Here is a 53,393-nt window from a genome sequence, read left to right as displayed (position 1 = left end):
ATGAGATTTCCCATGGAGTAAATCCAGTAAGACCCCTTAGAGATGATGAGGTTGATAGGTCTGGTGTGGAAGCGTGGCGACACGTGGAGCTGACAGATACTAATCGGTCGAGGACTTATCCAATATATTCTTGACAATTCTATTTTGCATTATCTAGTTTTGAGAGAACCTTGTTTCTTTCAATAGTCTGGTGGCGATAGCGAAGAGGTCACACCCGTTCCCATGCCGAACACGGTCGTTAAGCTCTTTTGCGCCGATGGTAGTTGGGGGCTTCCCCCTGTGAGAGTAGGACGTTGCCAGGCTGATAAAACACAATCCAATGGGTTGTGTTTTTTTTGTGCATAAAAATGAGAAAAAAAGAAATTTTGTTCTTAAAAAGCAATGAAAGGCCTAAATACATCATACTCCCTTGTGAATGGCTTTCTTTTACTACAATATAAAGCATTAACTTTAAACTAGGAGCAGCAATATTATCATGTTTTGATTTTTAATGGCGACTAACGTAAGGATATTTTAACTTTAATAAGCATATTCGCACGCAAACCAGATCGTTTTACGGTAACGTTTACTAGAATTAAGCACATTGTTGATACATTAGGTAACTCAAAGTTCGGCAGAAGATAATTGAGAGTGGGAAATCCACTCCTTACTCCGCATTTTCTAACAGAAGAATAAAGTACGCTTAACATCACGTCGCTACTTCCCCATTAATCAATCCAAATAGCTCTAAGAAAGGCATACCCAAACTAACATAAAAATGCATGAACTGCTATATATTGGAGAACCTAACGTTACATTAAAAGTTAGGGGAAGGTGAAAAGAAATGCCATCTATCATCTCCGTTAGTACATTTAACCCACCATATACATTAGATCAACAAACGACAACTGAATTTGCTAGAGAGTTATTCAGTGAGAGCTTTCAAGATATTGACCGGTTGTTAAAGGTCTTTAAAAATGGCCAGATTGATGAACGGCAATTTGCTGTACCGATCAATTGGTTTGAAACAGATCGTTCGTTACAGGAAAAAAACGATCTGTATATCGAGCTCGCAACGACCTTTTCTAAAGAAGCGATTAAAAAATGTTTATCTGCTGATAATCCCTTTTTAAAGGAGGAGATCGACATAAGTGAAATCAGTACGATTGTGTTAGTTTCAAGTTCGGGGATGTCGACTCCTAGTCTTGATGCACGGATAATGAATGAATTGCCTTTCTCCCCACATACAAAAAGAATTCCATTATGGGGCCTTGGCTGTGCGGGTGGTGCTACAGGAGTCAGCAGGGCAAATGAGTATTGTAGAGGGTTTCCAAAAGAAAATGTGTTAGTTGTCTGTGTGGAACTCTGTAGTTTAACCTTTCAAAGAAATGACCGTTCTAAAAGCAATCTAGTTGGAACGTCATTATTTGCCGATGGTATTGCTTGTGCGCTTGTTGCAGGTGATGAATCAACGTTAATTAAGAAAATAGCTAAACCAACTAGGCCTACTATTATTTCAAGTCAATCAACGCTCATGCCTAATTCAGAAGATGTAATGGGGTGGGAAGTTAAAGATAGCGGATTACATGTCGTTTTTTCACGAGATATCCCCATGATTATAAAGGAATGGCTAGAACCTAATGTACGAGAATTTCTCGATCAAAATAACATGACACTCGAACAGCTCTCTTCGTTTATAGCACACCCGGGTGGCAAAAAAGTATTAGACGCTTATGTTCAAGCCCTACATATAGATGAAAGCATGATAAACGTCTCAAAAGAAATCCTGCGAAAACATGGGAATATGTCTTCACCAACTGTTCTCTATGTTCTAGAGCAGATTATGCTTGAAGAACATGAAGAAAATGAATATGGATTAATGGCTGCTCTAGGTCCTGGTTTTTCATCGGAATTAGTTTTAGTAAACTGGAAGGGAGTTCACTAATGATAGCTGTATATCTTTTCATCTTACTGGTTATTGTTCAAAGATTCGTTGAGCTGCTGATTGCAAATCGAAATGCTAAATGGATTAAAAGCCAAGGAGGGTATGAAGCAGGGAAAGAGCATTATAAATACATTGTTGGACTTCACGTACTATTTTTCGTTTCGCTACTAATAGAAGTAACGGTTACAAAACATACGTTTATGCTATGGTCTATTTTCCCGTTAGGCGTGTTTCTATTAGCTCAGCTTGGGCGTGTTTGGGCACTTTCGTCTTTAGGGCGTTTTTGGAATACGCGCATTATGATCTTACCTGGAGCTAAAGTCATTGCAAAAGGACCTTATCGCTATTTGCGTCATCCTAACTACGCTATTGTTATAGCGGAAATTGCGTGCCTGCCTCTAATTTTTCAAGCCTATTGGACAGCTATTGTGTTTACTATTTTAAATGCTGTTACCCTTTCTACTCGTATTCAAGTCGAAGAGCGTGCACTTGAAGAAGCCACGAATTACCATAAAACATTTGAGAAACGCAAAAGATTTATCCCCACATATGATAAATAATCGCAGAGGGTAGATTTGTCTCCCCTCTTCCTTTAATAAACAGATCATGTTACTCTTACTTAAATAAATAGTCGAAACGTGCTAGATAACGGAGGTACATATTTTGGCAAAAAAAAGAAAAGCGCGATTTGAAGTAAAAGAAACAGAAACGATAGAAGAATGTTTAGGCAGAATGAAAGCGGAAGGTTATCAACCTATTCGCAGGATGGAAAAACCGATTTTTGAAGAACGAACGGTCAATTCCAATAAGGAGTATGTGCCTGTGAAGCAACAAATCATCTTTGAAGGTTTATTAGTAGAAAGCGAACAATAAAAGTCTGACATTTTTAATCGTTCGACTTTTTGTTGACAGTAACCGATGATAATTGTAAGATATACACATAAGAACGATCGAAAAACGAATAAGACCTCATATAATCTTGGGAATATGGTCCATAAGTTTCTACCCGATTACCGTAAAAAATCGGACTATGAGGGAAAGTGGTTGCTTAGATTGATCTAATTGTTTCTCTGAAACCATGAAAGCGCAGAAGTGGCTTCCTTTCTCTCAAAATGAGCAGATACTGAAGACAACTCTGCGCTTTTTTCATGTATATGAGCTATAAATAGATAATGATTAATGGAGGAATTCAATATGAATCCTGAAATTGGCGTAATAATGGGTAGTACTTCTGATTGGGAAACGATGAAGGCTGCTTGCGATGTTCTTGAAGAATTAGAGATTGCCTATGAAAAGAAAGTCGTTTCCGCACATAGAACACCTGATTTAATGTTTCAATATGCAGAAGAAGCAAGGGGGCGTGGACTTAAAGTCATTATTGCCGGAGCTGGTGGTGCGGCGCATTTACCTGGGATGGTGGCTGCAAAAACGACATTACCAGTAATCGGAGTGCCCGTTCAATCGAAAGCTCTCCAAGGTTTAGATTCCCTTTTATCGATTGTACAAATGCCAGGTGGAGTTCCTGTAGCAACAGTTGCTATTGGTAAGGCAGGAGCGACAAATGCAGGATTGTTAGCGGCTCAAATTTTAGGAACAACTCAACCTGAAGTTGCAGAACGTCTTGAGGCGAGAAGAGAAAAGACGAGACAAGCAGTAATAGAAAGTAGTGATACGCTATGACTCGAGTCATTAAGCCAGGACAAACCATTGGAATCATTGGTGGAGGACAGTTAGGGCGGATGATGGCGATCTCAGCCAAACAGATGGGTTACCGGATTGCGGTCCTTGAGCCTACAGAAGATTCTCCATGTGGACAAGTTTCTGATATTGTTATAGAAGCAGCTTATGATGATCCAGTTGGAGCTGAAAAGCTGGCTGAAGTATCTGATGTGATTACGTATGAATTTGAAAATATAGATGAAAAAACAGCGACATGGTTAACGGAGAAGTCCGATTTTCCGCAAGGAGCAAAGGTATTAGGAATTACACAGCACCGATTGCTAGAAAAAGAAGCGATTCAATCGTTAGGAATTCCTCTAGCTCCATTTCATTCTGTTCGTTCCATAACGGATACGGACGAAGCGGCAAGAAAATTAGGGTTTCCAGCAGTTTTAAAAACATGTCGTGGTGGCTATGATGGCAAGGGTCAAAGAGTAGTACGAAATCTAGAACAACTTAAGCAAGGAGCAACAGAGCTGCTTGTGAATGGAGAATGTGTTCTAGAAGCTTGGATTCCTTTTACGTTAGAGTTGTCAGTTATTGTAACACGCTCGAGAAATGGTGAAACGTCTGTTTTTCCAGTCGTAGAAAATGAACATCGAGAAAATATTCTATATCGCTCACATGTACCTGCACGGGTAAGTGATGAGGTTTGTAAACAAGCAAAGGAATTGGCATTAAAGATTGTAACAGGTCTTGATGTCGTCGGTACTCTTGCTGTTGAACTTTTCATGCTCGAGGATGGCAGATTATATGTCAATGAACTCGCTCCTCGTCCTCATAATTCAGGACATTATTCGATTGAGGGATGTGAGACATCACAGTTTGAGCAGCATATAAGAGCTATTTGTGGCTTGCCGCTTGGACCAACGACCTTACATTCACCTGTTGTCATGGAGAACATCCTTGGAGAGCAACTCGCTCCTATTATGGATAATATCGGCACGTTAGCAAATATTAAATTACATCTATACGGAAAAAAAGAAGCAAAAGAAAAAAGAAAAATGGGACATTTAACGGTTAGAGCTAGCTCAGTAGAAGAAGCTTGTGACAGGTTAAACCTATTAGCAAAGAAAAACGTTTTAAACTAATAGATAAAGTGGAGGCTGGTCATAGATGATCGAACGTTATACACGCCCTGAAATGGGAGCTATTTGGACAGAGGAAAATAAGTTTCAAGCATGGCTTGAAGTTGAAATCGTAGCATGTGAAGCTTGGGCAGAACTTGGTGACATTCCAAAAGAAGATGTTGCTAAAATTCGTGAGAATGCAGGTTTTGATATCAACCGTATTAATGAGATCGAACTTGAGACACGTCATGATGTTGTTGCTTTTACTCGTGCGGTTTCTGAGACATTAGGGGAAGAAAGAAAGTGGGTTCATTATGGGTTAACGTCAACGGACGTCGTTGATACAGCTTTATCTTATCTATTAAAGCAAGCGAATGACATTTTACTAGCAGATATTGAGCGTTTTATCGAAATTTTGAAAAACAAAGCTCAAGAACATAAATACACAGTGATGATGGGACGTACTCACGGTGTACATGCAGAGCCGACAACGTTCGGTTTGAAATTGGCGCTATGGTATGAAGAAATGAAGCGTAACTTGGAACGTTTCAAGCATGCAGCTGAAGGCGTTAGAGTTGGAAAGCTTTCTGGAGCTGTTGGTACTTTTGCCAATATTGATCCTTCTATTGAAGCATTTGTTTGTGAAAAGTTAGGACTTCAGGCTGCACCGATTTCTACACAGACATTGCAACGTGATCGTCATGCTGAGTATTTAGCAGCGATTGCGCTTGTGGCAACTTCAATTGAGAAGTTTGCGGTAGAGGTTCGTAGTCTTCAAAAGAGTGAAACAAGAGAAGTGGAAGAAGCGTTTGGCAAAGGTCAAAAAGGTTCTTCCGCTATGCCACATAAACGTAATCCAATTGGGTCAGAGAATATGACCGGACTTGCTCGTGTCATTCGTGGGCATATGTTAGCTGCTTATGAGAACGTGCCATTATGGCATGAACGAGATATCTCTCACTCTTCTGCAGAGCGTATTATTCTTCCAGACGCAACGATCGCCCTTAACTATATGCTTAACCGCTTTGGAAACATCGTGAAAAACTTAACGGTTTTCCCTGAAAATATGAAGAGAAACATGACTCGTACGTATGGTTTAATCTATTCCCAACGTGTGCTTTTATCACTTATTGATAAAGGAATGGCACGTGAGGAAGCGTATGATCTTGTTCAACCGAAAGCCATGGAAGCTTGGGAAAAAGGAGTTCAATTCCGTGAACTAATAGAGGCTGAAGAGAAAATCACAGGGCTTTTAACTCCAGATGAAATTGAAGATTGCTTTAATTATGAGCATCACTTAAAGCATGTAGATACTATTTTTACAAGAGTAGGGTTACAAGAATAACGGCATGGAGAGGGCTAGCCCCTCTTTATCCGCAATAATGTTAATATTCTGTATTTCGGAGGGTGAAACATGGAAAAAGGTATCTTGCTTTATGAAGGAAAAGCGAAGCAAATCTTTCAAACAGAAAATGAAAATGAGCTTTGGATCAGCTATAAAGATGATGCAACGGCGTTTAACGGTGAGAAGAAAGAGACTCTTCTTGGAAAAGCTAGACTAAATAATGAGATTACCTCACTCATTTTCGCTTACTTACACGAAAATGGGGTCGAGAGTCATTTCGTGAAAAGAATTTCAGAAACGGAACAACTAGTACAAAAAGTTGAGATCATTCCGTTAGAGGTTGTCGTCCGTAATGTGGTTGCTGGTAGCATGGCAAAACGTCTTGGGATTGAAGAAGGAACAGCGCTTACTGAACCGATCGTTGAATTCTATTATAAAGACGATGCTCTAGGTGATCCGCTCGTTACAGAAGATCATATTGCTATTCTGAACGTGGCATCTAATGCGGATTTAGCCGTACTCAGAGAGAAAGCAAAAGATGTAAACAAACATTTGATTAATTTATTTGATAATTTAAACGTACGTTTGATTGATTTTAAGCTAGAGTTCGGTCGTACGTCTGAAGGAGATATTCTTTTAGCTGATGAGATCTCGCCAGATACATGCCGTCTTTGGGATAAAGAGACGAACCAACGTTTTGATAAAGACTTGTTTAGAAGAAATCTAGGAAGCTTACAAGAAGGATATCAAGAAATTTTATCACGCTTAGGAGGCGCATCATGTACAAAGTAAAAGTTTATATTACGTTAAGAGAAAGTGTTTTAGATCCACAAGGAGGTCAGGTTAAACGCGCTCTTCATACAATGAACTATTCTGAAGTAGAAGAAGTTCGTATCGGTAAATACATGGAATTATCGCTTGCAAATACAGATGACGTTGAAAAGCGTATTGATGAAATGTGTTCTAAACTATTAGCAAATACTGTAATTGAGGATTACCGTTATGAAATCGAGGAGGTTGTCTCGTCATGAAATTTGCAGTAATTGTTTTTCCAGGTTCAAACTGCGATTCAGACATGTTCTTTGCCATCCAAGATGCTCTTAATGAAGAAGTGGCGTATGTTCGCCATGATGAAACGTCATTAGAAGGTTTTGATGGTGTTCTTTTACCAGGAGGCTTCTCTTACGGAGACTACCTACGTTCTGGTGCAATTGCTTGTTTTTCACCGATTATGGAAGCAGTGAAACAGTTTGCTGAAGAAGGAAAGCCAGTTCTTGGAGTTTGTAACGGATTTCAAATGTTACTTGAATTAGGATTACTACCTGGTGCGATGAAACGTAATGATGGTTTGAAATTCATTTGTCGCCCTGTAAACCTACAAGTGGAAAACAATGAGACGATGTTTACGACAGGATACGAAAAAGGTGAAGTGATCTCAGTTCCTGTTGCACACGGTGAGGGGAACTATGAGTGTGATGAAGATACACTAGCGGCACTTGAAGCAAATAATCAAGTGGTATTCCGTTATCAACAAGGCATTAATGGCTCGAAAGCAAATATCGCTGGAATTACAAACGAACGTGGAAATGTACTAGGGATGATGCCGCATCCAGAACGCGCTGTAGAGTCTATTCTAGGTAGCGCAGACGGTTTACGTTTATTTCAATCGATCGTAAGAAATTGGAGGGAATCTCATGTCACTACTTCTTGAACCAACAGCTGAGCGAGTGAAAGAGGAAAAGCTTTACCGCGAAATGGGCTTAACAGATGAAGAGTTTGCAATGGTAGAAGAAATTCTTGGTCGAACTCCGAACTATACAGAGACAGGTCTTTTCTCTGTTATGTGGTCTGAGCATTGTAGCTATAAAAATTCAAAAGTGCTTTTAAAGAAATTTCCTACTGAAGGAGAACGCGTTCTGCAAGGTCCAGGTGAAGGAGCAGGAATCATTGATATTGGTGATGAGCAAGCCGTTGTATTTAAGGTTGAAAGCCACAACCACCCTTCAGCTATCGAACCTTATCAAGGAGCTGCAACTGGAGTTGGCGGAATTCTTCGAGATGTGTTTTCAATGGGAGCTCGTCCAATTTCATTACTAAATTCATTACGTTTTGGAGAGTTAACGTCTCCACGTGTTCGTTATTTATTTGAAGAAGTTGTAGCTGGTATTGCTGGTTATGGGAACTGTATGGGTGTTCCAACCGTAGGAGGAGAAATTCAATTTGATCCTTGCTATGAAGGAAATCCACTTGTCAATGCGATGTGTGTTGGTTTAATCGATCACAAAGATATTCAAAAAGGACAAGCTAAAGGTGTCGGCAATACCGTTATGTATGTTGGTGCGAGTACAGGTCGCGACGGAATTCACGGTGCTACGTTTGCTTCAGAGGAACTTGGAGAAGATTCGGATGAGAAGCGTCCTGCCGTTCAAGTTGGAGATCCTTTTATGGAAAAACTTTTACTTGAAGCTTGTTTAGAATTAATTCAAAACGATGCACTTGTTGGAATTCAAGATATGGGTGCAGCTGGGTTAACTTCATCTTCTGCTGAAATGGCAAGTAAAGCTGGATCAGGAATTGAAATGAATTTAGACTTAGTACCACAACGTGAAAAAGGCATGACTCCATACGAAATGATGTTATCTGAATCACAAGAGCGTATGTTAATCGTTGTGAAAAAAGGCCGTGAGCAAGAGATTAAAGACATTTTTGATCGTTGGGGCTTGTTATCTGCAGAAGTTGGGGTTGTAACCGACGACAAACGCCTTCGTTTGCTACACAAAGGTCAAGTCGTTGCCGACCTTCCAGTTGATGCACTAGCTGAGGAAGCACCGGTTTACCACAAACCATCTGCTGTACCGGCTTATTATGAAAAATTCCAACAACAAGAAGAGAAAACGCCACTTGTTGAAGACTATAAAGAAACCCTTCTAAAGTTGTTAGCTCAACCGACGATTGCAAGCAAAGAATGGGTGTATGATCAATATGATTATATGGTTCAAACGAATACAGTTGTTGAGCCAGGCTCAGATGCAGCGGTTGTTCGTATCCGTGGTACGAAAAAAGCGTTAGCGATGACAACAGACTGTAACTCTCGCTATTTATATCTCGATCCAGAAGTAGGCGGTCAAATTGCGGTTGCTGAAGCAGCACGTAATGTTGTTTGTTCTGGTGGTGTTCCACTTGGATTAACGGATGGCTTGAATTATGGAAGTCCTGATAAGCCTGAGATCTTCTGGCAACTAGAAAGATCAACAGACGGTATGAGCGAAGCTTGTCGTGTGTTAGAAACGCCAGTTATCGGTGGAAACGTATCACTTTATAATGAGACTGCTGGTGTAGCCATTTACCCAACACCTGTAATTGGAATGGTTGGCTTAATCGAAGACATTGACCATATTACGACTCAATCTTTTAAACAAGCTGGAGATGCAATCTATTTAATTGGTGAAACGAAGCCTGAATTTGGTGGAAGTGAATTGCAAAAGCTAGTAGAGGGTGATATTTCAGGTAAAGCACCATCTCTAGACTTAGAACTAGAAAAGAGACTTCAAAAGCAATTGCTAACAGTCATTCGTTCAGGTCTTGTAGCTTCCGCGCATGATGTTGCGGAAGGTGGAGTAGGGGTTGCCCTTGCCGAATGTATGACTTCAGGTGAAGTTGGAGCAAGTGTAATGTTAGCTGGAGAAACAACAGCTGCTTTATTTGCTGAGTCGCAAACTCGCTTTGTTGTTACCGTACCGAGTGAAAAAGCAGAACAGTTCGAGCAACTTGTATCAGCTACAAAAATTGGTGAAGTAACAAATACAAAGAATCTTCAAATAAAAAATGATGAACAACAGATCATCCTTGAAACATCACAGGATGAAATTGTAACGGCTTGGAAAGGAGCCATTCCATGTTTGCTGAAATCAAAGGCCTAAATGAAGAATGTGGTGTGTTTGCCATCTGGGGACATAAAGATGCGGCGCACTTAACTTATTACGGTCTTCACAGTTTGCAGCACCGCGGTCAAGAAGGTGCTGGGATTGTCGTAACCGATGGAGAACAATTAAAGGTTCATAAAGGCTTAGGGCTTGTGAATGACGTTTTTAGTCCTGATGATTTTGCTCAGTTAAGTGGACATGCCGCGATTGGGCACGTCCGCTATGCGACGGCTGGTGGAGGGGGATTTGCCAATGTGCAGCCCCTTCTTTTCCGCTCGCAAACGGGAAGCTTAGCGATTGCTCATAATGGGAATCTAGTCAATGCCAATAGCATGAAGCATCAACTCGAAAGTCAGGGAAGTATTTTTCAATCTACTTCTGATACTGAAGTTGTTGCTCATCTCATTAAACGTAGTGGGTATAACAAGCTTGAAGAGCAACTGCGCAATGCTCTTGAGATGCTTAAAGGGGCTTATGCTCTAGCTGTTTTAAATGAAAAGCAATTAATGGTAGCGTTAGATCCAAACGGTCTTCGTCCATTATCAATTGGCCGTCTTGGCGATGCCTATGTCGTTGCATCTGAGACGTGTGCCTTCGATTTAATTGGTGCTACGTATGAGCGTGAGGTTGAACCAGGGGAATTGATCATTATTGATGAGGATGGCTTACGTTCAACAAGATTCTCAGGGACGGCAACTAGAGCCATCTGTAGCATGGAATATGTATATTTTGCTCGTCCAGACAGTAATGTGGATGAGATCAATGTTCATAAAGCAAGAAAGAGCTTAGGAAAACAATTAGCCATTGAAGCTCCAGTAGAAGCGGATGTTGTAACGGGTGTTCCTGATTCTTCTATTTCAGCTGCGATTGGTTATGCGGAGCAAACAGGCATACCTTATGAGTTAGGGATGATCAAGAACCGCTATGTCGGTCGTACGTTTATCCAACCATCACAAGAGTTACGTGAGCAAGGGGTTAAAATGAAGCTCTCTGCTGTTCGTGGTGTCGTTGAAGGAAAACGTGTGGTCATGATTGATGATTCGATTGTGCGTGGTACAACAAGTAGACGAATTGTGAATATGTTGCGTGAAGCAGGCGCTAAAGAGGTCCATGTCAGAATCAGTTCACCTCCGATTAAGAATCCTTGTTTCTACGGAATAGATACGTCTAATTCAGGGGAATTAATTGCGGCGAATCATTCTCTAGAAGAGATGAGAGAAATGATGGGCGCAGATACGCTTGAATTTTTATCACCAGAAGGCTTGAAAAAAGGAATTGGACGACCTGATACGACATCTAACTGCGGTCAGTGTCTAGCTTGCTTTACCGGTGAATATCCAACTGAAATATATCCAGATACGCTACATCCATACGCGAAGGTTTAGAGGAGAAGGGAGCAAGAAGAATGTCAGAAGCTTATAAAAAAGCAGGTGTCAGTCTTGAAGCAGGGTACGAAGCAGTAGAGCGAATGAAGAGTCATGTAAATAGAACGAAACGTTCTGGTGTGATGGGGTCACTTGGTGGCTTTGGCGGAATGTTTGACCTGTCTACATTAAATCTAAAAGAGCCCGTACTTGTTTCAGGAACAGACGGAGTAGGGACAAAGCTGATGCTTGCCTTTATGCTAGATCGCCATGATACGATTGGAATTGATGCTGTTGCAATGTGTGTGAATGATATCGTCGTTCAAGGCGCTGAGCCCCTTTATTTTCTAGACTATATTGCTTGTGGAAAAGCAGTCCCAGAACGTTTGGAAGCGATTGTTAAAGGTGTGGCAGATGGTTGTGAACAAGCTGGCTGTGCGTTAGTCGGTGGAGAAACAGCTGAAATGCCAGGTATGTACAGTGAAGAGGAATATGATCTAGCTGGTTTTTCAGTGGGGGCCGTAGAAAAACAAAATCTGGTAAACGGTGAATCCATTCAACCAGGTGATGTGGTGATCGGTTTATCGTCAAGCGGCTTACACAGTAATGGATTCTCTTTAGTACGAAAAATCTTCCTTCACGATCATTCTTTTTCTTTAAACGATCAGGTTGATGAGTTAGGTAAGACTTTAGGGGAAGAATTACTCACTCCAACAAAAATCTATGTAAAACCATTACTTGCTTGTTTAAAGGAACATACTGTACGTGGGATGGCCCATATAACAGGGGGCGGTTTCTATGAAAACATCCCGCGCATGTTGCCAGAAGGTGTTCGCGTTAATGTAACGAACGGATCATGGCCTGTTCCTCCGGTTTTTAACTTGTTGAAAAAGTATGGAGAATTAACAGATAAAGAGCTTTTCTCAACATTTAATATGGGAATCGGGATGGTCGTCGTCGTTCCTAAAGAAGAAAGTCAAGATGTGCTTCGTTTGTTAAAAGAACATGGAGAATCTGCTCATATTATTGGCCTAGTAGAAGAAGGAACAGGCGTCACAATCGGAGGCGTCGAGTAATGAGGATCGCTATTTTTGCATCAGGGAGTGGGACGAATGCAGAAGCGATTATAAAAGCAACTCAAAGCGGTCTCCTTAATGCCGAAATTGCTCTTGTATTCACGGATAAGCCAAAAGCGAAGGTGATTGAAAGAGCGACTCATTATAACGTTCGCGTTGTTGCGATGGACCCCAAGTCCTTTGAAACAAAGGCGGCATATGAACAAGAGGTAGTAAATGAACTTCATAAGAGTAAGGTTTCTTTTGTCGTGCTAGCAGGTTATATGCGATTAATTGGGACAACTTTGCTAAGCGCCTATGAAGGAAGGATTGTTAACATACATCCTTCCTTGCTTCCTTCTTTTCCAGGACTTGATGCGATTGGACAAGCCTTTCAAGCTAAAGTGAAAGTTACGGGAGTTACCATTCATTATGTCGACGAAGGTATGGATACGGGATCGATTATTGCGCAAGAGCCGGTAAGAATCGAGTCAGACGATACAGTCGATTCGTTACAAGAAAAAGTGCAGGTCGTTGAACACACATTATACCCAACAACATTGCAAACGATTATAGATCAGATGGAGAGGTTGAGTAAGTAATGAGCAAAAAAAGAGCGTTGGTCAGCGTTTCAGATAAAACAGGAATTGTTGAATTTGTGAAAGAACTAGTAAATTTAGGATTTGAAGTGGTATCAACAGGTGGAACAAAAAATGCTTTGCTAGCAGCGGATGTACCTGTAATAGGTATATCTGAAGTAACAGGTTTTCCAGAAATTTTAGATGGTCGAGTGAAGACGTTACACCCTAATATCCATAGTGGCTTACTCGCTATGAGAGAACGCGAAGAACACCAGCAACAACTTGCAGAACACAATATTTCCCCAATTGATCTTGTTGTGGTGAATTTATATCCTTTTAAAGAGACGATTGCCAAGCCTGGTTGTACATTTGAAGATGCTATTGAAAACATTGATATTGGTGGACCTAGCATGCTTCGTGCAGCAGCGAAAAATCATCAGCATGTAACAGTTGTCGTTGACCCAACAGATTACCAAACGGTGCTTGATGAGCTTTCAAATGGACAAGCAGTCTCGCTTGAGACAAAACGTCAGTTAGCAGCGAAAGTATTTAGACATACAGCAGCTTATGATGCGTTAATTGCTGAATATCTAACTGAGGCTGTTGGTGAAGAAGAACCCGAAACGTTTACGGTTACGTATGAGCGAAAACAAGGGTTACGTTACGGAGAAAATCCACATCAAAAAGCAACGTTCTACAAAAAGCCGTTAGCAGATGAGAGTTCGATTGCTAGCGCGATCCAATTACATGGAAAAGAGCTTTCATACAACAACATTCATGATGCTGATGCCGCTCTTGCTATTGTTAAGGAATTTGAGGAGCCAGCTGTTGTTGCGGTTAAACATATGAATCCATGTGGTGTCGGTACAGGTACAACGATTGAAGAAGCTTATGGACGCGCGTATGAGGCGGACTCTGTTTCTATTTTTGGTGGAATTGTCGCAGCAAACCGTGAAATTGACGAAGCAACCGCTACGAAGATGAAAGATATTTTCTTAGAAATCATTATTGCTCCTTCTTTTACACAGGAAGCATTAAATGTGTTAACAACGAAGAAAAACCTACGTCTTTTAACAGTACCTATGAATAAACAAGAGAAACCTGAAGCGATGCTTACATCCATTCACGGCGGACTACTTGTGCAAGATGAGGACCATTATGGACTTGATGATGCATCGGTTACTATTCCAACAAAGCGTGAGCCAACAGAAGCAGAGTGGGAAGCTCTTAAAGTTGCTTGGAAAGTAGTCAAGCATGTAAAGTCAAATGCGATCGTTTTAGCTAACGGTCAAATGACAGTTGGAGTCGGTGCAGGTCAAATGAACCGTGTCGGAGCGGCGGATATCGCCATTGCGCAAGCAAGTGAGCGTATTGAAGGAGCTGTAATGGGTTCAGATGCTTTTTTCCCTATGGGGGATACCGTTGAATTAGCGGGTAAAGCAGGTGTCACAGCGATTATCCAGCCAGGAGGATCGATTCGCGACGAGGAGTCTATTGAAATGGCAAATAAATATGGAATTGCGATGATCATGACAGGAGTTCGACACTTTAAACATTAATATAGGAGGGAATCTTAGTGAAAGTTCTTATTATCGGAAGTGGTGGTCGTGAACATGCGATTGCATGGAAAGTCGCTCAAAGCAAGCAAGTAACAGATGTATTTGTCGCACCAGGTAACGATGGAATGGTTGATGTGGCGACACCAGTCAACATTGCTGAAAATAATTTTGACGAGCTCGTGGCTTTTGCAAAAAAGCAAGAAATCGGTTTAACGATTGTTGGTCCAGAGGTTCCTTTACTTGGTGGAGTCGTTGATCGTTTCGAGGAAGAAGGATTACGTATTTTTGGTCCAAGAAAAAATGCAGCAATGCTTGAAGGAAGTAAATCGTTTGCCAAGTCGATTATGAAAAAATACGACATTCCAACAGGAAGTTATGAAACCTTCACCAATTATGAAAAAGCCGTCGCTTATGTGAAAGAACAAGGGGCACCTATCGTTATTAAAGCAGATGGATTAGCTGCTGGAAAAGGTGTAGTTGTGGCGATGACAGAAGAAGAAGCCATTCAAGCTCTGTCTGCGATGTTAAACGACCAAGCGTTCGGAAAAGCAAGTGAACAAGTAGTGATTGAAGAATATCTTGAAGGTGAAGAGTTATCACTCATGGCCTTTGTGCATAACGATACCGTTCTCCCTATGGTTGGAGCACAAGATCATAAGCGGGCTTTAGACGGAGATCAAGGTCCAAATACAGGAGGAATGGGAGCTTATTCACCAGTTCCACAGTTTTCAAAAGAAGATGTCGCTGAAGCTGTTGAAAAAGTCTTACAGCCGACTGCCAATGCTTTAATTACCGAAGGAACTCCTTTTACAGGTATTTTATATGCGGGATTAATGATGACGTCTGCCGGTCCAAAAGTAATTGAGTTTAATACTCGTTTTGGCGATCCTGAAACACAAGTGGTTCTTCCAAGGCTAAAATCAGATCTTGTTGAAGTATATACGACCTTACTTGACGGCAACATTCCTGAATTAGAATGGTCTGATGAAGAAGTCGTTGGTATCGTTGTGGCGAGTGAAGGCTATCCGGGATCTTATGAGAAGGGAACGGTGATCAAAGGGCTTGAGCAAGTAGATGGGGATGTACTTGTTTTTCATGCAGGTACGAAAAAGGTCAATGAGGAATGGACAACCGATGGTGGTCGTGTCTTATTACTTGCTACCACAAAAAGCTCACTACTTGAGGCACAACAACGTGTGTATAGCGAGCTTGAAAAAGTGAGTAAAAAAGGAATATACTACCGTACTGATATTGGCAATAAAGCTATTTCACGCGTTTCTTCTTCATAAAAAAATAAATAAGTGCAACGATACAACCAATAACCATAATGTAGATAAATAGGCTGTCTGTTGCATATTCTTGAATATTAAACATATAATCATCTCCTTATTAATCGTTAATAAAGGGGGAGAGGTTGTTCAAATTGAACAACCTCTAAAAAAGAATCATAAACCGTATGAGATCGCGTAGAATCTTATACGGTTTTTTTATTTACTGTTGCGTGTTATCAGTTTGATTTTGCTCTTGTACTTGTTCTTGCATGGTGTCCATTTTTTGTTCTGCTAAATACGTTAGAGGACAGAATCTAGTGATTCCTTCTGCTACTTTCATTCCTCCGCACAGAGCACCAAATAGCAACATACCGTCGTTTTGATTTCGAACAAGCTTAGCGGTAGAGTATGCAAGTACTGTGAAACCTAGAGAAATTCGACATAATGCGTCAACACGACCTACATTTGGTTTCATAATTGATCCACCTTTCACATGTTTGTCAAATATTACAATAAATAATGTTAAATCTTTTAACATTGTTAGTGAATGTTTTAACAATTTTGTGTTACGATTATAAAAATAGGAAATGACGAAATGGGTGAAGACAAATGACTGAGAGACTTTACCGCTGGACAAAACAACGATTACGACAGCAATTAGCTGTAGTAAAAGGAGAGAAAGCTCCTTCACTTGTCCTCCGGAACGCTACTTATTTAAATTTTGCACGGCGTAAATGGCTTACTGCTAACATTTGGATCTGGGAAGATCGTATTGTATATGTTGGTAAAGACATGCCAGCCGTTTTAACGGATACAGAAATTGTAGATTGTGAAAATAAACAAGTTGTACCAGGATATATTGAGCACCATGCTCACCCGTTTCAACTTTATAATCCCCATAGCTTTGGGAAGTATGCAGCAACTAGGGGGACAACTACATTGATCAATGACAATCTTATGTTCTTTTTACATCTAGAAAAAAAGAAAGCGCTTTCTTTAATCGAGGCACTTGATGAGTTGCCAACGTCTATGTATTGGTGGTCTCGATATGATGCGCAAACGGAGTTAAGAGACGAGGAACCTTTATCAAATTCCAAAAAAAAGGAATGGTTGGAACATCCTCTTGTCGTTCAAGGGGGAGAGTTGACTTCGTGGCCTAAAGTATTAAATGGTGATGATTCAACCCTACACTGGATGCAGGAAACAACCAGGCTTCGTAAACCGATTGAAGGGCATCTGCCAGGTGCATCCGAGCGTACTCTTGCTCAAATGGCGCTTTTAGGAGTGACGTGCGATCATGAGGCGATTACAGGTGAGGAAGTCGTTAGAAGATTGGACAATGGCTACACAACCTCTTTAAGACATTCTTCTATACGTCCCGATTTGCCTAGGCTTTTCAAAGAGATACAAGAATTGGGTGTTGATTATTTCGAACGTTGTTTAATGACAACAGACGGATCTCCTCCTTCTTTTTATGAAGAAGGGGTTATGGACAACTTAATAAAAATTGCGTTAGAGAGTGGAATCGATACCATTGATGCATATGCAATGGCTAGCTATAATGCTGCGAAATACTATAATCTCGACCATAAACTAGGGATGATTGCCCCTGGTCGAATTGCGCATTTAAATATTCTTGATGACATTAATGATCCAACTCCAAGGTCTGTTATTGCAAAAGGTCAATGGGTTGTACGTGATGGCAGACAGTGCGACTGTATGACGACTTTTCCTTGGGAAAAACATGGAATTGAACCATTTAACATTGAGTGGGACTTACATGAAGATGAGCTTCATTTTTCGATGCCAATGGGCATTGAAATGATAAATTCTGTTATTCTAAAACCGTATCAAATACCGATTGAAGGTACGAGTCATGTTTTGAGTAAAGACCATGATGAAAGTTTCTTTGTCATGATTGATAAGCATGGTAAGTGGCATATTGCAACTATGATTAAAGGATTTGCGACTCATATTTCTGGGTTTGCAAGTTCATTTACAAATACCGGTGATATCATCTTAATTGGGAAAAAGGTATCTGATATGATTCTGGCCTTTAATGCGTTAAAAGAACAAGGGGGAGGCATGACCCTTGTTGAAGAAGGAGAGGTTATTGGTCGTATTGTATTAGAGTTATTTGGAATTTTATCTTCCAAAACCATGGAAGGAGTCATGGAAGATGAGAAGAAGTTTGTCTCATTATTAAGAGAGCGCGGGTACAAACATGAGGATCCAATTTACAGTTTATTATTTTTCTCCTCGACACACCTTCCCTATATAAGGGTGACACAAAGAGGAATTTACGATGTGAAGAAGAAAACGGTACTCTTTCCTGCGATTATGCGTTAAACTAAGAAAGAACACTGAACTGCTTTAGTGTGGTAATATGAAAAGGTCGTGTATGTGATGAAGAAAAGATGGAAAATATCTTTCGTAATCGCCGCTGCTATTATGATAAGCGGTTGTGCAAACGATAAAGATCAAGATGCCGAGGTAGAACAAGAAGAGCCAGTGGAAGAAGAGCTTGTTGAGGCGCCTTCTTTGTTAAGCTATCCACTCACAGGGATGGAAGCAGAAGAAGAGGTCAATCGTCGTGTGATTGGGGTAACCATTAATAATCATCCGGCAGCTCGACCGCAATCTGGTCTTAGTGATGCTGACATTATTTTTGAAATCTTATCTGAATTTGAGGTTACGCGGTTAGTGGCTCTATTCCATAGTCAATTACCTAAGCGAGTAGGTCCTGTGCGAAGTTCTCGACCATACCATATTGATTTGGTTAATGGGTATGATGGTTTGTTGGTCACTCACGGATGGAGCCCAGAAGCTAGACAAAAAATAGAGAGTGGAGAGATTGATGCTTTGAATGGCCTATTTTACGATGGCACCTATTTCAAGCGCTCTTCTGATCGAAAGGCTCCTCATAATTCGTACATTACTTCTGACGACATTCTTGAAGGAATGAGTTCATTAGGCTATTCATTAGAGAGGGAAGTGCCTTCTTTACTTTTTTTTGAGAATGAGGATATTAACATCGTTGGTGTAGAAGGTAAGAACATTGACATTGATTATTATAATATTAACCGGGTACGATATAAATTTGATGAAACAGTTGGATTGTATCATCGATTCAACGGAGAAAGCCAAACAATAGATCTTGAAACGGAAGCTCCGATAGAGATTTCAAATCTATTGATTATTGAAACGGACCATCGCGTGTTAGATGATAAAGGGCGCCGAGCGATTGACCTAACATCTGGTGGTAAAGCCGTTCTTTTCCAAAGTGGAATTGCCAATGAGGTACGTTGGGAAAATCAAAATGGACAAATTGTTCCGGTTCAAGGAGATCAAGTAGTTCCGTTAAGGCCGGGCCAAACTTGGATTAATGTCGTTCCAGAGATAGAAAAAATGGTTACGTATTAAAGTGAATTCCTCCAATATACAGGTAACAGATTGATTCATCAGTTAGTTGAATGATTAAGAAATAGTAAGGTGCCTAGGAAGGTGAGAAAAAATGCAAATTGATAAATTACGTGGGAAAGAACTTGATCAGTTATTCAAAGCAATTTTATCTTTAAAGGATTTAGAAGAATGTTATGAGTTTTTTGATGATCTTTGTACGATAAACGAAATTCAATCTTTAGCCCAACGTTTAGAAGTAGCAAGAATGCTTCAAAATGGCTACACATATCATAAGATCGAAACAGAAACAGGTGCGAGTACAGCAACGATTTCACGTGTGAAACGTTGTTTAAACTATGGTAACGATGGCTATAAGATGACGTTAGATCGAGTAAAAGAAGATGAAGTAAAGGTAGAAGAGTAAACCGCAGACACTCCTGCGGTTTTTTTTGTGTTTTTAACGGCCTTAGCGATACTTTTTTCACTTTTTGTTAGATAACCTTTCCGATTACGTGTATTTCCTGCTTTTTCGTACTACAATAGATAAAATATAAGAGATCGGAGTGTGCAGATGATGAAACAAGATTTGAAAAGAAGATTAGCGGCAGCTACAAAAAGAGAAAAAGCGGATTTAGTGATTAAAAACGCTCAGATTATAGATGTATTTACACTTACCATCTTTGAGGCAGATGTAGCTGTCACTGATGGTGTTATTATAGGAATAGGAACGTATGAAGGGATAAAGGAAATGGATTCTAAGGGGGCTTTTCTAGCTCCGACTTTTATCGATGGACATGTCCATATTGAATCAGCGATGGTACCTCCTGAGGAGTTTGCCAAAGTCGTTGTACCTCGAGGAGTGACGACGATCTTTGCCGATCCACATGAAATAGCAAATGTAGGAGGGCTTGAAGCTGTCACATACATGATAGAAGCAGCAAAGGGCTTGCCACTTGATGTGAAAATCATGGTACCTTCAAGTGTTCCAGCAACTGATTTTGAACATAATGGCGCAGAACTAACTGTTGAAAATATTGAAACGCTGTTTGATGATTATGGAGCGTATGGGCTTGCCGAAGTGATGGATTATCCTGCTGTGTTTTCTGCTCAAGAAAAAATGATGTCCAAACTTGAGGCTGCAACGGAACGTGGGAAACTGATCGATGGACATGCGGCAGGACTTGACGAGACGGGGTTAAATGCTTACAGAGTTGCAGGAATACGGAATGATCATGAGGCTGTGACAGCCGATGAAGCTCTTAATCGCTTAAGAAGAGGCATGTATGTGTTAATGCGTGAGGGAACAGCCGCAAAAGATATCGAGGCACTGCTACCTATTCTTACTCCAGAGAACGCGAGGCGATGTGTGTTTTCAACAGATGACAAGCATCTTGATGATCTTGTAAAAGAAGGCTCGATTGACGCAAGTATTAGAAAAGCGATCCAGCTTGGAGTAAATCCACTACAAGCCATTCAGATGGCTAGTTTAAATGCGGCTGAATGCTTTGGATTACAGGACAAAGGGGCGATTGCTCCAGGGTATGAAGCAAGTTTCGTTCTTATAAGTAACTTAGAGAAACTCGAAATTGAAGAGGTGTATATAAAAGGGGAGAAAGTTGCGCAAAAGGGAAAAATGGTTGTAGGAATACGAGAAACCATTCAACCACCAACTTCATTGTTGAACAGTGTTCATTTAGCACCTATTACGGAAAAAAAATTAGAATTAAGAATGGAATCCCCCAAAGCCAATGTCATAGGTGTCAAACCAGGCTCGATTGTAACAGAGCATCTCGTTGAAGAAGTCGATTTGGTTGAAGGCCTGTTTACACCATCGGTGGAAAAAAATCAGTTGAAGCTGGTTGTAGCTGAGAGGCATCATGAGCTTGGGTATGTTGGGGTAGGCATTGTAAAAGGAATTCCCATAAAAGAAGGAGCGATCGTGGCTACTGTTGCCCATGACTCACATAACATCGTTGCATGTGGGACAGATGATCAAAGCATAAAAAAAGCGATTGAACATGTGGCGGCAACAAAAGGAGGAGTCGCCGTAGTGAGAGGCGATGAGGTTCTAGCAGATCTAGCATTACCATTGGCTGGATTAATGTCGCTGCAGCCATATGATCAAGTAAATAGCGCACTAGAAAAACTTGAGGATGCGTTAAAGGAGATTGGGTTTAATGAAAGCTGGAACCCGTTCTTAACTTTATCTTTCTTAGCTCTTCCTGTCATTCCTTCACTCAAACTAACTGATTCGGGTTTGTTTAATGTCGAGAGTTTTGAACATATTTCTGTAGAGGTTATTGAAAAAAAATAAACGAGCCTGTGTTCTCCTAAAAAAGGAGGCACAGGCTGTTTTTCTTTGGGAATACAACAATGAACAAAGACGGATGCGCGCTTTTCTTATTTAAGGGCATCAAGTTTAACGTCTAAGTAAAGACCAATTCGCTGAATAGGATCTTTAAGTTGAATATTGGTGATCTCTTGAATCCTTTTTAAACGGTAGCTTAGCGTGTTGACGTGTATGTGAAGTTCTTTTGCAGCCTCATTCATATTGGCATCTTTGCTTAAGTACAATTCCAGCGTGTCATATAAGGAAGTCGCATGTTGCTTGTCGTATGCCTTAATTTGACTCAATGCAGGATTCATGACCAATTTTTTTTCATTTTGTAACAAAATATCGAGATGTCTAAAAACACCTAGTTCGTGATAAAAAAAGGCATGCCTCATCGCAGTATCACCGTTCTGTTTTAATTTAACAACCTTTTGAGCCTCGTGATAACTCTCAGTCAATTTGGAAAAGTCATCGTACAAATAACCACAGCCAATATGCATATGATCAATGTCAAAACGGTCTTTCATTTGAAATTGTAGAGTTTCCATAAAGTGTGTTAAATCCGCTTGTTTTGAATGATTATGGATAGGACTAACAAGGCAAATCATTTGATCTTCATCAACGGTATGAATGAGCATCGTAACCTTACTTGTAGTTTTGATAATGTACATTATGTTACGGTACAGAACATCTGAAATTTCTTCAAATTGAAAAATCATAATGGCTAAGAACTCCGCTCTGATATTCACTTTCTCAAGTAAATGGGCCGTTCCTTCATGTGTCGTCATATCACCTGTAATAATTTGCCAGAGTGACTCTTGATGATTTTTTTCACGACGCTTTTTTTGAAGGTTCAATTGAAGGAGTAAGTTCTTGGCTTTGCTCGCAGCTAACTTTAATAGTTGTTTCTCTTCGTGCGTTAGTTTCCTATTTACTTCAATCACCCAAATGTAACCTAATACTTCATTGTTTTTACGAATCGATACGGCGACACGATTCCGAAGGCCCATTTCGGTAATACTATGAATATCTAAAGGTTCATTGCTTTGATTTAAAGCTGGAATGACCCCATCCTTCCAGAATCGATTCACTACTTTTTCTGGAACACGTCTACCAATAATCGTAGAAATTCGAGTGGCATCTGTTGTATCGTCATGTGAACTATAAGCCAATAATTGATGATTAGCATCTTCGAGAGTAACGGGGCAATTTAAAACATTACTAACTGTGTCAACGAAGTCTTCAAGGGAATCGAAGACACGGTCAAATTTTTTTGTATCCATGATTCAACTCCTCATATGACGACCGTATGTTTATTGTTACTATAGCATAGAATGTAAAAATAAACTTGCAAACTATATCTATTATCATCATTATCATTATAGATAATGATAATAATGAAAGGGGCTCATATGAAAACTAAAAAAGCGGACCTAATGCTACATCCCGTACGTATGCGAATCATTCAAGCCTTACTCTCATATGAGAAAATGACCGTTGTGCAGTTATTAGAAAAGCTTGAGGATATTCCTCAAGCGACAATGTACCGTCATCTAAAACAACTAAACGATGCCAATCTAATAGAAGTTATAGAGACATATAGAATAAGAGGGACCATTGAAAAAACCTATGCCGTAAAAAAAGAAAATGTACACTTATCCGAGTCAGATCTAGAAGATACGTCAGTTGAGACATCTTCGGTATTTTATGACGTATCAGGCCAATCTCCTTAAAGAGTTTGAACAATATGCAACTAAGTCCCAACCAGATCAGTATAAAGAAGATGGCTTAGGGTATAGGCACATAATTTTTCATTTAACAAATGACGAAATGACCCAATTCAGAAAAGAACTTAGCGATGTTGTGCAAAAATGGGCTGAACAAAAGGCTTCTGCCAAAAGGCAACCGAGAACGTTTGCAACGATGTTTATCCCGCAAAAATAATGGGAGGGATGAAAGTGAAAGAAAGAGAGGTCCAATTTAAAAGCATCAGTGGCATGAACATTTTTGGGACGCTCACACAACCAACCTCGATGGATCAGCGCAGGCCAGCTATTTTACTTGTTCCAGGTTCAGGTCCACTCGATCGAAACGGAAACGGGAAAAGGAAAAGTCAAACATTAAATCTCTATAATCAGCTAGCTTCCTTTTTAACAGAGCAAGGCTTTATCACGTTGCGTTATGACAAAAGAGGGACTGGAAAAAGTGAGGCCTCTTTTATGGAAACAGGTTTTTGGGATTTGGTCGAGGATGCTAGAGCGGCCATACAAACATTAAAAGAGGAGCCGGCCGTTGATCCTAAGAGGATTTTCGTTATCGGTCATAGTGAGGGAGGCATACTCGCTCCTGAAATTGTAAAAGGCCATAACCTAGCTGGGCTTATTCTTGTGGCAGGGGCTGCACAATCCTTGCCGGAAGCACTAGCCTTTCAGCGAGAACAAACGGTCCAGGAATTAAAGAATGTAAAAGGTATAAAGGGGAAATTACTATCTCTATTTAATGTTGGTGAAAAAGCAGAAAAGCAAGGGCAGAAATTCGACCAAAAAATCTTGCGATCTACGAAAGATGTGGTTCGTTATCAAGGCATTAAGATTAATGCGAAATGGTTTCGTGAACATGCAACCTACAACATCTATGAAGGACTTGTCGAGATTGATTGTCCGGTCCTTGCTGTTACGGGTTCAAAAGATCTTCAGGTAATGCCGGAACGAGTTTATGAGACCGTAAAGTACACAAAGGTAGAGACAGAAGCTCACATTGTTGATGGAATGAACCATATGCTCAGAGATCAAGCAGATGATGTAGGCATACTTCAATTAAAAAAGGCATACAAAGATGTGGGAAGCCAACCGCTCTCGCCTCCTTTTTTAGAATTGGTTAAAATGTGGTTGAATAAACATGTCTCTAGTGGATGAAATATATTCTGATCGTGTTCATCGTCATTTGCCAATTAGGAGGATTGCTTCTTTTATTTTTCAATATGACTTGGGCCATCGTTGCTTTTAGTATTTATGGAGTTGCTTTACTTACATTATTAATTATTTTTATTTTGGAGCGCAGGAAGGAAAAAAAGGAGGAAATGGATTATGATGATTGTGACTACTGATCAAGTAGCAGGATATGAGATCACGGATGTGTTGGGGTATGTAAAGGGAAGTACGATTCAAACAAAGCACATTGGACGTGATCACAGCAGGCTTAAAAGGGATTGTCGGTGGAGAGATTAAAGGCTATAACGAGATGATGATCGAAGCACGTAAACTTGCCATGCATCGTATGGTTCAAGAGGCAGAGGAAAAAGGCGCAAATGCGATTATTGGCATGCGTATGCAAACGTCAACAGTAATGAGTACAGCGGCTGAAATTATTACGTATGGAACGGCTGTTGTGATTACGAAGAAATAGAAGGAAATAGTCGTCTAGAGGCAAGCGCCTTTAGACGTTTTTTTTCCATTTTTAAGAACTTTGACTTGCAATCTTATACTTACTCTATTACTATATACAATATATCGTAATCTAGTAATCGAAAACAACTATATATTGATTTAAGCGGAATAATAGGTGCCATATGGCTTAATAGGGAATCTGGTGAGAAACCAGAACTGTCCCCGCAACTGTAAGTGTCGACAAATCAGAGAAACCACTGTGTCAGGAAACGATGACATGGGAAGGTCTGAGGAGATTGAAACACGAGTCAGGAGACCTACCTATATTCCTCAGTCAGGTTTCTTCGGGGTGTGAGAAGTGAGACGGCAACTAACATAGACAATGAAATCTATTGTTTATATGTGTCCTGTTCTTACGCCGTTTTACGCTCTTCCTCAATGATGAGGAAGAGCGTTTTTTAATATAATAAGAGGAGTGATCGTAATGAATACAGTGGTAGCAAAGGGTTCTTTAGTTGAACTATTAAAAAATAGATTTCCGGAATTACCGATCAATGAGTGGTGGAAAGAAAACTCAACGTGGGAAAAGCGAGCATTGGATGCTTTAAACTTTCTCGATATGGAACAACCAGAATGGACATTTGTTGCTGCGCAAGCTTATTTACATTCATTATATGAGGAAATAACAAAAGTAAGAGGATGGTCAACAGATTGGGAGACAGGGTTTGCTGATTGGGTCAAGAAACTGATTGAAGAGGGTTTCTATGACCAAAGGCTAGAAAGCTATTCAAAAAAGGATGTAATGGAGTTAGCTCAATCAATAGATCTCCAGCAAGATCAACATTTTACATACATTGGAATTAAAACGTTAGCCGATCGTTACTTAACTAGGCATTACGATCGAACTCTACTAGAACTACCACAAGAGAGATGGATGATCATTGCTATGACGTTAATGGTAGAGGAACCGGTTGAGAAAAGATTAGAATTAGTAAAAGAAAGTTACTGGGCTTTATCTAATTTATATATGACAGTGGCAACACCGACTCTTGCGAATGCCGGTAAGAAAGACGGTCAGCTTTCTAGTTGTTTTATTGATACGGTAGAGGACGATTTAAGAGCGATTTTTGATAGCTGTACAGATGCGGCAACGGTAAGCAAAAATGGTGGTGGTTTGGGACTGTATCTCGGTAAAATTCGGGCAAAAGGCTCTTCTATCCGTGGATTTAAGGGTGTGTCATCAGGTGTGATTCCATGGATGAAGCAATTAAATAATGTGGCTGTAAGTGTCGATCAATTGGGCCAACGTCAAGGCGCCATTGCTGTTTATTTAGATGTATGGCACAAGGATATCTTTTCTTTCCTTGATGCAAAGTTAAACAATGGTGATGAGCGTCAGCGAACTCATGATTTGTTTACAGCTGTATCGATACCAGATGTATTTATGGAGGCTGTAGATAATCGTGAGTACTGGCATTTGTTCGATCCTCATGAAGTGCGTCAAGTAATGGGTTTCTCGCTTGAAGATTATTATGATGAGGAAAAAGGAAACGGATCTTTTCGTGAGAAATATCAATTGTGTATTGAAAATCCGCAATTATCGCGAATAGAAGTCCAAGCCATTGATATTATGAAGCGAATCATGCTCTCGCAACTCGAAACAGGGAGTCCATTCATGTTTTACCGTGATACAGTCAATCGTCTAAATCCGAATCAGCATAAAGGTATGATATATGGTTCAAACCTATGTACAGAAATTATGCAGAATATGACTCCAACCGTGATAGAGGAGGAAACGACAGAAGATGGGAAAATCATTACAACGAAAACACCTGGTGATTTTGTTGTATGTAATCTTTCTTCGATTGCACTAGCAAGAGCCGTTTGGGATGAAGTGCTTGAGCGATTAATTTCCATTCAAGTAAGGATGCTTGATAACGTTATTGACTTAAATACGATTGAAGTAAAGCAAGCTCAGTTGACGAATGAAAAATACCGTGCCGTAGGGCTCGGTACGTTCGGATGGCATCATCTATTAGCAACGAAGGGTATTCGTTGGGAGAGTGATGAAGCGGTTGCTTATGCAGATGAGGTCTATGAAGAAATTGCCTATCAAACGGTGAAAGCCTCATTGCAACTCGCAAAAGAAAAAGGAGCCTATCCAGTTTTTGCAGGTTCGGATTGGGAAACAGGAGAATACTTTGAGAGACGCAACTATAAATCTACAAGGTGGAAGGACTTAAGAGATGAAGTGAAAAAGCACGGAATTCGAAACGGCTATTTAATGGCTGTTGCGCCGAATGCAACGACATCATTAATAGCTGGATCAACAGCCTCCATCGATCCCATTTTTGCAAAGATGTATATGGAAGAAAAGAAAAATTATCGCATTCCTGTCGTTGCACCCAGTTTAAATGCTGAAACAACGTGGCTGTATAAGCCAGCACATGTCATTGATCAAAAGTGGAGTATTCTTCAAAATGCAAAAAGGCAGCGTCATATTGACCAAGGTATCTCGTTTAATCTGTATGTTCCAAATACGGTAAGAGCAAAGGAATTACTAGAAATGCATTTACTAGCTTGGGAGAAAGGTTTGAAAACGACGTATTATGTGAGATCGACTTCGGTATCAATCGAAGATGATTGTGAAAGTTGTTCAAGTTAAAGAGGGGGAATACGTGATGGATCGAATGCACCAACGAAAATTATATGATGTCAAAGCACCGAATGCCTCAACAGCATTAATCAATGGAAGAAGTTCGAATGTATTAAACTGGGATGATGTTCGTTTCTCTTGGGCCTATCCTTTATATAAAAATATGTTAGCTAACTTTTGGACACCTTTTGAAATAAATATGACTCACGATGCAAAACAGTTTCCGTCCCTTACTGAAGGGGAGCAAGAAGCATTTAAAAAAATTATAGGCTTACTTGCTTTTCTTGATAGCATTCAGACAGACTATACGCTCCGTGTAGCAGATTATTTAACAGATTCAAGCATGGCAGCGTTGATGAGTGTACTTTCTTTTCAAGAGGTGGTTCATAACCAAAGCTATTCTTACGTTCTATCGAGCATCGTGCCTAAGGCAACACAAGATGAAATTTATGAATACTGGAAACACGATCCAGTTCTCCGTGAAAGAAATGAATTTATCGTTAATGGCTATGAGGATTTTGTAACGGATCCAACACCGGAAACATTAGCGAAATCGATTGTGTATGATGTTATTTTAGAAGGCTTAAACTTCTATTCAGGCTTTGCGTTCTTCTACAACTTAGCACGACATCAAAAGATGGTGTCTACTTCCACGATGATTAATTATATTAATCGGGACGAACAGCTTCATGTCTATTATTTTACGAATTTATACAAAGAGCTGTTGAAGGAAAATCCAGAACTAGATACAGAAGAATTGAAACAGTTTGTTGAAGAGGCTTTTATGAAGGCGACAGATCTTGAGATCGAGTGGTTTCGTTATATTATTGGTAATAAGTTAGATGGAATTGACCCGGAGGAGATGGAATCGTATTTGAAGTTCATGGCGAACAAGCGAATCAAACAACTCGGCTATGAAGCAATATACCCAGATCACCGAACCAATACAATGAGATGGATTAAAGCATATGAGGATGTAAATGCAGCAAAAAGTGATTTCTTTGAACAAAAATCACGCCAATACGCCAAAGTATCAAGTGACAATGGTTTTGATGAGTTGTAGGTTTTATAAGGATTGAACCCTATCTATATTTGGATAGGGTTTTTTAGCTCTATGTCAGCCGTCACTAAGAACGCTAATAACCTGGAGAAAATCGCTGATACAGCATGCTTTTTGCAAATAAAATGGAGTTCGCTGATATATTTAAGAACTTGCTGATAAAAATCCGTTCTCGCTGATATATTCAAAAGATCGTAAATAACCACATAAGGGTTAAATCTGATAGAGCAAAACCAACACTGTATTTTAAGGGCAATGAAAAAAGTGAAAATCGTACCTTTTTCAGTGGCCTCGTATTTCGCAGGAGAGGGTTTAACATATTAGATATGATCCTCGGGCGACAACCAATCTCATCTTTGATATAATGACTAATCAGATATGTATTTTTGTTGGTAATTAGCTGTTGCGGGAGTGGTAAAGATGCTTGAGGTAAATGAGTGGAGACATGTATTTAAATTAGATCCGAATAAAGAAATAACAGATGAAGCATTAGAAGCTATTTGTGAGACAGGAACAGACGGATTAATCATTGGTGGGACGGACGGAGTGACTCTTGATAATACGTTACAGTTGCTTGCTCGTGTTCGTCGTTATACGGTTTCGTGCGCTCTTGAAATTTCAAATTTGGAGGCAATCACTCCAGGGTTTGACTATTTCTTCATTCCATCTGTGATGAATAGTCCTGATTTAAAATGGGTTCAAGGCTACCATCATCAAGCGATTAAAGAGTTCGGGGCGATTATGAATTGGGATGAAATAGCGGTGGAAGGCTATTGCATTTTAAATCCAGAAGCCAAAGCTGCAAAGCTGACAAATGCGAATACGAACGTAACGACTGAAGATATTGTTGCCTATGCACGGATGGCTGAACATCTTTACCACTTCCCGATTTTCTATCTTGAATACAGTGGAACGTACGGTGATCCAAAGGTCGTGAAAGATGTGTCAACCGTTTTAAAAAATACACAGTTATTTTACGGGGGCGGAATCCGTTCGGTGGAACAAGCAAGAGAAATGGCTGAGTTTGCAGACACTGTAGTCGTTGGAAACTTGATATATGAAGATTTAGATTCTTCATTAGCAACCGTGGAGGCAGTGAAAAGCACAAGCTTAAAAAAATGAGGAACATTGAAATCCAATGAAAAACAAGCTAGAATAAAATAAAAGAACATACGTTTGGTGGTGAGGGTATGCAAGCGAAGATAATTGAGAAAATGCTCTCTGGTTTAAACCCTGAGCAAAGACAAGCCGTCCAGCATACAGATGGACCTCTGTTATTGATGGCTGGAGCCGGAAGTGGAAAAACGCGGGTACTAACACATAGGATTGCCTACCTTTTAAGAGAGAAAGAGGTTGCTCCATGGAGTGTCTTAGCGATTACCTTTACAAATAAAGCGGCACGTGAGATGAAAGATCGTGTCGCTCAACTAGTGGGACCAGTTGCAGAAGATATTTGGATTTCCACATTCCACTCCATGTGTGTCAGAATATTACGCAGAGACATTGACCGAATTGGGTATAACCGAAATTTCACCATTTTGGATTCAGGAGATCAACTATCGGTCATTAAACAAATTTTGAAGACGAAAAATATTGATCCGAAGAAGTTTGAAGCAAGGAGCATTCTTGGGACGATTAGTAGCGCAAAAAATGAATTGAAAAAGCCTGATGATTTTGCAAAAACGGCGTCGGGTCCCTATGATCAAACGGCTGCTGATGTGTATGTCGACTATCAAAAGCAATTAAAGAAAAATCATGCGCTTGATTTTGATGATTTAATCATGAAAACGATCGAGCTATTTAAGCTAGTTCCAGAGGTACTTGCGTTTTATCAACGTAAGTTCCAGTACATTTTGGTTGATGAGTATCAAGATACGAACCGAGCACAGTATATGCTTGTGAAGATGTTAGCGGAGCGCTTTGAAAATATTTGTGTAGTCGGAGATTCCGATCAGTCGATTTATCGCTGGCGTGGAGCGGATATTGCTAACATTCTGTCATTTGAAGAAGATTACCCTAAAGCTAAGGTAATCCTTCTTGAGCAGAACTATCGTTCAACCAAGACCATTCTACAAGCGGCGAACCGTGTTATAGAAAATAACTCGAACCGAAAGCCGAAGAACCTTTGGACAGAAAATGATTCTGGGATGAAAATTGGATACTTCGCAGCAGATACCGAGCAGTCGGAAGCTCAATTTGTAGTTGAGAAAATTAGAGAAGCGATGCAATCGAGTAGTTACACTTACTCAGATATAGCCATTCTTTATCGAACCAATGCTCAGTCGCGTGTGATTGAGGAATACTTTGTTAAATCGAACATTGAATATAACATCGTTGGAGGAACGAAGTTCTACGATCGAAAAGAGATTAAAGATGTTCTTGCTTATTTACGTTTAATCGCAAACCCAGATGACGATATTAGTTTACAACGGATCATTAATGTACCTAAGCGTGGGATAGGAGCAACAACCGTTGACAAAATTGGAGCCTATGCGATCGAAGAAGGAATATCGATCTTCGCTGCGCTTCAAGAGGTTGAACAGGTTGGACTTGCTGGTCGTACAGCGGTGAAGTTACAAGAATTCTCTAAGCAACTGACTCACTGGGTTGAAATGCAGGAGTATTTATCAGTGACAGAATTGGTTGAGGAGTTACTTGAACGAACGGGCTATCGTGACATGCTTAAAAATGAAAAGTCACTCGAAGCATTAAGTAGACTGGAAAACATTGATGAATTCTTAACTGTAACAAATGAATTTGAAAAACAAAATGAAGATAAATCACTTGTGGCGTTTCTAACCGATTTAGCACTTGTCGCTGATATTGATAAGTTAGATGAGGAGAATGATGGAAAGCCGAAAGATGCGATTACGTTAATGACTCTCCACTCTGCAAAAGGGTTAGAATTCCCACTTGTCTTTTTAATTGGTTTAGAAGAAGGGATTTTCCCTCATAGCCGTTCTCTATTTGAAGCAGAAGAAATGGAAGAAGAGCGCCGCTTAGCATATGTAGGGATCACGAGAGCGGAAAAGCAATTATATGTAACTAATGCAAGGTTAAGGACCATGTTTGGTCGAACAAATACGAATCCGCCTTCAAGATTTATCAATGAGATTCCGGAAGAATGTCTTGAATCGTTAAATGAGCAACAGAAAAAGCAAACTCCTGATTGGATGAAGACGTCTCGAAAAACATCACCAACCCAGCCTAGTCGCAATATTGAGCGGCCTCGAGTGACTCATACAGGTGGCGATCAGATCTCTTGGAATGTAGGCGATAAAGCAGCCCACAAAAAATGGGGAGTTGGAACGGTAGTAAGTATAAAAGGAGCCGGAGAATCAGTAGAACTTGATATTGCTTTTCCTAATCCAACCGGTGTGAAACGTCTATTTGCTAAATTCGCACCGATAACAAAACAGTAAAACAAGCTATTAAAAAGGGCAAAAGGAAGAGGCTACTGAAACTGGTGATTGGACCTTTTCAGTAGTCTTAATTGTAAAAGCCCTTTTACATAAGAAAGGACGAAAGCCATGGAGCAGCAAGCCCCCAAACGACTAGAAGAGCTTCGTAAGCTTTTAGAGGAGTATGGCCACCATTATTATGTGCTAGATAACCCAGTTGTTTCAGACGCAGAGTATGATGCTCTTATGCAAGAATTAATTCAATTAGAGGAGCAGTATCCTCAATTTTTCAGTGAAGATTCTCCATCCGTTCGAGTCGGTGGAGAACCCCTTCCTTTCTTTGAAAAAGTGGAACATCGCTCGCCGATGTTAAGTTTAGGAAATGCTTTTTCAGATGTCGATCTACGTGACTTTGATCGACGTGTTAGACAGTTAGTGGGGGACAATGTTACGTATACATGTGAGTTGAAAATTGACGGTCTAGCTGTTTCTCTTGTTTATGAAAAGGGTAAATTCAAAAGAGGGGCCACGCGTGGTGATGGAACCGTTGGAGAAGATATTACGGCTAATCTAAAAACGATTCCCGCGATTCCTCTCAGGTTAAAAGAACAGGTCAATATCGAAGTTCGTGGTGAAGCTTTTATGCCAAAAGGCTCCTTTGAAGCGTTGAATGTGGCTAAAGAGAAAGTTGGGGAAGAGAAGTTTGCGAACCCGAGAAATGCAGCGGCAGGATCACTGCGTCAACTAGATCCTAAGCTTGCAGCAAAACGAAACTTATCTATTTTTATTTATGCAATTGGTTATCTCGAGGAAAAAGAAGTTCCCTCCCATCATGAAGGGATTCATTATTTAAAAGAGCTCGGATTCCGAGTAAATAAGGAAAGCAGACACTGTTCTTCTATTGAAGAAGTGATTGCTTATACGGAAGAATGGGTGCAAAAGCGCGGGGAACTTCCTTATGAAATAGATGGAATTGTCATTAAGGTTGACCGTTTAGATCAACAAAAGGAGATGGGCTTCACCGCTAAGAGTCCAAGGTGGGCCATTGCGTTTAAGTTTCCAGCTGAAGAAGTCGTAACGACTCTAGAAGACATTGAACTTAATATTGGAAGAACCGGAGTCGTGACACCGACAGCCATTTTATCACCCGTAACGGTTGCTGGAACTACAGTGAAACGAGCTTCGCTTCATAACGAGGATTTAATTCGTGAAAAAGATTTGAAGCTTGGTGATTCTGTTGTCATAAAAAAAGCGGGAGATATTATACCTGAAGTCGTGAATGTTCTAACAGACTTACGAGATGGATCTGAACGCGAATTTACGATGCCTACCCACTGTCCAGCTTGTGAAAGTGAATTGGTTCGGTTAGAGGGAGAAGTTGCACTGCGCTGTATTAACCCACAATGCCCGGCGCAAATCAAAGAGGGGTTAATTCATTTCGTATCAAGAAATGCAATGAACATTGATGGTCTTGGCGAAAAGGTCATTAGTCAGCTATTTGATCATGACCTCGTTTCAGATGTCGCCGATATTTATAAACTAGATCGAGATGAGTTACTGAAGCTAGAACGAATGGGTGAAAAGTCAGTTGATAAATTACTCGATGCGATAGAAAAAACAAAAGGAAATTCACTTGAACGTCTATTGTTTGGGTTAGGGATCCGTTTTGTTGGAGCCAAAGCGGCCAAAACGTTGGCGATGGAATTTGAAACGCTCGATCGCATTCAACATGCAACAGAAGAAGAGTTGATTGCGGTTAATGAAATAGGGGAAAAAATGGCATCTTCAATAAAACGTTATTTTTCCACTCCTGAAGTGTTAGAATTAATAGATGAATTAGTCAATCTTGGAGTCAATGTGGCATATAAAGGTCCGAGGGCACCAACTGAAAACGAAGTTACTGATAGTCCGTTTGCTGGTAAAACAATTGTGTTAACAGGGAAGCTTGAACAACTGACTCGTGATGAGGCCAAGGAGAAAATTGAAGCGTTTGGTGGGAAAGTTACTGGAAGCGTCAGTAAAAAAACAGATCTTGTCATTGCCGGAGAGGATGCTGGATCAAAGCGAACAAAAGCAGAGGAACTCAACATTGAAATTTGGGATGAAGCGAAGTTAGTAGAAGTGTTCAATTCTAATTAAATAAGTAGAAGGAGGAGGGAAGTGGATGATGTTAAGAAGGTGGGGAACCGCTTCTCTCATTCTGTTTCTTTTAACAGGGTGTTTTCCAAGTATGCCCGAAGAAGAAGAACAGGTTGTAGAGGAAGGAAATGTGAATGAACAGGAACAAGTCGTAGAAGTCGTTCCACAAATTATTACGCCTGACAATTATTATCAAAGCGTTTTATACGATGGTTCTTATAAGCACGGAGAATCTAGAGGGTTTGGTAATTCCGTCGTTTATAATCGCCTAGATTTAGATCAGCTAGAGATGGGATTAACGCGGATTGCTCAACAGCATTTTGACCCGGAAAACTATTTCTTTAGAGAAGGTCAATTCATTAAAAGGAATCAGTTAAATAATTGGTTGATGCGATACGATGAGGAGTCAAATCCAGATGGGCTTAATCCGGGACTTGGTCAAGGCGAGGATATGCGTGCTAGGGAAGAAAGTCAGCCCCGTTATTTATCTCATATTTTAGAACACAATTACTTGGTCGAAGATTCTAATGGCCAATTAAACCTTGGTGGAATAGTGATCGGACTCTCCATGAATAGTGTGTACAATTTTAGAGTGGAAGATGAACAAGGGCGTTACTATTTTTATGAGTTGCCACTAACTGAACAAGCAATTGAACAAGAAGCAGACCGAATCGCTAAAGAAATTTTGAACAGGTTACGTTCAATGGAGGATGGAGCTTTTCAGGACATTCCGATCCTTTTTGCTGTATTTCAGGAACAACCTCGAGAATCTGTGATCCCTGGGCAGTTTATTGCAAAAGCGATAGCTGATCCGAGAGGGGACTTAGACCGGTTTCAGCGTTTAAATGAACGTTATTTTCTGTTTCCTTCTAGTGAAGCCAATCAAGAGGCTCGAAATGAAGCGGACCAGTTTCAACGGTTCAAAGACGATATTCAAGACTTTTTTGATACGTATCTAGGAGTTGTCGGTAAAGGGCGTTATTTAGATAATCAAATCCAAGAGTTGAATATTGAGATCCCTTTACGTTTTCAGGGGAAAGCGGAGATTGTTGCCCTTTCGCAATACGTAGCGAGCCAATTGAAACAAAGGTTTCAAGGGCATTACAAGGTAAGTGTTGAAATCACGTCTGTATCCGGAAATACAGAAAGTATTGTGGTTCAGAATCCAGATGAAGAACCATTTATTCATGTATTTAACTAGATTAAAATAATATTCATACAAAAAGGTAGTTCTAGATAGGAAGTAACTCACTTCTATAATAGAGCTACTTTTTTATGCTTTTTATGAAACGAAAGTTAATAAGTATAATGAAAAGGCGTCTGTCTGTAAATATGTTAAAATAATTGTCGAAATGAAACGAATTATAATAAAAAAAACTATTTATTATTCCTATTGTACATGATATATTTATCTCGTCGACTGACACCTTGTAGGAGGTCAGATGTCTGACATTGGCGCTTTGTACTGAGCACTTACATAAATTACATCAAACTGTGCAAACAAAGACAAATAGATTTCTTTATAGAGGAATAGAACCTAAGCAAAGTGAAACCCTATACAAGAAAGGTTTGTCTGAGAAGGCACTTCTACATCATGAATGTGTGTACGTACATAACGAAAGCGTTCGCACGATAGAAAAAAAGGGGGATTTTACATGAAAAAGTGGCTACGTACATTAACGATGACAGCAGCTGTTGCAGTGACACTTGCAGCGTGTGGAGCAGGCGAAGAAGCTCCTGCTACTGATGAGGAAGCAGCACCAGGTGGTGGTGCAGTTGAAGCTACGGACTTTACAGTAGGCATGGTAACAGATGTCGGAGGAATTGATGATAAGTCATTCAACCAATCGTCTTGGGAAGGTTTATCGCTATTTGGTAGTGAATTTGGCTTAGAAGAAGGAACGGACTACCGTTACTTACAATCTGGTGATATGGCAGAATTTGAACCAAACCTTCGTACTTTAGTACGTGAAGATGTCGATCTTGTTTGGGGAATTGGCTTTTTAATGGAAGATGCGATTCGAACGATTGCACAACAAGTGGAAGATGCTCAATTAGCTATTGTTGATTCAGTTGTAGCAGACGAGGACGGAGTTCCATTAGCGAATGTAGCAAACATTACATTTAAAGAACATGAAGGATCTTTCCTTGTAGGTGTGGCAGCAGGTCTTCAAACGACTGGAAATAAAGTCGGTTTCATTGGTGGAGTTGAAGGTTCTTTAATCAAGAAATTCGAAAATGGATTTAAAGCAGGTGTTAAAGCGGTTAATCCAGATGCTGAAGTTATCGTTCAGTATGCTGAAAGCTTTAACAACCCTGACCGTGGTTCTCAAATTGCAAATACAATGTATAGCCAAGGCGCTGATATTATTTATCACGCAGCTGGTGATACAGGTAATGGTCTTTTCACAGAAGCTATCAACCGTGCTCGTAATGGCGAAAATGTTTGGGCAATTGGTGTTGACCGTGACCAACATGAAGAAGGTGTTTTTGGTGACGATGGTCAATCAGTAACATTAACTTCAATGGTTAAGCGTGTAGACAGAGCTGTATATTTAGTATCTGAGCGTACGATGAATGGTGACTTCCCAGGTGGTGAAGTTCTTGAATTTGGTCTAGATGATGAAGCGGTAGGAATTGCTCCTTCACAAGACAACATGTCTGAGGAAGCGCTACAAGCTGTTCAAGACTATCAAGCACAAATCCAAGGGGGGGACATTTCAGTTCCTCAAACAGATGAAGAATACGAAGAGTATCTATCTTCACTTTAAATTTTTTTAAGGCAAAAGGCTAGTATCGCACTAGCCTTTTGTTTTCAATCTTACATAAATCGTGTGAAGAAGGGACAATGAAGGATTGTTAATTGCCCAATCCTTCATTGCCTCTTTTAGATAAGAAATGACGGTTCAAGTATTGAAAGGTTAGGAGTGATTTACAGGTGAGCTATGTTATTGAAATGAATAACATTCGTAAAGAATTTCCTGGAATTGTGGCAAATGATAATATCACACTTCAAGTAAAAAAGGGAGAAGTTCATGCTCTCCTTGGTGAAAATGGAGCGGGCAAATCCACTTTAATGAACGTGTTATTTGGATTATATCAACCTGAACAAGGTGAAATTGTCGTTCGTGGGGAAAAAGTAAAAATTACCGACCCGAATGTAGCGAACAATCTTGGGATAGGAATGGTCCATCAACATTTTATGCTTGTTGATAAATTCACAGTTACAGAAAATATTATTTTAGGAAATGAGCCTAAAAAGTTTGGCAGAATTAATATAAAAAAAGCAGCTAAAGAAGTAGAAGAAATCTCGAACCGATACGGTTTAAAGGTAGATCCATATGCAAAAATTGAGAATATTTCTGTTGGGATGCAACAACGAGTAGAGATCTTAAAAACGCTTTATCGCGGTGCTGATATTCTTATTCTCGATGAACCTACCGCCGTTTTAACCCCACAAGAAATTCAAGAGTTGATCAGTATAATGAAGACGTTGGTGAATGAAGGAAAGTCCATTATTTTGATTACTCACAAACTAAAAGAGATTATGGCGGTTTGTGATCGTTGTACCGTTATTAGACGTGGGAAGGGAATTGGGACCGTTGATGTCAGCGATACGAATCCGGATAAGTTAGCAGCGATGATGGTCGGACGCGAAGTCAATTTCAGTGTAGAAAAAGGTCCTGCTAACCCAAAAGAAACAGTTCTAAGAATTAAAAACTTAACTGTAAATGATTCACGAGGGGTAACGGCTGTTAACAATTTGAGTCTAGATTTAAAAGCAGGAGAAATCATTGGACTTGCTGGTGTTGATGGGAACGGACAGTCAGAATTAATAGAAGCTATTACAGGTTTACGTAAAGCAGAATCAGGCATTGTTTCATTAAATGGTAAAGATGTGACTAATTTCAAACCTCGTAAGGTGACAGAGTCTGGTCTCGGACATATCCCTGAGGATCGGCATAAGCATGGTCTTGTATTGGATTTCACCATTGGAGAAAATATTGTTTTACAAACGTATTATCATAAGCCGTACTCAAAAAATGGCATTTTAAATCATCATGAAATTTATAAAAAAGCTCGATCTTTGATTGAAGACTTTGATGTGCGAACACCGAGTGAATACACACTGGCTCGTGCTTTATCTGGAGGAAATCAACAAAAGGCCATTATTGCACGTGAGGTCGACCGCTCACCAGACTTCTTAATTGCGGCGCAACCAACTCGTGGTTTAGATGTTGGTGCAATTGAATCCATTCATAGAAGGCTTGTGATGGAGCGGGATAAAGGGAGAGCGGTCCTTCTTATGTCATTAGAATTAGATGAGATCTTGAACGTAAGTGATCGAATTGCTGTTATGTATGAAGGAGAAATTGTAGACATTGTCGATGCTGATCAAACGAATGAACGAGAATTAGGTTTACTGATGGCTGGTGGCAAGAAGGAGAAGGAAGGTAAAGCAAGATGATGAAAAAATTGCTTCCAAAAAATAAGTTGATATCGTTAGCTGTTCCTTTAATAGCTGTCTTATTAGGGATCTTAATTGGCGCGATTGTCATGCTTTTTACTGGCTACAATCCAGTATTAGGTTACTCTGCATTGTTGGCGGGAATTTTTAGTGATACGTACTACATTGGTGAGACGATCAGAACGATGACCCCTCTCATTTTATCTGGTCTTGCGGTAGCATTTGCTTTCCGAACGGGACTATTTAATATTGGGGTAGAAGGTCAAGTAATTGTCGGTTGGCTTGCTTCTGTGTATGTGGGGATTGTACTAGAATTACCTAAATTGATTCATTTGCCGGTAGCCATCCTTGCTGGAGCACTGGCTGGGGCGTTATGGGGATTCATCCCTGGTATTTTAAAGGCTCGTTTTCAAGTTCATGAAGTTATTGTAACGATTATGATGAACTATATTGCTTTATATACAGCTAATTATTTGATTCGCGCCTTTTTACTAGTACCAGGAGAGCGGACGGAAGCGATCTCGAAATCTGCTTCACTTGCATCTCCATTTTTACAATCATTGACAGACTATTCGAGGCTACACTATGGATTTATTGTGGCGCTCCTAGGTTGTGTTGTCATGTGGTTTATTTTATGGAAAACATCAAAAGGGTTTGAGCTTCGTGCCGTTGGGTTTAACCAACATGCTTCGCAATATTCTGGTATGAATGTCAAGAAAAACATCGTTCTTGCGATGGTGATTTCTGGAGGATTTGCTGGTGTTGCCGGTGCGATGGAAGGTCTAGGAACTTATGGTTATATGAGCATTCTTTCTGGGTTCACTGGAGTCGGTTTTGACGGTATCGCCGTAGCCTTATTAGGTGCGAATACGGGAGTAGGGGTTTTATTAGCTTCCTTCCTATTTGGTGGGTTGCAAATTGGTGCGTTAAACATGCAATCAAAAGCGGGCGTACCTGTTGAATTAATCGACATTGTTATCGCCCTAATTATTTTCTTTGTAGCATCTAGTTACATCATTCGCTGGGTTATGAATCGAATTAAGAAGGAGGGGATTTAAATGGATTTCATGCAAATATTGGCGCTTGTCATACCTGCAGCGATCTACGCAGCTGCTCCCCTTATCTTAACTGGTTTAGGTGGTTTGTTTAGTGAACGTTCTGGTGTTGTTAATATCGGGTTAGAAGGACTTATGGTAATTGGAGCGTTTACTGGAATTGTAGTCACATTGACACTAGAAGGAATGGGATTTGGAGGTTCTTCTGTTTGGCTGGCGATGCTCGCGGCCGTTATGATTGGAGCTGCTTTCTCATTATTTCATGCTGTTGCTTCAATTACGTTTCGAGCGGATCAGATTGTAAGTGGCGTCGCTCTAAACTTTTTAGCGGTAGGATTAAGTGTTTTCCTTATTCGATTAATGTATGGAAAAGGGCAAACGGATTATATCCGTAACCGCATTTATCGTTTTGATGTTCCTGTACTAAGTGATATTCCGATTATTGGTCCGTTGTTCTTCTCGAATGTCTATATAACATCGTACATTGCCATTTTATTTGCAATCGTTGTGTATTTTGTAGTGTTCTATACTCCGTTTGGTCTTCGTCTCAGATCCGTTGGGGAGCATCCGATGGCTGCTGATACGATGGGGATCAACGTGGTTCGCATGCGTTATATAGGAGTTATGTTAAGTGGAGCTTTTGCTGGACTAGGTGGAGCCGTATTTGCGGTGACTGTTTCAGGGAACTTCTCGGGTACGACGATTGTCGGTCAAGGATTTATGGCACTCGCTGCGTTAATATTCGGGAAGTGGAATCCACTTGGTGTGTTGGGAGCAGCCTTATTCTTCGGATTGGCCCAAGCGTTAAGTATTACAGGAGCACAAATTCCATTACTAGCTAATGTCCCGTCTGTGTTTCTTTTGACCGCACCTTATGTTTTAACGATTTTAGCACTTGCTGGATTTGTAGGACGTGCTGAAGGGCCAAAAGCAATTGGAAAACCTTATGTAAAAGGGTCAAGATGACAGAGAAAGAACCTTCTGATTGGAAAAAACCAGAAGGTTCTTTTGTTATAGAGAAACGATTATTACGCGTTTGCTTTAGTGGGGGAGAGAAATTAATGAAGATTAGTCTAGATGTATGTATATCAGTATATAGCGCTAAAAACGTTTGCATCTGAAGTGGTGGTGAATAAATATCCATAAAGTTGAGAGGGTTTAACTGTGTTTAAATGTTCTGAAATTAATATTATGTTATGGTATATAGGAGGTCCATTTTGCGAGTGTGATTTAAACAAACGCTTGTTTATGTAATGTTATACAGAATGGTTGCATAGATCTTCCAAAAGCGGGTTTAGTTAAGGAGGTGCCATAGATGGATTACGGTTTAACAACAGCAACTTGGTTTTTGCTGTACGTTCCGATGCCTTTATTAATTGTTTTATCAATCATCTCATTACTTAGAAGGAGGAGTGAGTAAATTTGGAATTAGCTACGATTATTACGTTTATTATTTATTTAGTAGGAATGCTTGCGATCGGACTGGTTGCGTACCGGTTAACAAGTAATTTATCCGATTATGTTCTAGGGGGACGTCGACTCGGAGGAAGTGTGGCGGCGCTTAGTGCTGGGGCTTCAGACATGAGTAGTTGGCTCTTACTTGGATTGCCAGGTGCCATGTATGTCAGTGGTATGGGTGAAATTTGGATAGCAGTTGGTCTCGCTATTGGTGCTTATTTAAATTGGCAGTTTATCGCAGCAAGACTTAGAACTTATACAAAAATAGCAAATGATTCTATTACTCTACCAGAATTTTTGGAGAATCGTTTTCATGACCGTTCGAAGGCATTGCGTATTATCTCGGCCCTTCTTATTCTTATTTTCTTTGCCTTTTATACGTCTTCAGGTCTTGTAGGTGGTGCCCTACTTTTTGAAGCTTCGTTTGGTATGACGTATACACAAGCTTTATGGATTGGTGCATTAGTTATTATATCGTATACATTTTTAGGTGGTTTCTTAGCTGTAAGTTGGACGGACTTCTTTCAAGGGATTTTAATGTTCTTGGCGTTAATTATTGTTCCCATTGTAGCAATCTCAAATATGGGAGGATGGAGGGAGACGGTTAATACCGTCGGTGTGATGGATCCATCCTACTTAGATGCATTTCAAGGAGCAACGTTTATTGGTGTCGTTTCCTTACTTGCTTGGGGTTTAGGTTATTTTGGTCAACCTCATATTGTTACACGTTTTATGGCTGTTAAATCAGTAAAAGAAATACCGAAAGCCCGCGCAGTCGGTATGACATGGATGGTCCTTGCCTTATTTGGGGCGATTTTCACTGGTTTTGTAGGGATTGCTTACTTCTCAGTAAATGGTCCAGGAGGTCAGCCGCTTGCTGATGGATCTCATGAGACATTATTTATTATGTTTACTCAAGTGCTCTTTAATCCTTGGGTAGCGGGCTTCTTGTTAGCTGCGATTTTATCGGCGATTATGAGTACCATTGATTCACAACTTTTAGTTTCTTCTAGTGCTCTAGCAGAAGATGTTTATAAAGGGTTTATTAGAAAAAATGCCTCTCAAACAGAGCTTGTTTGGGTAGGGAGATTCGGGGTTGTTCTGATTGCGTTAATCGCAATTGTACTTGCCTACAATCCAGAAAGTTCGGTCCTCGATCTAGTTGGTTATGCTTGGGCTGGATTTGGAGCAGCATTCGGTCCAGTACTGATCCTCGCGTTATTCTGGAAACGAATGACGAGAAACGGAGCTTTAGCCGGAATGGTAGTGGGTGGTCTAACCGTGATTATTTGGGCGGAATTAGATACGTGGTTCGGCTTTTCTGCGGAACAATTTCCGATATTAGGCCTTTACGAGATCATTCCAGGTTTTATTCTCGCTTGGATGGCCATCGTGGTAATTAGTATCCTTGGCCAAGAGCCTTCAAAGGACATTCAGGAAGAATTTGAGAAATCGAAACAGGAAGTATTATCGTAAGATCCATCCTCTCTTAGTAATGACTAAGAGAGGATTTTGTTTTGTTTGCAAAATGGAGCATTAGGTACCTGTATTGTAGTAACTGAAAAATAGAGATACCTAAAGGGAGAATTAACTACTTATATTTTTAGTATCTAAAATCTTGAGGCACTTATTGGGCGCAGTGAGTACCTCTATTTTTATTTAGAAAAAATAATTTCCTTACCTAACCTAATACAGATACTCACTCTACCGCGTCTCTACACTACAGTGACGCTTCTTTCTACTCTAAAAAAGCAGGATGACACCTATCTTATGCAAAGTTTACACTACTTGGGCTTTGTTGCCTGTGAAAGGGTTATTTGGTATTATTAATCATATTGTCAAAATGCTCGAAATTTTTTCGGAGGTGAAGGAGAAATGTCACGAATCCAAGAGGAACAAGTCAAGCACGTCGCTAATCTCGCTAGACTTGCGATTACAGAAGAAGAAGCGAAAATGTTCACAGAACAATTAGATGCCATTATTACGTTTGCAGAGCAGTTGAATGAATTAGATACAACAGGTGTAAAGCCAACTACACATGTTCTTGATATGAAGAATGTACTACGTGAGGACAAGGCAACTAAAGGATTACCAATTGAAGATGTATTGAAAAATGCACCAGACCATGAAGACGGACAAATCCGTGTACCGTCAATTATAGAATAGTAGGGGAGGACAAGCTTCATGTCTTTATTTGACCATAAGATGTCAGAGCTTCATACGATGCTTCTAAACAAAGAAGTGAAAGTCTCTGATCTCGTTGATGAATCATACAAACGAATTAGCGAAGTAGATGGTAGCGTTAAAGCGTTTGTCACTTTAGATGAAGAAAAAGCACGTGCATATGCTCAGGAGTTGGACGAAGCTCTTAGTTCAGACGCCGAACGTGGATTATTATTTGGGATGCCGATTGGTATAAAAGATAACATTGTAACGAAAAACTTACGTACGACTTGTTCGAGTCGCATACTTGAGAATTTCGATCCAATCTATGATGCTACGGTTGTGCAAAAGCTGAGAGGAGCTCAAGCGATCACAATTGGTAAGCTGAATATGGACGAATTTGCGATGGGGTCTTCTACTGAGAACTCTGCCCTTCAAGAAACAAGAAACCCTTGGAATCTTGATACAGTACCAGGTGGTTCGAGTGGTGGTTCAGCTGCTGCCGTTGCAGCTGGAGAAGTTCCTTTCTCGTTAGGATCGGATACGGGTGGATCGATCCGTCAACCGGCATCGTTTTGTGGTGTAGTTGGATTAAAACCTACATATGGACGAGTATCACGTTTTGGATTAGTGGCTTTTGCCTCATCACTTGATCAAATTGGTCCGATTACTCGTAACGTTGAGGACAATGCATACTTACTACAATCCATTACAGGCTTAGACCCAATGGACGGAACTTCTGCCAATGTGGAAGTTCCAGACTTTTTATCTGCTCTTACGGGTGATGTAAAAGGGTTGAAAATCGCTGTGCCAAAAGAGTACTTAGGTGAAGGTGTGCAAGAAGAAGTTAAGCAATCCGTTCTAGATGCTTTAAAAGTACTTGAAGGACAAGGCGCTACATGGGAAGAGGTTTCACTACCACATTCAAAATACGCGCTTGCAACCTATTATTTGATTTCTTCATCTGAAGCTTCAGCGAACCTTGCTCGCTTTGATGGAGTTCGTTACGGTTACCGGACGGATAATGCAGAAAATCTTCTTGAAATGTACAAGCAAACACGTGCAGAAGGCTTCGGAGATGAAGTGAAGCGTCGTATTATGCTTGGAACATTTGCGCTTAGCTCTGGTTATTATGATGCTTACTATAAAAAAGCCCAACAAGTCCGTACATTAATTAAACAAGACTTTGAAAAAGTCTTTGAAAAATATGACGTCATTATTGGACCAACAACGCCGACACCTGCGTTTAAGATCGGTGAAAATACAAAAGATCCATTAACGATGTATGCAAATGACATCTTAACGATTCCGGTAAACCTTGCAGGCGTTCCTGGAATTTCCGTACCGTGTGGATTTAAAGATGGTCTTCCACTCGGATTACAAATTATTGGTAAACATTTTGATGAAAGCACCGTTTATCGTGTGGCACATGCTTTTGAACAAGCAACAGACTATCACACGCAAAAACCGACGTTGTAAGGGGGAGACTGCGATGAATTTCGAAACGATTATCGGACTTGAAGTCCACGTTGAATTAAAGACAGACTCGAAAATTTTCTCAGCTAGTCCGAACCACTTCGGATCAGAGCCGAATACAAATACGAGTGTCATTGATCTTGGATATCCAGGTGTACTACCTGTATTAAATAAGTCAGCGGTTGAATTTGCGATGAAAGCGGCAATGGCGCTTAATTGTGAAGTCGCTACAGATACAAAGTTTGATCGCAAAAACTATTTTTATCCAGATAACCCGAAGGCATACCAAATCTCTCAGTTTGATAAGCCAATTGGGGAGCATGGCTGGATTGAAATTGAAGTAGAAGGCGAGAAGAAGCGGATCGGAATTACTCGTCTTCATTTAGAGGAAGATGCTGGTAAGTTAACACACTCAGGAGGCGGTTACTCTTTAGTAGACTATAACCGTCAAGGAACACCTCTTATTGAGATCGTTTCAGAGCCTGATATTCGTACACCTGCTGAAGCATATGCCTATTTGGAGAAGCTAAAAGCGATCATTCAATATACAGGCGTGTCTGATTGTAAAATGGAAGAAGGCTCATTGCGGTGTGATGCGAATATTTCTTTGCGCCCTGTTGGACAAGAGAAATTCGGAACAAAAGCAGAGTTGAAAAACTTGAACTCGTTCAACTTTGTTCGCAAAGGTCTTGAGTACGAGGAAAAACGTCAAGAACAAGTTCTTTTATCTGGTGGGATCATTGAACAGGAAACACGTCGTTATGATGAAGCAGCGAATAAAACGCTTCTCATGCGTGTGAAAGAAGGATCTGATGATTACCGTTATTTCCCTGAGCCAGATCTAGTCGATTTATATATTGATGAAGAGTGGAAAGAGCGTATTCGCGCTGAAATCCCTGAACTTCCAGATGCGAGAAAGAAGCGTTATGTAGAAGAGCTTGGATTACCCGCTTACGATGCAGTCGTTCTAACGTTAACAAAAGAAATGTCTGACTTCTTTGAAGAGACGATTGAACAAGGTGTAGGAGCGAAGCAAGCTTCTAACTGGTTAATGGGCGAAGTATCCGGTTATTTAAATGCAGAACAAAAAGAACTTCATGAAATTGCTCTTACTCCTAAAAGCTTAGCAGGGATGATTGAACTGATTGAAAAAGGAACAATCTCATCTAAAATTGCTAAAAGTGTGTTCAAGGAATTAATTGAAAACGGTGGAGATGCTGAGCAAATCGTTAAAGACAAAGGACTTGTTCAAATCTCTGACGAAGGGGCCATTCTACAAATGGTCACAGAGGTTCTTGACAATAATCCTCAATCGGTTGAGGATTACAAGAACGGGAAAGAAAAAGCGATTGGCTTCCTGGTTGGTCAAATCATGAAAGCCTCAAAAGGAAAAGCAAATCCTCCAATGGTGAATAAACTCTTGCTTGAGGAAATGGCGAAGCGTTAACCAGCTGTCTTGTGAACAAGAGATATAGATCTGATTTCTCTAATGATAGAGAGATCAGATTTTTTCGTAAAATGATTTGTCCATTTGCTGAATGGTGTCCTTGTAAGGTACAATACAAGTAGGATAGTGATATTATCTAGAGATAATTATGTTAATGAAGTAAGGAGATCTACAATGAAAAGAGCTCGACTTATTTACAATCCAACGTCTGGGCGTGAACAAATTCGTAAAAGTTTGGCATATATATTAGAGCGACTTGAAAAAGCAGGATATGAAACTTCAGCACATGCAACAACAGGTGAAGGTTGTGCTAAGCGAGCTGCTCGCAAAGCAGGAGAAAATGGATATGATTTAGTGATTGCTGCGGGTGGAGATGGAACGATTTTTGAAGTCGTAAATGGATTGGCTCCTTTAAAAGAAAGACCAAGCCTCGGTCTGATTCCTGCTGGTACGACAAATGATTTTGCTAGAGCTCTTCACATTCCTAGAGATATTGAAAAGGCGTGTGATGTTCTTTGTGGAGATCATTTCGAGCCGATCGATATTGGACGTGCTGGTGAAAAATACTTCATCAACATTGCAGCGGGTGGTACATTAACAGAATTAACGTATGAAGTTCCTAGTAAGCTGAAAACAGCAGTAGGACAATTAGCTTATTATATTAAGGGGCTTGAAAAACTTCCACAAGTAGCCCCGCGAAAAGTCAAAATAGAATATGATGGGAAATTATTTGAAGGAGAAATTATGTTGTTTCTCGTTTCTAATACGAATTCGGTAGGGGGATTCGAAAAATTAGCTCCAGATGCTTCCCTTCAAGATGGGATGTTTGACTTTATTGTTGTAAAAAAGCTTTCGTTTCCAGAATTCTTACACCTCTGCACATTAGCGCTTAGAGGTGAGCACATTCATCATTCTAAAGTGATGTATGTACATGCCAACCGCATTAAAGTAGAAGTCGAAGGCGATATGCAACTGAACTTAGATGGAGAACATGGTGGGCAACTACCAACGGAATTTGTTAATTTATATCAACATTTTGAGATGCTGACACCCAAAGGACGTACGTTACGAAGATAGCCCATTTGATGGAACCTTCTTATAATTGGAAGGTTCTTTTTTTATTCTATAAAAAGTGAATTCACACACGAACAATCAAGAAATCACCGCTCATTTCGAGACAGTCCTTGAATGTGGTACAATAACAAAACGAATAGACCTAAAAGGACGGAATGAATTATGAAACAGCAACTACCAGTGAAGAAAAACGACCAGCTTCAAGTGACGATTGAAGATTTAACCCATGAAGGAGCCGGTGTCGCCAAAGTAGATGGCTACACGTTATTTGTACCAAAAGCATTACCAGGAGAAACTGTCGATATTAAAGTAGTAAAGACGAACAAAGGCTATGGCTTTGCTCGCCTACTTGAAATAAAAGAAGCAAGTGAACACCGAGCTGAACCGCCATGTCCAATCTATCACCAATGTGGAGGCTGTCAAATTCAACACTTAAGTTACGAAGCCCAGTTAATATCCAAACAAAAGCAAGTGAAGGATGTACTAGAACGAATTGGTGGCTTAAAAGAGGTAACGCTTCATCCCACACTAGGTATGGAAAACCCGTGGCGTTATCGCAACAAAGCCCAGGTACCAGTTGGTGAAGAAGGCGGCCTTGTCATTGCAGGTTTTTACCAAGAACGAAGCCACCGAATAATCGATATGGATGAGTGTTTGATTCAACATGAAGAGAATGATCAGATCATTCGTGTCGTCAAAAAGATTGCAAACAAACACGGAATTCGAGGCTATGATGAAGAGAAGCACCGTGGAACCTTAAGACATGTTGTGGCTCGTAAAGGAAAGGTCACGAATGAAGTTATGGTCGTATTAGTCACAAGAGGCCAAGAATTGTCGAACAAAAAAGCGATCATCGATGAAATTGTAGCGGAAGTACCGAACGTCAAATCAATCGTTCAAAACATCAATACGAAACGAACCAATGTCATCTTCGGTGATGAAACGATCGTTCTATGGGGCGATGAGTACATCCATGATTACATTGGTGATATTAAATTTGCCATATCAGCTCGTTCGTTCTATCAAGTCAATCCAGAGCAAACGAAAGTCCTCTACGACCAAGCTCTGAAATACGCGGATCTAACAGGAGAAGAAACCGTCATAGATGCCTACTGTGGAATTGGTACGATCTCGCTATTCCTCGCTCAACGCGCTAAGCATGTGTACGGAGTAGAAATTGTTCCAGATGCGATTGCCGATGCAAAACGCAATGCCGAATTAAACGGCTTCACCAATGTCGACTTCGCCGTAGGAGAGGCCGAAAAAGTGATGCCATGGTGGTATGCACAAGGGGTAAGAGCAGATGTAGTCGTGGTTGATCCTCCTCGAAAAGGGTGTGATGAGGAATTGCTAGAGACAATCCTATCGATGAAGCCAAAGCGTGTGGTTTATGTGTCTTGTAATCCTGCTACGTTGGCGAGGGATTTGAAAATCCTAGAGGCTGGTGGATATGAGACGAAAGAAGTGCAACCGGTGGATATGTTTCCGCATTCAACACATGTGGAGTGTGTAGCGCGGTTGGAGTTGGTATAATAGAAAAGCAGATGATATAGAAAAATCTATATCATCTGCTTATTTGTTTATAAAAATACCATTCAGGAACGATTTTCGTTAAAATAAACATTGCTGATTTTCAAAAATTATAAATGTCCAAATGTATTTGTATTTGATCATAAGTAATTAAGCATGATATAAGTGAAAAAGAAGTGGAACATTCGGCATTAATTTTTAACCTAGGGTTGGAAGTTGTATTCATAGTGAGAGGATTTGAGTTTGAAATGATAGATAATTTTTGGCGTGATTTACCACGACCCTTTTTTGTACTTGCACCGATGGAAGATGTGACAGATGTTGTTTTTCGTCACGTAGTAAGTGCAGCCGGTCGACCGGATGTATTTTTCACAGAGTTTACAAACTCGGATAGCTATTGTCATCCAGAGGGTATGAAAAGTGTGCGTGGACGTTTGACTTTTACAGAGGATGAACAGCCAATGGTGGCACATATTTGGGGGGATCATCCCGAATATTTCCGTCAAATGAGTATTGGCATGGCAGAGCTAGGATTTAAAGGCATAGATATTAATATGGGCTGCCCTGTACCGAATGTGGCCTCGAGAGGGAAGGGGAGTGGCCTTATTCTGCGTCCAGACGTTGCGGCAGAACTTATTCAAGCAGCAAAAGCGGGCGGACTGCCTGTCAGCGTGAAAACACGACTTGGTTATAAGGATGTAAATGAGTGGGAGGAGTGGCTAACGCATATTTTAAAACAGGATATTGCGAACCTTTCTATTCATTTACGTACAAGAAAGGAAATGAGCCAAGTAGATGCGCATTGGGAGCTAATTCCGGAAATCAAAAAATTACGTGACCGTATCGCACCCAATACACTGCTAACAATCAATGGAGACATTCCTGACCGTCAAACTGGGCTACAGCTTGCTGAACAATATGGTATTGATGGCGTTATGATCGGGCGAGGGATTTTTAAAAATCCTTTTGCTTTTGAAAAAGAGCCCAAAGAGCATAGCAGCAAAGAATACCTTGATCTATTAAGACTGCAGCTTGATCTTCAAGATCAATATGCGGAGGTACTGCCACGTTCAATCACAGGGCTTCATCGCTTTTTCAAAATTTATGTCAAAGGATTTCGTGGAGCTGGTGAATTAAGAAATCAATTGATGAACACCAAATCAACAGATGAAGTGCGTGCATTGCTTGATAACTTTGAAAAAGAATGTTGATGCGATGAGGACAGTGAAATGATGTAACTCTCAAAAAGTTAGAGAAAAAATGAATCACATCAACTCATGTGTACTTATTTTATTCAGTTTTTTCAAGTTCCTTTGCAGCCGTCAACTTTTATTTTGATCAAGTGTGTTTTCTGAAAGAAAAAGGTCTTAAGAATGTGATAAACCCACCAGCACCTTTGTATTGCCACATACACTCTGGACACGTTGAGTGCTGTTCACTACTTGTAGAAAAGATTAAAACAGGTGTAATAGTGAGTAAGGAGCCTTTCCTATGGAGAGGCTCTGTTTTTCTTAGAAGATACAACTAATAAAAACTTTTATCAATTTCTTATATCGGTAATTACTTTCCAATCTGCTGCTGCAAATCTTTTTTGATTATAATCGATGCTATCAATTAGGTGGGTCCTTTTATCTAGTATCGCAAGAACTGGAGGTTGGGAATATCGATAATTGACATCAATTATTTTATGTAATTTCTAAAGAATGAGAGGATTTATCAGAAAGCCAAACATTAGGTCTGCGCAAATCAATCATAAATAAGATAAATCAATACCGAATCAAGTGCGGACTCGAAAAGGTCGGTAAAATCCTTATGTCTAAAAGTAACGAAGAACTTATAATCTAGTACATAATGGTAGATGGAATGCAGAATGCTGGGAAATTTGCATGTTCTGTGTGGAACAGGGGAAAAGCAGGAGATTACTTGAGCCAGTACATACAGATGTCAGAAAGAGATGGACAAATCTAGTAAAAAAAGAGGTTGAAACAAAACATTTCAACCTCTTTTTTTCATTATTAAATTATTCTGCATCCATAAATGGATATGCAATTTCTGTAGTTGGAGCAAAGTTTTCTTTGATAATACGAGGACTTGTCCAACGAATCATGTTAAATACAGAACCTGCTTTATCGTTTGTACCAGAACCACGAGAACCGCCAAATGGTTGTTGATTAATCACCGCACCAGTTGGTTTATCATTGATATAGAAGTTTCCAGCTGCACCAGATAAGCGGCGTTCTAAGTGCATAATTGCTTGACGATCTTGTGCAAAGATCGCGCCTGTTAATGCATACATGGACGCTGTATCTACTGCAGTCAATGTTTCTTCTAATTTATCATTTTCATATACATAAATCGTTAATACTGGTCCGAAAATTTCTTCTACCATTGTTTTGAAGTTTGGATTTGTTGTCACAATGATTGTCGGTTGAACGAAATATCCAACAGAATCATCATAAGTACCACCAGCAATAATTTCTGCTTCTTCAGAAGCTGCAGCATAGTCGATGTAGCTTGTGATTGAATCAAAAGCTGCTTTATCAATGACTGCACCCATGAAGTTTGTAAAGTCTTGGATATCCCCTACTTTAAGCTTAGCCGTTTCTTCCACTACACCAGCTTTCACTTCTTCCCACATGCTTGCAGGGATGTAAGCACGAGAGGCTGCTGAACATTTTTGACCTTGGTATTCAAACGAACCACGAACAAGGCCAGCTACTACTTTGTCTGCTTGTGCAGTTTCGTGAGCAAATACAAAGTCTTTTCCACCCGTTTCCCCAACCAAACGAGGATATGATTTATAGTTTGTAATGTTTTCTCCTACTGCTTTCCAAATTGTTTGGAACGTACTTGTTGATCCAGTAAAATGGAATCCAGACATACGAGGGTCTGTTAATACTACCTCCGATACTTGTGAACCACGAGAAGGTACGAAGTTGATTACGCCTTTTGGTAATCCTGCTTCTTCTAAAATACGCATAAAGTAGTAATTTGATAGTAAAGCAGTTGTTGCTGGCTTCCAAACGACTACGTTCCCCATTATTGCAGGAGCTGATGGTAAATTCCCGCCAATTGCGGTGAAGTTAAATGGAGAAATGGCCAATACAAAACCATCTAATGGTCGGTATTCTAAACGATTCCAAATATTCTTCACACTATCCGGTTGAATTTGGTAAATTTGATTAGCATAATCAACGCCAAAACGTAAGAAATCTGCTAATTCTTGTGCAGCATCAATTTCTGTTTGAAAAGCTGTTTTGGATTGTCCTAACATCGTGGCAGCATTGATTACGTCACGGTATGGACCAGAGATTAAATCAGCAGCTTTTAAGAAAATGGATGCACGGTGTTCCCATGGCATATTTGCCCATGATTCTTTTGCAGCCATTGCCGCTTCTACAGCATCACGCAACTCTTTTTCTCCAGCTTGCGAAAAATTTGCCAAAACATGTTGATGATCATGAGGCATAACCACTTGTTTCACTGTATCTGTCTTAATATTTTCTCCATTAATAATCACAGGGATATCGACTACGTTATCAGATTGGCGTTTTAATTCTGCCTTTAATGTTTCCCTCTCTTTTGTACCTGGAGCATATGTATTACCAGGCTCGTTTTTAGGTGTTGGGATTTTGAAAATTCCGTTACTCATACTTTCACATTCCTTCCTGTGTAGTTTATCTTGTATACACCTATAAGCAATGCAATATTTGTGCCAAAAAGTAAAAAGGCACTAAAGTCTTTTTAAAACACATTTTCATCAAAATGACTGAAATGTGTTTTTGTACAATCGGTTTACAAAAGTGTTTACCTTTTACACTTTTGTATAAAAAATAGTCAAGAGGCATGACTTTATCATCCCCGTTGTGGGAAAAAGAGGAAGAGTTGTGGCTTAACCCAAGACTATTGAACAGGCGGAGATTCCAAAAGGAGTTAAGTCAGCACAAGGAGAACAAATTCAACACGAACAAAAAAGAGAAAATAAGCAACCAACAGCAAGTCAAAAAGTGTTTAGTCCTGGTGGAGGGATATTATTAAGATCGGCAATCAAGTTACCCAGGGCTATGGGAGGCAAAATATCTTTTTAAAGGTGGGGGAAGTAAGGTGAGATTTAATCCATTGCTTTATGGGAAAGGAAAGACGTCTCTAGAAGAATTCGTTCAGGTAAAAAAATGTGATATTAAAATCCCTGTTACCAAGGAAGAAAAAGTTTTATCATTATGGCTTCTATTGAGAGGAAAGAATCTGAAACTGATTATTGCACCCAGCTTTAGCTAGAAGTACGGAGTTTGATGAAGTGGAATATCAAAATCTTGAAGATACGGTCCACGTGAAGGTGAACGCTTTTCTAGAAGAACAAATTGCTTATTATGAAGCCTTATGGGGGTGGGGAAAGTATGCGAAAGGTAGCGCATCGAATTTTTATGTAGTCATTAAGACTGGAGAGAGGGGAAATTATCTTTGAGGGCATAATGAACGTAATCTTAGTGGTCAAGAGTTAATGTGTCCAGCTTTATGACACGAATATCCGTACC

44 protein-coding genes, 2 rRNA genes, 1 pseudogene and 2 riboswitches are annotated in these 53,393 nt (G+C 40.1%); of the genes and pseudogenes, 43 read left to right on the top strand and 4 right to left on the bottom strand.

Annotated features, from left to right (window positions below):
• The 17 genes from PQ474_RS15625 to purD form a co-directional block, all read left to right on the top strand.
• Nucleotides 1-123: ribosomal RNA gene (locus tag PQ474_RS15625) — 23S ribosomal RNA — on the top strand; the annotation flags it as partial.
• A gap of 63 nt (nt 124-186) precedes the next feature.
• A 5S ribosomal RNA gene (gene rrf / locus PQ474_RS15620) occupies nt 187-302 on the top strand.
• Between the two features lie 521 nt (nt 303-823).
• Nucleotides 824-1,924 (top strand): type III polyketide synthase, encoded by a 1,101-nt coding sequence (locus PQ474_RS15615; RefSeq protein WP_273845099.1) that lies wholly within the window; start codon nt 824-826, stop codon nt 1,922-1,924.
• Nucleotides 1,924-2,484: an isoprenylcysteine carboxyl methyltransferase family protein gene (locus PQ474_RS15610; RefSeq protein ID WP_273845097.1), complete on the top strand. Its 561-nt coding sequence runs from the start codon at nt 1,924-1,926 to the stop codon at nt 2,482-2,484. Before PQ474_RS15615 ends, PQ474_RS15610 begins: the two co-directional genes overlap by 1 nt.
• 103 nt (nt 2,485-2,587) lie before the next feature.
• Complete coding sequence (locus PQ474_RS15605; RefSeq protein WP_390186190.1) at nt 2,588-2,797, top strand: NETI motif-containing protein; 210 nt, start codon at nt 2,588-2,590, stop codon at nt 2,795-2,797.
• Between the two features lie 76 nt (nt 2,798-2,873).
• Nucleotides 2,874-2,975: riboswitch (purine riboswitch) on the top strand.
• A 143-nt stretch (nt 2,976-3,118) separates the two neighbouring features.
• On the top strand, nt 3,119-3,604 hold the full coding sequence (gene purE, locus PQ474_RS15600; RefSeq protein ID WP_273845095.1) for a 5-(carboxyamino)imidazole ribonucleotide mutase: 486 nt from the start codon (nt 3,119-3,121) through the stop codon (nt 3,602-3,604).
• Nucleotides 3,601-4,734 (top strand): 5-(carboxyamino)imidazole ribonucleotide synthase, encoded by a 1,134-nt coding sequence (purK, locus tag PQ474_RS15595; protein ID WP_273845094.1) that lies wholly within the window; start codon nt 3,601-3,603, stop codon nt 4,732-4,734. The genes purE and purK overlap by 4 nt, the downstream gene beginning before the upstream one ends.
• A gap of 25 nt (nt 4,735-4,759) precedes the next feature.
• Nucleotides 4,760-6,058 carry an adenylosuccinate lyase gene (gene purB, locus PQ474_RS15590; protein ID WP_273845093.1) on the top strand — a complete coding sequence of 433 codons (1,299 nt, stop codon included), beginning with the start codon at nt 4,760-4,762 and terminating at the stop codon, nt 6,056-6,058.
• Nucleotides 6,059-6,127: 69 nt separating this feature from the next.
• Entirely contained in the window at nt 6,128-6,850 is a 723-nt protein-coding gene (gene purC, locus PQ474_RS15585; RefSeq protein WP_273845091.1) for a phosphoribosylaminoimidazolesuccinocarboxamide synthase, read from the top strand.
• A complete protein-coding gene (purS, locus tag PQ474_RS15580) occupies nt 6,838-7,089 on the top strand; it encodes a phosphoribosylformylglycinamidine synthase subunit PurS (protein ID WP_273845090.1) in 252 nt (83 codons plus the stop codon). Before purC ends, purS begins: the two co-directional genes overlap by 13 nt.
• A complete protein-coding gene (purQ, locus tag PQ474_RS15575; protein ID WP_273845089.1) occupies nt 7,086-7,769 on the top strand; it encodes a phosphoribosylformylglycinamidine synthase subunit PurQ in 684 nt (227 codons plus the stop codon). The genes purS and purQ overlap by 4 nt, the downstream gene beginning before the upstream one ends.
• Nucleotides 7,753-9,978 carry a phosphoribosylformylglycinamidine synthase subunit PurL gene (gene purL, locus PQ474_RS15570; protein ID WP_273845088.1) on the top strand — a complete coding sequence of 742 codons (2,226 nt, stop codon included), beginning with the start codon at nt 7,753-7,755 and terminating at the stop codon, nt 9,976-9,978. Before purQ ends, purL begins: the two co-directional genes overlap by 17 nt.
• The gene (gene purF, locus PQ474_RS15565) at nt 9,954-11,366 is read left to right on the top strand and encodes an amidophosphoribosyltransferase (protein WP_273845087.1); all 1,413 of its coding nucleotides are present in this window, start codon (nt 9,954-9,956) and stop codon (nt 11,364-11,366) included. The genes purL and purF overlap by 25 nt, the downstream gene beginning before the upstream one ends.
• 20 nt (nt 11,367-11,386) lie before the next feature.
• A complete protein-coding gene (gene purM / locus PQ474_RS15560; protein WP_273845085.1) occupies nt 11,387-12,421 on the top strand; it encodes a phosphoribosylformylglycinamidine cyclo-ligase in 1,035 nt (344 codons plus the stop codon).
• Nucleotides 12,421-13,002, top strand: coding sequence for a phosphoribosylglycinamide formyltransferase (gene purN / locus PQ474_RS15555; RefSeq protein ID WP_273845083.1), 582 nt, complete (start codon nt 12,421-12,423; stop codon nt 13,000-13,002). Before purM ends, purN begins: the two co-directional genes overlap by 1 nt.
• Nucleotides 13,002-14,540 carry a bifunctional phosphoribosylaminoimidazolecarboxamide formyltransferase/IMP cyclohydrolase gene (gene purH / locus PQ474_RS15550; protein ID WP_273845081.1) on the top strand — a complete coding sequence of 513 codons (1,539 nt, stop codon included), beginning with the start codon at nt 13,002-13,004 and terminating at the stop codon, nt 14,538-14,540. The genes purN and purH overlap by 1 nt, the downstream gene beginning before the upstream one ends.
• A gap of 17 nt (nt 14,541-14,557) precedes the next feature.
• Entirely contained in the window at nt 14,558-15,829 is a 1,272-nt protein-coding gene (gene purD / locus PQ474_RS15545; protein ID WP_273845080.1) for a phosphoribosylamine--glycine ligase, read from the top strand.
• Here purD and PQ474_RS26405 read toward each other — a convergent pair.
• Both PQ474_RS26405 and PQ474_RS15540 read right to left on the bottom strand, forming a co-directional pair.
• Nucleotides 15,804-15,914, bottom strand: a complete 111-nt coding sequence (locus PQ474_RS26405; RefSeq protein WP_337956369.1) for an EYxxD motif small membrane protein — start codon at nt 15,912-15,914, stop codon at nt 15,804-15,806. The genes purD and PQ474_RS26405 overlap by 26 nt on opposite strands.
• Nucleotides 15,915-16,031: 117 nt before the next feature.
• Nucleotides 16,032-16,286 carry a YgaP family membrane protein gene (locus PQ474_RS15540; protein ID WP_273845079.1) on the bottom strand — a complete coding sequence of 85 codons (255 nt, stop codon included), beginning with the start codon at nt 16,284-16,286 and terminating at the stop codon, nt 16,032-16,034.
• A gap of 134 nt (nt 16,287-16,420) precedes the next feature.
• On the opposite strand from PQ474_RS15540, the gene PQ474_RS15535 reads away from it, so the two are divergent.
• The 4 genes from PQ474_RS15535 to ade all read left to right on the top strand — a co-directional run bounded on the left by PQ474_RS15535 (nt 16,421) and on the right by ade (nt 21,527).
• Complete coding sequence (locus PQ474_RS15535) at nt 16,421-18,160, top strand: adenine deaminase C-terminal domain-containing protein (RefSeq protein WP_273845078.1); 1,740 nt, start codon at nt 16,421-16,423, stop codon at nt 18,158-18,160.
• A gap of 57 nt (nt 18,161-18,217) precedes the next feature.
• Nucleotides 18,218-19,234: a DUF3048 domain-containing protein gene (locus tag PQ474_RS15530; protein ID WP_273845077.1), complete on the top strand. Its 1,017-nt coding sequence runs from the start codon at nt 18,218-18,220 to the stop codon at nt 19,232-19,234.
• Between the two features lie 91 nt (nt 19,235-19,325).
• The gene (locus PQ474_RS15525; RefSeq protein WP_273845076.1) at nt 19,326-19,637 is read left to right on the top strand and encodes a YerC/YecD family TrpR-related protein; all 312 of its coding nucleotides are present in this window, start codon (nt 19,326-19,328) and stop codon (nt 19,635-19,637) included.
• A gap of 147 nt (nt 19,638-19,784) precedes the next feature.
• Nucleotides 19,785-21,527, top strand: a complete 1,743-nt coding sequence (gene ade / locus PQ474_RS15520) for an adenine deaminase (protein ID WP_273845075.1) — start codon at nt 19,785-19,787, stop codon at nt 21,525-21,527.
• Between the two features lie 86 nt (nt 21,528-21,613).
• On the opposite strand, the gene PQ474_RS15515 is transcribed toward ade, so the two are convergent.
• Nucleotides 21,614-22,828, bottom strand: a complete 1,215-nt coding sequence (locus PQ474_RS15515; RefSeq protein ID WP_273845072.1) for a PucR family transcriptional regulator — start codon at nt 22,826-22,828, stop codon at nt 21,614-21,616.
• Nucleotides 22,829-22,957: 129 nt separating this feature from the next.
• On the opposite strand from PQ474_RS15515, the gene PQ474_RS15510 reads away from it, so the two are divergent.
• The 21 genes and pseudogenes from PQ474_RS15510 to PQ474_RS15410 all read left to right on the top strand — a co-directional run bounded on the left by PQ474_RS15510 (nt 22,958) and on the right by PQ474_RS15410 (nt 50,069).
• Nucleotides 22,958-23,278 carry a helix-turn-helix domain-containing protein gene (locus tag PQ474_RS15510; RefSeq protein ID WP_273845070.1) on the top strand — a complete coding sequence of 107 codons (321 nt, stop codon included), beginning with the start codon at nt 22,958-22,960 and terminating at the stop codon, nt 23,276-23,278.
• On the top strand, nt 23,232-23,489 hold the full coding sequence (locus PQ474_RS15505; RefSeq protein WP_273845069.1) for a helix-turn-helix domain-containing protein: 258 nt from the start codon (nt 23,232-23,234) through the stop codon (nt 23,487-23,489). Before PQ474_RS15510 ends, PQ474_RS15505 begins: the two co-directional genes overlap by 47 nt.
• Before the next feature lie 14 nt (nt 23,490-23,503).
• Complete coding sequence (locus PQ474_RS15500) at nt 23,504-24,460, top strand: alpha/beta hydrolase (RefSeq protein ID WP_273845066.1); 957 nt, start codon at nt 23,504-23,506, stop codon at nt 24,458-24,460.
• 171 nt (nt 24,461-24,631) lie between these two features.
• A pseudogene (locus tag PQ474_RS15495) lies at nt 24,632-24,950 on the top strand (YbjQ family protein).
• Nucleotides 24,951-25,086: 136 nt separating this feature from the next.
• Nucleotides 25,087-25,270: riboswitch (cobalamin riboswitch) on the top strand.
• 145 nt (nt 25,271-25,415) lie between these two features.
• Nucleotides 25,416-27,596 carry a ribonucleoside-diphosphate reductase subunit alpha gene (locus tag PQ474_RS15490; protein ID WP_273845064.1) on the top strand — a complete coding sequence of 727 codons (2,181 nt, stop codon included), beginning with the start codon at nt 25,416-25,418 and terminating at the stop codon, nt 27,594-27,596.
• A gap of 16 nt (nt 27,597-27,612) precedes the next feature.
• A complete protein-coding gene (locus PQ474_RS15485; RefSeq protein ID WP_273845061.1) occupies nt 27,613-28,650 on the top strand; it encodes a ribonucleotide-diphosphate reductase subunit beta in 1,038 nt (345 codons plus the stop codon).
• A gap of 417 nt (nt 28,651-29,067) precedes the next feature.
• Nucleotides 29,068-29,769, top strand: a complete 702-nt coding sequence (pcrB, locus tag PQ474_RS15480; RefSeq protein ID WP_273845057.1) for a heptaprenylglyceryl phosphate synthase — start codon at nt 29,068-29,070, stop codon at nt 29,767-29,769.
• Nucleotides 29,770-29,837: 68 nt separating this feature from the next.
• On the top strand, nt 29,838-32,069 hold the full coding sequence (gene pcrA, locus PQ474_RS15475; RefSeq protein ID WP_273845055.1) for a DNA helicase PcrA: 2,232 nt from the start codon (nt 29,838-29,840) through the stop codon (nt 32,067-32,069).
• 108 nt (nt 32,070-32,177) lie between these two features.
• On the top strand, nt 32,178-34,187 hold the full coding sequence (ligA, locus tag PQ474_RS15470) for an NAD-dependent DNA ligase LigA (RefSeq protein WP_273845053.1): 2,010 nt from the start codon (nt 32,178-32,180) through the stop codon (nt 34,185-34,187).
• 25 nt (nt 34,188-34,212) lie between these two features.
• Nucleotides 34,213-35,388: a CamS family sex pheromone protein gene (locus PQ474_RS15465; protein WP_273845051.1), complete on the top strand. Its 1,176-nt coding sequence runs from the start codon at nt 34,213-34,215 to the stop codon at nt 35,386-35,388.
• A gap of 454 nt (nt 35,389-35,842) precedes the next feature.
• On the top strand, nt 35,843-36,958 hold the full coding sequence (locus PQ474_RS15460) for a BMP family lipoprotein (RefSeq protein ID WP_273845048.1): 1,116 nt from the start codon (nt 35,843-35,845) through the stop codon (nt 36,956-36,958).
• A gap of 167 nt (nt 36,959-37,125) precedes the next feature.
• Entirely contained in the window at nt 37,126-38,655 is a 1,530-nt protein-coding gene (locus tag PQ474_RS15455) for an ABC transporter ATP-binding protein (protein WP_273845046.1), read from the top strand.
• On the top strand, nt 38,655-39,713 hold the full coding sequence (locus tag PQ474_RS15450; protein ID WP_273845106.1) for an ABC transporter permease: 1,059 nt from the start codon (nt 38,655-38,657) through the stop codon (nt 39,711-39,713). Before PQ474_RS15455 ends, PQ474_RS15450 begins: the two co-directional genes overlap by 1 nt.
• Nucleotides 39,714-40,676 (top strand): ABC transporter permease, encoded by a 963-nt coding sequence (locus tag PQ474_RS15445; RefSeq protein ID WP_273845044.1) that lies wholly within the window; start codon nt 39,714-39,716, stop codon nt 40,674-40,676. It abuts the gene before it with no gap.
• 456 nt (nt 40,677-41,132) lie between these two features.
• Nucleotides 41,133-42,644, top strand: coding sequence for a sodium/proline symporter PutP (gene putP / locus PQ474_RS15440; RefSeq protein WP_273845043.1), 1,512 nt, complete (start codon nt 41,133-41,135; stop codon nt 42,642-42,644).
• A 399-nt stretch (nt 42,645-43,043) separates the two neighbouring features.
• Nucleotides 43,044-43,334, top strand: coding sequence for an Asp-tRNA(Asn)/Glu-tRNA(Gln) amidotransferase subunit GatC (gatC, locus tag PQ474_RS15435; RefSeq protein WP_273845039.1), 291 nt, complete (start codon nt 43,044-43,046; stop codon nt 43,332-43,334).
• A gap of 18 nt (nt 43,335-43,352) precedes the next feature.
• Nucleotides 43,353-44,810: an Asp-tRNA(Asn)/Glu-tRNA(Gln) amidotransferase subunit GatA gene (gatA, locus tag PQ474_RS15430; RefSeq protein ID WP_273845037.1), complete on the top strand. Its 1,458-nt coding sequence runs from the start codon at nt 43,353-43,355 to the stop codon at nt 44,808-44,810.
• A 13-nt stretch (nt 44,811-44,823) separates the two neighbouring features.
• On the top strand, nt 44,824-46,254 hold the full coding sequence (gene gatB, locus PQ474_RS15425; protein WP_273845036.1) for an Asp-tRNA(Asn)/Glu-tRNA(Gln) amidotransferase subunit GatB: 1,431 nt from the start codon (nt 44,824-44,826) through the stop codon (nt 46,252-46,254).
• Between the two features lie 174 nt (nt 46,255-46,428).
• Complete coding sequence (locus tag PQ474_RS15420; protein ID WP_273845033.1) at nt 46,429-47,331, top strand: diacylglycerol kinase; 903 nt, start codon at nt 46,429-46,431, stop codon at nt 47,329-47,331.
• Nucleotides 47,332-47,490: 159 nt separating this feature from the next.
• On the top strand, nt 47,491-48,861 hold the full coding sequence (rlmD, locus tag PQ474_RS15415; RefSeq protein ID WP_273845031.1) for a 23S rRNA (uracil(1939)-C(5))-methyltransferase RlmD: 1,371 nt from the start codon (nt 47,491-47,493) through the stop codon (nt 48,859-48,861).
• Between the two features lie 245 nt (nt 48,862-49,106).
• On the top strand, nt 49,107-50,069 hold the full coding sequence (locus tag PQ474_RS15410; RefSeq protein ID WP_273845029.1) for a tRNA dihydrouridine synthase: 963 nt from the start codon (nt 49,107-49,109) through the stop codon (nt 50,067-50,069).
• A gap of 809 nt (nt 50,070-50,878) precedes the next feature.
• On the opposite strand, the gene pruA is transcribed toward PQ474_RS15410, so the two are convergent.
• A complete protein-coding gene (pruA, locus tag PQ474_RS15405) occupies nt 50,879-52,510 on the bottom strand; it encodes an L-glutamate gamma-semialdehyde dehydrogenase (RefSeq protein WP_273845027.1) in 1,632 nt (543 codons plus the stop codon).
• 645 nt (nt 52,511-53,155) lie between these two features.
• On the opposite strand from pruA, the gene PQ474_RS15400 reads away from it, so the two are divergent.
• A complete protein-coding gene (locus PQ474_RS15400; RefSeq protein ID WP_273845025.1) occupies nt 53,156-53,323 on the top strand; it encodes a hypothetical protein in 168 nt (55 codons plus the stop codon).
• Nucleotides 53,324-53,393 lie beyond the last annotated feature (70 nt).

The organism is Halalkalibacter alkalisediminis (assembly GCF_028610705.1).
Classification (GTDB): Bacteria; Bacillota; Bacilli; order Bacillales; family Bacillaceae_D; genus Halalkalibacter; species Halalkalibacter alkalisediminis.
Note: the sequence above shows the minus strand (reverse complement) of the source record. Positions and strands in the feature narration are given on the sequence as shown.

Excerpts from the sequence above, each read along its gene's own strand:
- PQ474_RS15615 (WP_273845099.1), top strand. The coding sequence starts at position 824 with ATGCCATCTATCATCTCCGTTAGTACATTTAACCCACCATATACATTA.
- PQ474_RS15610 (WP_273845097.1), top strand. The coding sequence starts at position 1,924 with ATGATAGCTGTATATCTTTTCATCTTACTGGTTATTGTTCAAAGATTC.
- purE (WP_273845095.1), top strand. The coding sequence starts at position 3,119 with ATGAATCCTGAAATTGGCGTAATAATGGGTAGTACTTCTGATTGGGAA.
- purK (WP_273845094.1), top strand. The coding sequence starts at position 3,601 with ATGACTCGAGTCATTAAGCCAGGACAAACCATTGGAATCATTGGTGGA.
- purB (WP_273845093.1), top strand. The coding sequence starts at position 4,760 with ATGATCGAACGTTATACACGCCCTGAAATGGGAGCTATTTGGACAGAG.
- purC (WP_273845091.1), top strand. The coding sequence starts at position 6,128 with ATGGAAAAAGGTATCTTGCTTTATGAAGGAAAAGCGAAGCAAATCTTT.
- purS (WP_273845090.1), top strand. The coding sequence starts at position 6,838 with ATGTACAAAGTAAAAGTTTATATTACGTTAAGAGAAAGTGTTTTAGAT.
- purQ (WP_273845089.1), top strand. The coding sequence starts at position 7,086 with ATGAAATTTGCAGTAATTGTTTTTCCAGGTTCAAACTGCGATTCAGAC.
- purL (WP_273845088.1), top strand. The coding sequence starts at position 7,753 with ATGTCACTACTTCTTGAACCAACAGCTGAGCGAGTGAAAGAGGAAAAG.
- purF (WP_273845087.1), top strand. The coding sequence starts at position 9,954 with ATGTTTGCTGAAATCAAAGGCCTAAATGAAGAATGTGGTGTGTTTGCC.
- purM (WP_273845085.1), top strand. The coding sequence starts at position 11,387 with ATGTCAGAAGCTTATAAAAAAGCAGGTGTCAGTCTTGAAGCAGGGTAC.
- purN (WP_273845083.1), top strand. The coding sequence starts at position 12,421 with ATGAGGATCGCTATTTTTGCATCAGGGAGTGGGACGAATGCAGAAGCG.
- purH (WP_273845081.1), top strand. The coding sequence starts at position 13,002 with ATGAGCAAAAAAAGAGCGTTGGTCAGCGTTTCAGATAAAACAGGAATT.
- PQ474_RS26405 (WP_337956369.1), bottom strand. The coding sequence starts at position 15,914 with ATGTTTAATATTCAAGAATATGCAACAGACAGCCTATTTATCTACATT.
- PQ474_RS15540 (WP_273845079.1), bottom strand. The coding sequence starts at position 16,286 with ATGAAACCAAATGTAGGTCGTGTTGACGCATTATGTCGAATTTCTCTA.
- PQ474_RS15535 (WP_273845078.1), top strand. The coding sequence starts at position 16,421 with ATGACTGAGAGACTTTACCGCTGGACAAAACAACGATTACGACAGCAA.
- PQ474_RS15530 (WP_273845077.1), top strand. The coding sequence starts at position 18,218 with ATGAAGAAAAGATGGAAAATATCTTTCGTAATCGCCGCTGCTATTATG.
- PQ474_RS15525 (WP_273845076.1), top strand. The coding sequence starts at position 19,326 with ATGCAAATTGATAAATTACGTGGGAAAGAACTTGATCAGTTATTCAAA.
- ade (WP_273845075.1), top strand. The coding sequence starts at position 19,785 with ATGATGAAACAAGATTTGAAAAGAAGATTAGCGGCAGCTACAAAAAGA.
- PQ474_RS15515 (WP_273845072.1), bottom strand. The coding sequence starts at position 22,828 with ATGGATACAAAAAAATTTGACCGTGTCTTCGATTCCCTTGAAGACTTC.
- PQ474_RS15510 (WP_273845070.1), top strand. The coding sequence starts at position 22,958 with ATGAAAACTAAAAAAGCGGACCTAATGCTACATCCCGTACGTATGCGA.
- PQ474_RS15490 (WP_273845064.1), top strand. The coding sequence starts at position 25,416 with ATGAATACAGTGGTAGCAAAGGGTTCTTTAGTTGAACTATTAAAAAAT.
- PQ474_RS15485 (WP_273845061.1), top strand. The coding sequence starts at position 27,613 with ATGGATCGAATGCACCAACGAAAATTATATGATGTCAAAGCACCGAAT.
- pcrB (WP_273845057.1), top strand. The coding sequence starts at position 29,068 with ATGCTTGAGGTAAATGAGTGGAGACATGTATTTAAATTAGATCCGAAT.
- pcrA (WP_273845055.1), top strand. The coding sequence starts at position 29,838 with ATGCAAGCGAAGATAATTGAGAAAATGCTCTCTGGTTTAAACCCTGAG.
- ligA (WP_273845053.1), top strand. The coding sequence starts at position 32,178 with ATGGAGCAGCAAGCCCCCAAACGACTAGAAGAGCTTCGTAAGCTTTTA.
- PQ474_RS15465 (WP_273845051.1), top strand. The coding sequence starts at position 34,213 with ATGATGTTAAGAAGGTGGGGAACCGCTTCTCTCATTCTGTTTCTTTTA.
- PQ474_RS15460 (WP_273845048.1), top strand. The coding sequence starts at position 35,843 with ATGAAAAAGTGGCTACGTACATTAACGATGACAGCAGCTGTTGCAGTG.
- PQ474_RS15450 (WP_273845106.1), top strand. The coding sequence starts at position 38,655 with ATGAAAAAATTGCTTCCAAAAAATAAGTTGATATCGTTAGCTGTTCCT.
- PQ474_RS15445 (WP_273845044.1), top strand. The coding sequence starts at position 39,714 with ATGGATTTCATGCAAATATTGGCGCTTGTCATACCTGCAGCGATCTAC.
- gatC (WP_273845039.1), top strand. The coding sequence starts at position 43,044 with ATGTCACGAATCCAAGAGGAACAAGTCAAGCACGTCGCTAATCTCGCT.
- gatA (WP_273845037.1), top strand. The coding sequence starts at position 43,353 with ATGTCTTTATTTGACCATAAGATGTCAGAGCTTCATACGATGCTTCTA.
- gatB (WP_273845036.1), top strand. The coding sequence starts at position 44,824 with ATGAATTTCGAAACGATTATCGGACTTGAAGTCCACGTTGAATTAAAG.
- PQ474_RS15420 (WP_273845033.1), top strand. The coding sequence starts at position 46,429 with ATGAAAAGAGCTCGACTTATTTACAATCCAACGTCTGGGCGTGAACAA.
- rlmD (WP_273845031.1), top strand. The coding sequence starts at position 47,491 with ATGAAACAGCAACTACCAGTGAAGAAAAACGACCAGCTTCAAGTGACG.
- PQ474_RS15410 (WP_273845029.1), top strand. The coding sequence starts at position 49,107 with ATGATAGATAATTTTTGGCGTGATTTACCACGACCCTTTTTTGTACTT.
- pruA (WP_273845027.1), bottom strand. The coding sequence starts at position 52,510 with ATGAGTAACGGAATTTTCAAAATCCCAACACCTAAAAACGAGCCTGGT.